General features: G+C 67.7%; 46 protein-coding genes and 1 pseudogene. 28 read left to right on the top strand and 19 right to left on the bottom strand.

Going from position 1 to position 42,472, the window contains the following annotated elements:
• Positions 1–538 precede the first annotated feature (538 nt).
• A complete protein-coding gene (locus DEJ31_RS17010; RefSeq protein WP_146243186.1) occupies positions 539–4,072 on the top strand; it encodes a hypothetical protein in 3,534 nt (1,177 codons plus the stop codon).
• Positions 4,073–4,077: 5 nt separating this feature from the next.
• Complete coding sequence (locus tag DEJ31_RS17005) at positions 4,078–4,584, top strand: hypothetical protein (RefSeq protein WP_146243185.1); 507 nt, start codon at positions 4,078–4,080, stop codon at positions 4,582–4,584.
• Between the two features lie 177 nt (positions 4,585–4,761).
• Here DEJ31_RS17005 and DEJ31_RS15780 read toward each other — a convergent pair whose 3' ends face one another.
• Positions 4,762–5,106 (bottom strand): Lsr2 family protein, encoded by a 345-nt coding sequence (locus DEJ31_RS15780; RefSeq protein WP_111045330.1) that lies wholly within the window; start codon positions 5,104–5,106, stop codon positions 4,762–4,764.
• A gap of 113 nt (positions 5,107–5,219) precedes the next feature.
• On the opposite strand from DEJ31_RS15780, the gene DEJ31_RS15775 reads away from it, so the two are divergent.
• Positions 5,220–5,561: a DUF1016 N-terminal domain-containing protein gene (locus tag DEJ31_RS15775; protein WP_258366342.1), complete on the top strand. Its 342-nt coding sequence runs from the start codon at positions 5,220–5,222 to the stop codon at positions 5,559–5,561.
• 54 nt (positions 5,562–5,615) lie between these two features.
• On the opposite strand, the gene DEJ31_RS15770 is transcribed toward DEJ31_RS15775, so the two are convergent.
• The gene (locus DEJ31_RS15770; protein WP_110903942.1) at positions 5,616–5,798 is read right to left on the bottom strand and encodes a hypothetical protein; all 183 of its coding nucleotides are present in this window, start codon (positions 5,796–5,798) and stop codon (positions 5,616–5,618) included.
• Positions 5,799–5,877: 79 nt separating this feature from the next.
• Entirely contained in the window at positions 5,878–6,189 is a 312-nt protein-coding gene (locus DEJ31_RS15765) for a helix-turn-helix transcriptional regulator (protein WP_110903941.1), read from the bottom strand.
• A 49-nt stretch (positions 6,190–6,238) separates the two neighbouring features.
• On the opposite strand from DEJ31_RS15765, the gene DEJ31_RS15760 reads away from it, so the two are divergent.
• The 5 genes from DEJ31_RS15760 (at position 6,239) to DEJ31_RS15740 (ending at position 10,513) form a co-directional block, all read left to right on the top strand.
• The gene (locus DEJ31_RS15760) at positions 6,239–7,438 is read left to right on the top strand and encodes an MFS transporter (RefSeq protein ID WP_111122339.1); all 1,200 of its coding nucleotides are present in this window, start codon (positions 6,239–6,241) and stop codon (positions 7,436–7,438) included.
• A 363-nt stretch (positions 7,439–7,801) separates the two neighbouring features.
• Entirely contained in the window at positions 7,802–8,032 is a 231-nt protein-coding gene (locus DEJ31_RS15755) for a hypothetical protein (protein ID WP_146240713.1), read from the top strand.
• A gap of 167 nt (positions 8,033–8,199) precedes the next feature.
• A protein-coding gene (locus DEJ31_RS15750; protein ID WP_111122337.1) for an IS3 family transposase occupies positions 8,200–9,362 on the top strand; the annotation gives its coding sequence in 2 pieces (ribosomal slippage) (positions 8,200–8,479 and positions 8,479–9,362; 1,164 coding nt in all).
• 143 nt (positions 9,363–9,505) lie between these two features.
• Positions 9,506–9,697, top strand: a complete 192-nt coding sequence (locus tag DEJ31_RS15745; RefSeq protein ID WP_110903937.1) for a hypothetical protein — start codon at positions 9,506–9,508, stop codon at positions 9,695–9,697.
• Positions 9,698–9,811: 114 nt separating this feature from the next.
• The gene (locus DEJ31_RS15740) at positions 9,812–10,513 is read left to right on the top strand and encodes an alpha/beta fold hydrolase (protein WP_111122336.1); all 702 of its coding nucleotides are present in this window, start codon (positions 9,812–9,814) and stop codon (positions 10,511–10,513) included.
• Between the two features lie 215 nt (positions 10,514–10,728).
• Here the strand turns inward: DEJ31_RS15740 and DEJ31_RS15735 are convergent, their stop codons facing one another.
• Entirely contained in the window at positions 10,729–11,208 is a 480-nt protein-coding gene (locus DEJ31_RS15735) for a hypothetical protein (RefSeq protein ID WP_146243184.1), read from the bottom strand.
• A gap of 700 nt (positions 11,209–11,908) precedes the next feature.
• Positions 11,909–12,076 (bottom strand): hypothetical protein, encoded by a 168-nt coding sequence (locus DEJ31_RS17325; protein ID WP_181421586.1) that lies wholly within the window; start codon positions 12,074–12,076, stop codon positions 11,909–11,911.
• 96 nt (positions 12,077–12,172) lie between these two features.
• Here DEJ31_RS17325 and DEJ31_RS15725 point away from each other — a divergent pair, with 96 nt between their 5' ends.
• Both DEJ31_RS15725 and DEJ31_RS15720 read left to right on the top strand, forming a co-directional pair.
• Positions 12,173–12,814 (top strand): GNAT family N-acetyltransferase, encoded by a 642-nt coding sequence (locus tag DEJ31_RS15725; protein WP_111122333.1) that lies wholly within the window; start codon positions 12,173–12,175, stop codon positions 12,812–12,814.
• A 325-nt stretch (positions 12,815–13,139) separates the two neighbouring features.
• A complete protein-coding gene (locus tag DEJ31_RS15720) occupies positions 13,140–13,712 on the top strand; it encodes a hypothetical protein (protein ID WP_146236740.1) in 573 nt (190 codons plus the stop codon).
• A gap of 135 nt (positions 13,713–13,847) precedes the next feature.
• Here the strand turns inward: DEJ31_RS15720 and DEJ31_RS15715 are convergent, their stop codons facing one another.
• Positions 13,848–14,174, bottom strand: coding sequence for a hypothetical protein (locus DEJ31_RS15715; RefSeq protein ID WP_111122332.1), 327 nt, complete (start codon positions 14,172–14,174; stop codon positions 13,848–13,850).
• Between the two features lie 942 nt (positions 14,175–15,116).
• On the opposite strand from DEJ31_RS15715, the gene DEJ31_RS15710 reads away from it, so the two are divergent.
• On the top strand, positions 15,117–16,235 hold the full coding sequence (locus tag DEJ31_RS15710; protein ID WP_111122331.1) for an alkene reductase: 1,119 nt from the start codon (positions 15,117–15,119) through the stop codon (positions 16,233–16,235).
• A 32-nt stretch (positions 16,236–16,267) separates the two neighbouring features.
• On the top strand, positions 16,268–16,393 hold the full coding sequence (locus DEJ31_RS17670) for a hypothetical protein (protein WP_258366341.1): 126 nt from the start codon (positions 16,268–16,270) through the stop codon (positions 16,391–16,393).
• Between the two features lie 93 nt (positions 16,394–16,486).
• On the opposite strand, the gene DEJ31_RS15705 is transcribed toward DEJ31_RS17670, so the two are convergent.
• Positions 16,487–17,356: an alpha/beta fold hydrolase gene (locus DEJ31_RS15705; RefSeq protein WP_181433550.1), complete on the bottom strand. Its 870-nt coding sequence runs from the start codon at positions 17,354–17,356 to the stop codon at positions 16,487–16,489.
• 195 nt (positions 17,357–17,551) lie between these two features.
• Between DEJ31_RS15705 and DEJ31_RS15700 the strand changes: the two genes are divergently transcribed.
• From DEJ31_RS15700 to DEJ31_RS15690, 3 genes are all read left to right on the top strand, one after another.
• Positions 17,552–18,493, top strand: a complete 942-nt coding sequence (locus DEJ31_RS15700) for a 1,4-dihydroxy-2-naphthoate polyprenyltransferase (RefSeq protein WP_111122329.1) — start codon at positions 17,552–17,554, stop codon at positions 18,491–18,493.
• Positions 18,494–18,927: 434 nt separating this feature from the next.
• The gene (locus DEJ31_RS15695) at positions 18,928–19,878 is read left to right on the top strand and encodes an alpha/beta fold hydrolase (protein WP_111122328.1); all 951 of its coding nucleotides are present in this window, start codon (positions 18,928–18,930) and stop codon (positions 19,876–19,878) included.
• Between the two features lie 86 nt (positions 19,879–19,964).
• The gene (locus tag DEJ31_RS15690; RefSeq protein WP_111122327.1) at positions 19,965–20,747 is read left to right on the top strand and encodes a GNAT family N-acetyltransferase; all 783 of its coding nucleotides are present in this window, start codon (positions 19,965–19,967) and stop codon (positions 20,745–20,747) included.
• Positions 20,748–20,829: 82 nt separating this feature from the next.
• Here the strand turns inward: DEJ31_RS15690 and DEJ31_RS15685 are convergent, their stop codons facing one another.
• Together DEJ31_RS15685 and DEJ31_RS15680 are read right to left on the bottom strand one after the other, a co-directional pair.
• Positions 20,830–21,525, bottom strand: a complete 696-nt coding sequence (locus DEJ31_RS15685) for an alpha/beta hydrolase (protein WP_181421583.1) — start codon at positions 21,523–21,525, stop codon at positions 20,830–20,832.
• Positions 21,526–21,538: 13 nt separating this feature from the next.
• On the bottom strand, positions 21,539–22,165 hold the full coding sequence (locus DEJ31_RS15680; RefSeq protein WP_111122325.1) for a TetR/AcrR family transcriptional regulator: 627 nt from the start codon (positions 22,163–22,165) through the stop codon (positions 21,539–21,541).
• Between the two features lie 130 nt (positions 22,166–22,295).
• Here DEJ31_RS15680 and DEJ31_RS15675 point away from each other — a divergent pair, with 130 nt between their 5' ends.
• Positions 22,296–23,255 (top strand): SDR family NAD(P)-dependent oxidoreductase, encoded by a 960-nt coding sequence (locus DEJ31_RS15675; RefSeq protein ID WP_111044445.1) that lies wholly within the window; start codon positions 22,296–22,298, stop codon positions 23,253–23,255.
• An 88-nt stretch (positions 23,256–23,343) separates the two neighbouring features.
• Entirely contained in the window at positions 23,344–24,375 is a 1,032-nt protein-coding gene (locus DEJ31_RS15670; protein ID WP_111122324.1) for an NADP-dependent oxidoreductase, read from the top strand.
• A gap of 82 nt (positions 24,376–24,457) precedes the next feature.
• On the opposite strand, the gene DEJ31_RS15665 is transcribed toward DEJ31_RS15670, so the two are convergent.
• Entirely contained in the window at positions 24,458–24,847 is a 390-nt protein-coding gene (locus tag DEJ31_RS15665; protein WP_220033194.1) for a VOC family protein, read from the bottom strand.
• A gap of 231 nt (positions 24,848–25,078) precedes the next feature.
• Here DEJ31_RS15665 and DEJ31_RS15660 point away from each other — a divergent pair, with 231 nt between their 5' ends.
• Positions 25,079–27,823, top strand: coding sequence for a LuxR family transcriptional regulator (locus tag DEJ31_RS15660; protein ID WP_111122323.1), 2,745 nt, complete (start codon positions 25,079–25,081; stop codon positions 27,821–27,823).
• Between the two features lie 33 nt (positions 27,824–27,856).
• Here DEJ31_RS15660 and DEJ31_RS17665 read toward each other — a convergent pair whose 3' ends face one another.
• The gene (locus DEJ31_RS17665) at positions 27,857–27,979 is read right to left on the bottom strand and encodes a hypothetical protein (RefSeq protein WP_258366340.1); all 123 of its coding nucleotides are present in this window, start codon (positions 27,977–27,979) and stop codon (positions 27,857–27,859) included.
• A gap of 278 nt (positions 27,980–28,257) precedes the next feature.
• Here DEJ31_RS17665 and DEJ31_RS15655 point away from each other — a divergent pair, with 278 nt between their 5' ends.
• The 4 genes from DEJ31_RS15655 to DEJ31_RS15640 are packed head-to-tail and all read left to right on the top strand — an operon-like array spanning position 28,258 to position 31,598.
• On the top strand, positions 28,258–29,604 hold the full coding sequence (locus DEJ31_RS15655) for a nucleotide disphospho-sugar-binding domain-containing protein (protein WP_258366339.1): 1,347 nt from the start codon (positions 28,258–28,260) through the stop codon (positions 29,602–29,604).
• A 59-nt stretch (positions 29,605–29,663) separates the two neighbouring features.
• Positions 29,664–30,365 (top strand): TetR/AcrR family transcriptional regulator, encoded by a 702-nt coding sequence (locus DEJ31_RS17465; protein ID WP_220034526.1) that lies wholly within the window; start codon positions 29,664–29,666, stop codon positions 30,363–30,365.
• A 10-nt stretch (positions 30,366–30,375) separates the two neighbouring features.
• Entirely contained in the window at positions 30,376–31,002 is a 627-nt protein-coding gene (locus tag DEJ31_RS17460) for a TetR/AcrR family transcriptional regulator (RefSeq protein ID WP_220033196.1), read from the top strand.
• 2 nt (positions 31,003–31,004) lie between these two features.
• Positions 31,005–31,598 carry a TetR/AcrR family transcriptional regulator gene (locus DEJ31_RS15640; RefSeq protein ID WP_181421582.1) on the top strand — a complete coding sequence of 198 codons (594 nt, stop codon included), beginning with the start codon at positions 31,005–31,007 and terminating at the stop codon, positions 31,596–31,598.
• An 86-nt stretch (positions 31,599–31,684) separates the two neighbouring features.
• Here DEJ31_RS15640 and DEJ31_RS15635 read toward each other — a convergent pair whose 3' ends face one another.
• From DEJ31_RS15635 to DEJ31_RS15615, 5 genes are all read right to left on the bottom strand, one after another.
• The gene (locus DEJ31_RS15635; RefSeq protein ID WP_110903912.1) at positions 31,685–32,179 is read right to left on the bottom strand and encodes a nuclear transport factor 2 family protein; all 495 of its coding nucleotides are present in this window, start codon (positions 32,177–32,179) and stop codon (positions 31,685–31,687) included.
• 24 nt (positions 32,180–32,203) lie between these two features.
• A complete protein-coding gene (locus tag DEJ31_RS15630; protein ID WP_181433549.1) occupies positions 32,204–33,532 on the bottom strand; it encodes an FAD-binding oxidoreductase in 1,329 nt (442 codons plus the stop codon).
• Positions 33,533–33,554: 22 nt separating this feature from the next.
• A complete protein-coding gene (locus DEJ31_RS15625; RefSeq protein ID WP_111122318.1) occupies positions 33,555–34,361 on the bottom strand; it encodes a TetR/AcrR family transcriptional regulator in 807 nt (268 codons plus the stop codon).
• 327 nt (positions 34,362–34,688) lie between these two features.
• Positions 34,689–35,558 carry a hypothetical protein gene (locus DEJ31_RS15620; RefSeq protein WP_146236739.1) on the bottom strand — a complete coding sequence of 290 codons (870 nt, stop codon included), beginning with the start codon at positions 35,556–35,558 and terminating at the stop codon, positions 34,689–34,691.
• The gene (locus DEJ31_RS15615; RefSeq protein ID WP_220034881.1) at positions 35,551–36,108 is read right to left on the bottom strand and encodes an RNA polymerase sigma factor; all 558 of its coding nucleotides are present in this window, start codon (positions 36,106–36,108) and stop codon (positions 35,551–35,553) included. Before DEJ31_RS15615 ends, DEJ31_RS15620 begins: the two co-directional genes overlap by 8 nt.
• 192 nt (positions 36,109–36,300) lie before the next feature.
• Between DEJ31_RS15615 and DEJ31_RS15610 the strand changes: the two genes are divergently transcribed.
• On the top strand, positions 36,301–37,473 hold the full coding sequence (locus tag DEJ31_RS15610) for a glycosyltransferase (RefSeq protein ID WP_220034525.1): 1,173 nt from the start codon (positions 36,301–36,303) through the stop codon (positions 37,471–37,473).
• 75 nt (positions 37,474–37,548) lie between these two features.
• Here the strand turns inward: DEJ31_RS15610 and DEJ31_RS15605 are convergent, their stop codons facing one another.
• The gene (locus DEJ31_RS15605) at positions 37,549–38,793 is read right to left on the bottom strand and encodes an MFS transporter (protein WP_110903906.1); all 1,245 of its coding nucleotides are present in this window, start codon (positions 38,791–38,793) and stop codon (positions 37,549–37,551) included.
• Between the two features lie 497 nt (positions 38,794–39,290).
• On the opposite strand from DEJ31_RS15605, the gene DEJ31_RS15600 reads away from it, so the two are divergent.
• The 3 genes from DEJ31_RS15600 (at position 39,291) to DEJ31_RS15590 (ending at position 40,771) form a co-directional block, all read left to right on the top strand.
• Positions 39,291–39,884, top strand: a complete 594-nt coding sequence (locus DEJ31_RS15600) for a hypothetical protein (RefSeq protein WP_146243182.1) — start codon at positions 39,291–39,293, stop codon at positions 39,882–39,884.
• Complete coding sequence (locus DEJ31_RS15595) at positions 39,884–40,204, top strand: PadR family transcriptional regulator (protein ID WP_110903904.1); 321 nt, start codon at positions 39,884–39,886, stop codon at positions 40,202–40,204. Before DEJ31_RS15600 ends, DEJ31_RS15595 begins: the two co-directional genes overlap by 1 nt.
• Positions 40,205–40,432: 228 nt before the next feature.
• On the top strand, positions 40,433–40,771 hold the full coding sequence (locus tag DEJ31_RS15590) for a DUF6616 family protein (RefSeq protein WP_110903903.1): 339 nt from the start codon (positions 40,433–40,435) through the stop codon (positions 40,769–40,771).
• 266 nt (positions 40,772–41,037) lie between these two features.
• Here the strand turns inward: DEJ31_RS15590 and DEJ31_RS15585 are convergent, their stop codons facing one another.
• Positions 41,038–41,262: a hypothetical protein gene (locus DEJ31_RS15585; protein ID WP_110903902.1), complete on the bottom strand. Its 225-nt coding sequence runs from the start codon at positions 41,260–41,262 to the stop codon at positions 41,038–41,040.
• Between the two features lie 128 nt (positions 41,263–41,390).
• Between DEJ31_RS15585 and DEJ31_RS17740 the strand changes: the two are divergent.
• Both DEJ31_RS17740 and DEJ31_RS17655 read left to right on the top strand, forming a co-directional pair.
• Positions 41,391–41,771 (top strand): annotated as a pseudogene (locus DEJ31_RS17740) (carboxymuconolactone decarboxylase family protein); the annotation flags it as partial.
• 123 nt (positions 41,772–41,894) lie between these two features.
• Entirely contained in the window at positions 41,895–42,296 is a 402-nt protein-coding gene (locus DEJ31_RS17655) for a cupin domain-containing protein (RefSeq protein ID WP_111044455.1), read from the top strand.
• Positions 42,297–42,398: 102 nt separating this feature from the next.
• Here DEJ31_RS17655 and DEJ31_RS17800 read toward each other — a convergent pair.
• Positions 42,399–42,472 (bottom strand): IS3 family transposase (locus tag DEJ31_RS17800; RefSeq protein ID WP_375537617.1); only part of this gene is annotated, 74 nt, incomplete at its 5' end.

Raw genomic sequence — 42,472 nt, 5'->3', positions numbered from 1 at the left:
GGGGGGGAACGCGAACAGTCGGCGGGGGAAACGCAGGTTGACGTTGCCGCCAGACAGCAGAAGCCGCATGGCAAGGAGTAAAAACGCAAAGAGCCCGCCACAGAAAACCCCCGGTTCACGCGGGGGTTGTCTTCGTTCGTGGGAGTGGCTCTGGTGCAGTTCTGGTGCACGCCGTCCATCCACCGCTTCAGACCGCCCCTCTCGTGACCGCCATCTCCTCGGCAGGGCTGCTTGTCGGGGTTCCTCCCGGGCTGATGCTCAGATCCACTCGCTTGTTTCACGAGCGTGCGTGACGAAGCGGAGGTGCTCGCTTGCGTCTCTCCCGCTTCCTCGCGAGTCGAGCGCCACCGCCGGCTGGCGTTGCACAACATCTAGACCAGTGCCCAGATGTGCGGCAAGGTGCCGAGAGGGACCCTAGAACAGCATGTGCACGGCTGGCCGCGACCGTCGCTCTGGGCTATACCCCAACACGGCAGCGCGGCGAATGCGTTAGCCGTTGTTCCCGTCAAAGTGGTTGCGGAGTACCTACCATCAACCCATGGCACGCAAGAAAACTGACGGCGCCGCAGCAGAGGCACGCCGCCGTACGGCGTCGGCGAAACGCCGAGGTGCAGCGCCGCAGCCCGGGACGCACGACGTCACGGATGGACTAAGAACACCAGACCCTCACGTTTCGCTTTGGAATGCGTCGCGGTCCGGAGCGCGGGCCGGACGCGGTTTTCGCTACCAGGATGTGATGACAGCTCTCGTAATTGTCAACCTTTGGCAGGAGCGTGACAACCGAGGCCGTGTCATCCCCGAGGGTTACGACGACGCCACAGTCGATAGTGAGCTAGGCCAACGACACATTCAGATGAAATCTCGAAGGCCCTCTGCTGGTCAATTTTCGGTCAGTCAACTCCGTAAAGACTTACGTTCGATTGCGGAAGCGTGGCAGAAACGACGCACTGCCGACCTCGAGCCATCCACAATACTTATTCTCGAGCGGTCAGTCGAAACCATCGATTTGCCCACCTGGAGGTTAGATACCCGGTCGCACAACGAACGGCTAGCAACTCATATACGACAAAGTTGGCAGCATGATCCCGACGACGCAGACGCCTTTGCGGCGAGCGTCCAAGTCCTAACATGTGACACCCCGAGGGAAGATGCCATCGAGATTATTTCAGCTACCCGAGATCTGCCGGCGGCTGTTTCTGAGATAGTTTTTTCGGCCCTTTGTACCGAGATCGGAAGATTAGCGGATCTGAACGCCGACCAAGAGTTGCATCGCCAGGCGTCGCTGACAATACATGACGTTGATAACATCGTCGATCACATCCTTTCTGTAGTGGATGCAGAGCTCCTTGAAGAGGCGACGACGCTAGGAGTATTGACTTCGGTCACCTGGTCAGAGCTCAATCTGACCGAAGCCACGACGGGACGCTTATATCCAACACCTCATCTTCTCGTCCGACGCGATTCCTTAATTAACCAGATAGTCGATACCGCCATTCAGAGTAACTTCGCGCTGGTGGCGGGGCCGAGTGGCTCTGGTAAATCACAAGCTATATGGGCGGCTGCGCGAGAAATACGCGCTGAATACCGCTGGCAAGAACTACATTCTTTGGTGCCCACCGGTCGAAGTGGCAGGGATTCCATTGCGTTGGTCGTTGCGCGAATCGAAAGTCTTCAGCCTAGCAAGTACGCACCCGTAGGGATCCTCGTTGACGACGCCGGTCGACACGACCCGGCACTTTTAGAACGAATGCTTCGACGCGTGACTACTCTTCCGGGCGTAGTAGTAATCCTCTCTGTTCGAGAAGAGGATCGACCTCTCGTGCCGCTCCTTTCTGCTGTAGCGCCGATCGTACCAAGTCTTGATGACGACTTGGCGCAAACATTGTGGAGAAAGTATCAGGAGCGCGGACTAACTCAATGGGCCGGCTGGCGAGAGCCGGCAGAAGCGTCGAACGGACTTCTTCTCGAATACGTCACCCTGCTTACGGAAGGGAGGGGACTGGATGCAGTAGTATCCTCACAAATTCAGGCGAGGGAGAACGATCCCGGTCGCCACCTGGAACTCGACATCCTGCGGATTGTTTCCACTGCGAATCAGTATGGGGTGCCTTTGCGTGCGTCTTCGGTTCAACGTCTGCTAGCGGCGGGACCGAGCGAGTTCAGTGCCGCAGCCAGACGCTTGATAAACGAGCATCTCATCGTTCAAGACGAGGGTGAGTTATTCCGCCCCCTGCACGAATTGCGTTCCGCTGCAATTGCTAGAGCGACAAATTTATTCGGGCAGAGTGAGACAGAGCAACTGATCGTTCAAGTTGTTGATGTTGCGGACATAGCGCGATTCCTTCGTCGCTGCCTAGAGCAGCGTGCGACAATCGAATCGATAGTGCGCACCTCGGTGCGCCGAGTACATACTGACCGAAACATTCACACTCTTGTCGCTGTGGTTAGCGGATTCAGGATCAACGCCTTCCGCTTACGTGCGCAGGAGTGGAAGCAGACGCTTGATGAAGCTGGGGTAGAGTCAGGCCTTGCCGTGAGTGCCTTTTCAATGTCGCGCACACAACCGACGAACGATATCGATCACCTTTGGAAGCCAGAGGTGGTAACGGCTATTGCTCGTCTTCGGGCCATGCCGACAGAGCCCGACCTTCGAGCAGTCTGGACGGAACTCGACGGCGTACTCGTGTCAGAACTGCTGGCGGAAGCTGCATCCGAAGAGTCGCCGGACTCTCTGCTTACCGCCCTGACTGCGTTACGGGGCATTGAGCCGGCCGTCGCGGAGGCCGCGGCCCTCGCCGCGGGTTCACGCCTAGCGGTGTGGGACATTGAAGAAGCCGCCAACCTCGTGGAAGCGCTGCGACTCGTGGACCCAGCGCTGGCCGCATCGGCAGTGGAAGCGTCCGGCGGGGAGCAGTCGGCCCTCAGTAGGCTCGTGATCGAGCGTCCATGGTTGGTGAGTCTCGAGCGAGAAGAAAAAGCCGTTGTAGGCCGTTGGGTTTTCTTCGACGAGGCTGTCCAGCCGGACCAGAATAAATCCGTGGTCGATATTTGTCGCCTAGCCCTTGCGCTTGCCCCCTCCGCGGAGATTGCCCGAATCCAGGCTGTGGATACACGCGGTAGGCGGGCTATGGTCGGTCAGTACCCCGTCGCCGATAAAGCGATACCGCGAGTGAACCTACCGCATCGCCTCGAGGTTGCGGAAAATCGCGCTCAGGCGCGGGCGTTGTCACGGCTGTACGGGAAGGGAACTTTCACAGAAAAAGTCGCGGCGGAGGCAGAAGGGTTCCGGTTGATTCAACTGCTCCTGGAGCCGATCGCGTCAGCATTCCTTCACGACAATGCCTTGTCTGCGGAGTCGACGCTTGTTCTGCTGGCTCTAAAAGAAATACTTGAGGCAACGGCGGCACCCGCGCAGGAGGGCTTCGCTGAGGAGCTACCTGGGGCGTTAGGTGAGTATCCAAGCGACGGCGACGCGGTGCTTGCCATTCGTTCTTTCTTACAAACCGTCGTTCCTGATTTAGTGTCGATGCCGATACGTGAGCGTACTCCACAACGAGCGGCTTCTAACTTAAAGGACATCGTTGCGAGATTGCGATCCGTGGTAGCGGTCGATAGGTATCGGTTCCTTGCGTCGCCCCTCGTTCTTCCGGAGCTCATCATTGAATTAACTGCGTTGCAAGTTTTGGCGTCAGCCGGTTCTCGCAATGACCAGGGCCTATGGGCGAAGATGCGTGCTTCCCTCGGAGGAGCACATTCAGGTCACGCTGTTCGTTTGGCGGCAGATCGGGCCTCACGTCTGGCGGGCGAATTGCTCGCCTCTGAAGCGCGTTCATTGCAGTTTGCCCTGAACCGTGACGGGCTCGAGGCGCGCGTTCTTGTAGTTCCTAGCGACACCGAATCCCTTGCTTGGCCACCCGGCGAGCTAATCGCCGTGGTAGAGGATGGAACAGTCGATAGCTATTTCGAAAATGTGAACCGTTATGCAGATATTGCCCGAAGCTCGCGCGAATACTTCTTGCGCAGAGTTTGGATTGCGAAAAAGAAGCGCACGGCGTGCTACGCCCTAGCGTGATGCAAGTGGCCTATGAAGGCATACTGCCATTATTGGACCGGGGCGATTTAGATCGGTTCGAGGAATTTGCTCCTGAGCCTATCTCCGCAGATTACCGCAGGGTGATACGAAATGCATACGACGTCGCTAGTATAATCACTGTGATAGCTGTCCGAGGAAGCCATCTGGCCCCCGCCGATGAGATTAAGCATCTTGACCGCTTCGTCATAGATTTCCGTGCATCTCTCAGTCTCCTGCGGAGTTCTTTGAAGTCGCAGGAGGTCACCCGCTATTCGGAAGCGCTTGGTAATCTGCTTAGCGGGATAGAAGCTTTGGTCGAGACGGATTTGGCAAGTTTGCAAGGTGTGGTCGAAAGTGGTGATAAAGGGTGGCGTTCGGGGAGATTTAAGAGCCTTGACGCGCTCGACCCGTCGGAAGCCGCCACTGCAGGAAGCGACGCCGAGTACATCTACTCCTGGTCAGTGATCACGTCGCAGGTTGAGGACGACCCGGTGGCTGCGCGTATTCTGTAGGCGAAGAACTTGCGAGAGTAGCACTTGTGAAACAATGTCTGTCCTCCTAAACAGGCCGTCGGTTTCAATCAGTTGAAACGAGCGTCACTGACATAAGAGGCCGCTATCGGCGCGAAGCACAACCGCCGGCCACCTCTCGAGGGGTGGTCGGCCGTTGCTCGATGTGGGGGAGTGTCGTCAGTGTGCGGCGTCGTACGCGTCGCGGACGGCCTGGCTGATCCGTCCACGGGAGGAGACCTCGTGGCCGTTAGCTGCAGCCCACTCGCGGATCTTGCCGAGCTCCTCGGAGTTCCCACGCTTGTGGGCGCTGCCGGAGGAGGCGCGGCCGCTGCGGTTGCCGGTCTTGCGGGCAGCGGCGATGTAGTCGGAGAACGCTTCGCGGAACTGGTCTGCGTTGTCGTCCGTGAGGTCGATTTCGTAGTTGGTGCCGTCGAAGCCGAAGGTGACCGTGCGGCCCTTGCCGTCTTCGATGGTGTCGCCAGTCAAGTCGTCGACGAGCTGCGTGGTGACTTTCTGCGCCATAGGAGGCCGCTTTTCACTAGGGGATGTCTTTCTACTGTGACATACGTCGCTCCGAAAAGTCGTACCTCGCGACTCGATACTCTGCTTCCTGCCGGTGAGGCAGAATGGTCTCGATGACGAAAAGCACACCCGTTCCCTCCGGTTACGCCGCCGCTTTGGCCGAGCTGAAGCAGCAAGTGAGAAATGCCCGCTTCACTGCGCAGCGACGCGTCAACACTGACCTGGTGCGTCTGTACTGGGGGATTGGCTCCACGATCTTGCAGCGGCAGGAGCAGGAGGGGTGGGGAACCAACGTCATCGGTCGGCTCGCTGAAGATCTCCGTGCGGCGTTCCCGGAGATGAAGGGCTTCTCGCGCGCCAACCTCGTATCTTATGTCAGCTTGCACGCAGGCAACCTTGACCAGTGTCGTGAGATCGAAATAAGTCGCGGAGCTTCTCGGGTACGTAGCGTTTGACGCCCCGTCACCGGGCTTTTTTGCGGCTATCGGGACGTTCCCACCGGGGCGCTTCTACGGTGCGAGCATCTGAGCCACGACCGCGTACAGCTCCTTCGGGTCACGAGCGAGCATCTGCTTGATCAACGCAGCCTGCTCGTCCATCACGACCTCGTAGTCGTCGCGCTCGACCCCGTCCAGGGTCGCGCGCGCCACGTCCGCGGGGTCGGTCTTGGCGATCGAGACTCCCGCCGTCATGTCCGTGTCGGCTACTCCGAGGTGCCATCGACAGCCCCGACGCTGTCGCTCTCGGCGCGTGGCCGAGCGAACACCACCCTCAGTGGCACGCGCCCGAGGTCACAGCCAGCAGCAGGCCGGGAAACCGCAGGTTGAGCTCTTCGACGCGAAGGCGGATGTCGTGCGTACGACCGTGGACCTCGTACACCACCATGCCCGCCTCGCGGAGGGTCTTGAAGTGGTACGAACAGGTCGCCTTCGACGCGGCGAACGCAGCCCAGACGTCGTTCTTCGGCAAGGGCGCGCCGTTGGCGAGCATCCGCACAATCTCGAGCCGGGTGGGATCGCCGAGCGCCTTCAAGACCGTCTCGAGCGGGATGTCCGCCAAGTCGGCGCTCGGGTAGTCGGGCATGCGCCTCCAATCGTTCGATGAATATCTAACGGTCCACTAGCGTGTCCGTATGACATCCTTCGAACGATCGTATCCGGCCCGTGGCATGGGCGCTGCTGCACTGGCGCGCCTGTGGGTCCTCGCTGCTGCACTGTTCGTGGTCGGGACGAACGCGTTCGTGATCGCCGGCGTCCTACCGGACCTCGCCGAGGGACTGCGCACCTCCACCGCGTCGGTCGCCACGGCGATCACCTGGTACGCCGCCGTCGTCGCGCTGGCGTCACCCCTCGTCGCCACGTTCCTGGCGGTGGTCCCGCGCCGGGGCCTCCTCACGACTGGGATGGCGTTGGTCGCGATCGGCACCGCGGTCACGGCGGTGGCAGGGAACGTCGACGTGTTCATCGTCGGACGAGTCGTCGCCGCGCTCGGCGGCGCGGCCCTCGTGCCACCCGCAACCGCGGCTGCCCCGACGCTCGTCGAGCCGCACCACCGCGGACGCGCGATCGCCATCGTCACTGCAGGATTCGCTGGCGCGATCGCGTTCGGGTCGCCGCTCGGCGCGGCGGTCGCTGCTGGAATCGGCTGGCGGGCCGCGCTCGTCGGCATCGCGGTGCTCGCCGGGCTCCTCGCGGTCACGCTCGGGCTGACGATGACAGGCATTCCCGGTGCTGCCGCGCGGTCGCTGCGGGAGCGCTTCAGTATCCTCGCGGATCGACGGATTCTCCTCGCGCTGGTCGCGATGGTGTCCTACATGGTGTCGTTCAACGTGCTCTACGTCTTCACCTCGGAGGTCCTCGCTCCGGTCGTCGGCGGGCGTCCCGGCGTGCTCGCCGTCGTGCTGCTCTCCTTCGGGCTCGCGACCCTGGTGGGGACATGGCTCGGTGGAATTGCGGTGGATCGGCGCAGCGGCGTGTGGGCCACCGTTCTCGGCCTCATCGCGATGGCAGCTGTCTACGCGGCGCTGTCCGTGTCCACCCAATCTCTGCCGGGCGCGATCCTGCTCTACGCCGTATGGGGCCTCGTCGCCATCGCGCCGCAGATCGGGATCCAGGCCGTCCTCGTCACGGCAAACCCGGCAGAGGTCGGCGTCTCACTGTCGTGGTACTCGACCGCGACATACGTCGGCATCGCAGTCGCACCTGTCCTCGGTGCGGGTGCACTCCACCTCGGCGCGTGGGCCGTGCTCCTTGCAGCGGGCGTGGCCGCACTCGTCGCGCTCGCACTCGTCGCCGTCTCGACGCAAACCGGCGAACGCCAGTCGGCGGCATGAGGCTTCGCATGTGCGTCCGACACCGATACAGAGCTGCGGACACGCGCGAGTAGCCCCCCCCGATCGCGACCAACTCACCACGGAGAAATCTTCCCGACGTCCGCACCATCGACGACGGGGGTCGCCGTGGTGATCGAGTCCCTGAGCAGGTTCCATGAGGTATCGGCTTAATCAGTTGAGTGCTGCTGCTTCGTATGAGCCGGAGATGCGCCGATAATTTACGTTATGTCAGATTTCGCAACGGCCAGCCCCTGCCACTCTCCTGCCTTGACCAGGGCCGTGAGATCGACGCGAGCCGCGGAGCTGCTCGGGTACGTAGCGTTTTTCAGCAGTACGGCTGTCCCATCGGCCATGCTCAGATGCATGCAGCGGTTGTGGGCTTGGTTTTCGGCTTTCCTGGGCCTGGTCATCATGGTCATCGACTACGTCGACGGCGCGATCCTCGGGACCTGGTTTGACGAGCATGCTGTTTTCGATGCCCCGGACGTCATTGGCGAGTTCTTCATCGCCGGCCTCGGTCTGGTCCTTCTGGTCGGGGGTGTACTCACCGCCGTGCTAGCTCGGCATCCCGCAGACCACTCGAGCGCCCGGTAGCGGATCCCCTATCGGAACCCTGCATCCCTCTCCCCCGCTCGCGTTCTGCAGTAACCGGTGGTGGCAAGGCTTGAAGCCGATACTCATTTTTCTGTCAGGGGACTGCTGCAGGTTTGGTTGACTCCTGACGGGTAGGGGCGTTGGCTCCTGCTGGAAGGATGTGCGCCATGGTGAAGGCGTATCCGGAAGAGTTCCGCCGTGATGTGATTGCGGTCGCCCGGAAGGGTGAGACGTCGGTGCGGCAGGTCGCGAGGGACTTCGGTGTGTCCGAGTCCTGCCTGGCCCGCTGGCTGCGGCTCGCGGACCGTGACGACGGCGTCAATGTTGCAGCGGCGCCGTCGGCGAAAGCCGTTGAGCAGGCGGAGCTGCGGGACGCGCAGAAACGGATTCGGCTGCTCGAGCAGGAGAACGAGATCCTCCGTCGGGCGACCGCCTATCTGTCGCAGGCGCATCTCCCAAAATGATGTACCCGCTGGTCCTCGAACTCGCCGCCGACCGGATCCCGGTCGCGGTGGCCTGCCGGGTGTTGGGTTTCTCGAAGCAGGCGTTCTATCGGTGGCGTGCCAGTCCGGTAACCGATCGCGACTGGGCGGACGCGCACCTCACCAACGCCGCGATCGACGCGCACCGGGACGACCCGACGTTCGGGTACCGGTTCATCGCCGACGACCCGCATGCAGCCGGCCATCGGGTGTCCGAGCGTCGGGTGTGGCGGTTGTGCTCGCAGCAGCAGCTGTGGTCGTTGCATGCGAAGAAGCGCGGCCTGAATCGCGAGGCCTGGCCGCCGGTGCATGACGACCGGGTTCGACGTGCGTTCACGGCGCCGGACCTCGACAAGCTGTGGTTGACGGACATCACCGAGCATCCGACGGGTGAGGGGAAGCTCTATCTGTGTGCGGTGAAGGACGCCTGTTCCCGTCGGATCGTGGGCTACTCAATCAGCGATCGCATGCGGTCCTCGCTCGCTGTCGCGGCCCTACAGATGGCGGTGGACCGCCGGAACCCGGCCGGAACGGTCGTGCACTCGGACCGCGGCAGCCAGTTCCGGTCGAAGAAGTTCGTTCGCGCGCTCGGCGACGCCGGTCTGCTCGGATCGATGGGCCGAGTCGGCGCGTGCGCCGACAACGCTGCAATGGAATCGTTCTTCGCCCTCCTGCAGAAGAACGTCCTGAACCGGAAACGGTGGGCGACCAGGCAAGAGCTCCGGCTCGCGATCATCACCTGGATCGAGGCGACGTATCACCGGAAACGACGCCAGCGCGGTCTGGGGAAGTTGACCCCTATCGAGTACGAGACGATCATCAACCCACAGGTCGCACTCGCGGCCTAAACGAACGAGTCAACTCAACCTGCAGCAGTCCCCTCCTGCCTAAAGCGCAGGTGCGGCTCGTTACAGCCCCCAGTTCCAACTGATTGACTCTTCTCGCGAGACTCGCACCCGTCGGACCGAAACCAGAGCAAGGACCTGTGCCAGTGCTTAACGCCAAAAAGCCAAAGACCGCCATCATCTTTGGAGCGGTCTTCGTCCTGTTCGGAATAGCCGAGATGATCTTCAGCCCGACCAACGGCGCAGGAAAAGTCATCTTCGCGGTCGTCCTCGTAGTCCCTGGACTGTTGTTCATCGCAGCCGGCATGAGGGCGCTCACGCGGGATCATCGTTCCTAGCGCTCCGTCAGGCGGTGCACCCTCACTCGACGTAGGTCGTCTGTCCGATGGAGGATCCTTGATCGGGCGTTCTCCGCTGCAACGAGCGGAGCCACGGTTGCTAGCGTTTCAGTCATGGCAGACGCCCTTCTCGTGAACCGCGAGAGAGCGGTCGTCTTCCTGCACGGATCGAATCGGACCTTTGACCGCGCCTGGCCCGTCGCGGCTCACATCGAGCACGCTGGGTTTGCGGTGATGCCTGGTTACGGGGACGGCGCAGCTGTCGCCTTCGAGCAAGATGGCTGGGAGTCGACGCTCATCGGCACTTGCTCGCCGGGCGCTGTCGTCGTCGCACACTCGTACGGTGGGCCGATCGCAATGCGCGCCGCAGCTCGCCGGCCCGACCTGATCGCAGGGCTGGTGCTTTTCGAGCCTGCTGCGTACGCGCTGGCTCGAGGCAACGCGGCAGTCGAGGCCCATATCGACCGCGTACAGCCAGTGCTCGAAGCCGCGGCCGAGATGGGCAGTGCGCAGTTCGCTGTCGCGTTCGCAGCAGCCCTGACTGGCACTGCTGTGCCACCGCCGGTGAGCCCGGACGAACTCCTGGCTGCCGATCGGCAGCGTAGGCTCCCTGGGCCGTGGACCCTGGATACGCCGTCGGACGTCGACGTGCCGATGCTCGTGATCACCGGAGGATGGAACGAGGAGTACGAAGCAATTGCTTCGCAGCTGCACCGTGCCCGACGGATGACCCTGACCGGCTACGGACATCGGCCACAGGATCATCCAGGTGCCGCTGACGCCTTGTTGGAGTTCACCAGGCAACTGCGAAGGTAGGCGCCGCACGCAGAATGGAAGCGAGGCGGTCGGCGCCGTCCCGGTGAACGATGGTCTAGCGGACGCACACGGGGCGAGAGTTAGGGGACGGGCGAGTCGTCTTGCGCCGGTCCTCCGACAACAACGATTTGCCTCAGCGACTCGTCTTGAACCAGTGGTTTCGGTGTGTCAACGTCGAAGCACGCCGTCGCCGTCGCTCTGCTCGCGGCCGCGCATCACCATCCGCGCAGAAACGGAAACCCCACCGCCACGGCCAGTCCGATTGCGTACACGATGATCGTGGACCGGCTGTCGTGGCTGTCTGAGTAGTTCGACCACCGGATTCCCAACACGACCTGAACCAACGGGCCCAGCGCTGCGATGACGCCCCCCGGCAACACGGTCAGGAGCAAGGTCTTGCGCCATGGTCGCTCCTTTGCGGCACTGATCATGATCGCGCAAGTTGTCGCGCCTATCGCGACCCCACCCCAGAACCATGACGCACCGGACATTCGCCAACCGTCGTGGGTCCACCATGCTTCGATGAGGGCGGTCGTGCGTTCCCACGCGTCCGTCCGCACGAATCTTCCCGGGAGCACCGGCAGGGGCCACCCGATGATCGCAAGAACACCAGTGACTGCAGCCATCAGGCCGAGCAGCCATCGAACCAACCTGCGATGGTCGATCGGTTCAACGTCGAAAGACTCGATGCTCACCGTCGCGCAGGCCAGGAAGTCATGAGGCTCATGGTGGGAGCGTATCGGCCGCTCCATCGCCGAGGTCGAATCGGCAACCCCGGTAGCCGATCCGCTACCGGGCTGCTCATCCCTTCGCGAGCAGCGCGACTTCGAACAGCAGCGCACCCCAACCAAGTGGGGCAAGGACGACCAGGAACGGTGCCCTGGTCCCGCCAGCGGTCAGCGCCATCGCAAGCCACAAGAACGCGATGGCCCCGGTCCCCGCGGACAGCGCTCCCATAGTGAGTGCCGCGCCCCGACGCGACACATCTGACGACAAGGGCACTACCAACAGGCTGCACACCGCTGCTCCGACGATGCCGGGCACGATCAGAAAGCGGAACGTACAGAGGCCCACTGGTCAGGTCCCGCTCCATACCAGTTCACCGGAACACGGGAAGGAACCGTCTTCCAGCTCAGACGAACGGTGACGACTGCGGCCGGAGGCACCCACGCCAACACCGCCGCCATCACGAGCGCAGCTCGCACGCGCAACCGCTGCTCCGCCTGCGCTGAACGTGTTGCCCCCGCTGTCACGATCGCAGGCTAACCCCGGCGCAACATCGACCGGTAGGGGATCGGCCAACGGACGTCGACGTCAGTCCCTGGCCTGGTATCGAACGGCGCCATCGGTGGACCGGTACGGGATCGAGAAGCTTGAGCAGATCACGCCGTTCTCTTAGTCGTCCTTGACCGTGTCCATGAAGGCGTATGCCTCGTCGTCTGTGGCGAAGACGCCCAGGACTGTGTTGTGCGGTGAATCGTCGTGCTGGACGATCCAGACCTCCCCGCCGGCGAAGGGCTTCGGGCGTCGGAAGAAGAGTGGACCCGGACTCCGTCTACTCACGATGGAGAGTGTAGGTGCCCGCTGTCCGGTAGCCGATCGGCCAACGGGACATCGGGAGGGCCGTAATGTCCGGCGCCACTCTCTTATCGTTGGGCGATGGATCTCGACCAAGTTTGGCCCTTGTTCGGGCTGCGACTCCTCACTCCTCGACTAGAGCTACGACCCCTGCGCGACGAAGATCTCCCGGGGCTCGTCGACGCGGCCCTCTCCGGCGTGCACGATCCCGCTCGGATGCCGTTCGGTGTCCCATGGACGGACGCAGAACCGACGACGTTGGCTCGCTCTATGGCGCAGTACCACTGGAAGCTCCGGTCCGGGATGGCCCGTGACTCGTGGGGCGTGAGCTTCACCGTGCTCCACCAGGGCACGCCCGTCGGGGTCCAGGAGCTGCACGCTCGCCGCTTCGCCGCCCGCAAGACCGTCGAGAGCGGGTCGTGGCTTGCGCTCACACATCAGGGCCTTGGACTCGGTACCGAAATGCGGGCGGCGCTGCTGCTGTTCTCGTTCGATCACCTAGGAGCTGAGTGGGCGGAGTCGAGCGCGGTCGCTTGGAATGAGCCGTCCCTTCGAGTGTCCACGAAGCTCGGGTACGAAGTCAACGGCGTCACTCGCGCCCAAACCCGCGCCGATGAGGTCATTGACGAGATCCGGGTCCGCCTGAAGCGCGAGGACTTCGCTCGGCCGAGCTGGAGCCTGATGACCGAAGGAGTAGAACCAGCGATCGAGTTCTTGATGTAGTGGTGGGCCGGGTGATCAGCTCTGGCCGCCCGGCAGCCGATCCACTACTAGGCACCGTCCAGGGCGCCCTCCCCGTACGGTAGACGATCCCCTTCTGGAACGACCAAGAGCGACCGAGGCGGCGTTCGGTAGCCCACCGGCTATCGAGACCGCCTCGACCGCCGACTTCGAGGCATGCCCCAGTCACGACGAAGCCGATGAACCATCCGTTCAAGACGGCGGAGCTTGACATCTCAAGCTTCCACGGCCACGGAGCGAGGGCCGGCACTTGGCGAGATTCCGCAAGCCCGCTGGCCGCTGCTAGTTTCTGCGATGAGGGGGAGACATGAAACGAAGGACCCGAACAGCACGGACGTTCGCCATTGCATCCGCCGTCGCGGCGACCGTCGGTATGACGATGGCCACCGCAGGCTGCACCGATGGAGGAACGACACCAAAGGCGTTTCCCTCCGCAACCCAGACGTCGGTTGCTGCTTCCGGCAACCCCATCGAACTGGCATCCCGGCACTTTGCCGTCCTCTCGCGTCCCGCCACGGCGACCGACGCGTTCCCAGCTGACGATGCGTTCGAGCCGAAGCAGATCGTGCCGGACAGTCAGCGCTTCGTCGTAGAGCGGGAAGGAACCAGGTACTGGATCGCCGCGACAACGAGCGGCGGCGTGTGCTTGATCGCCCGGAACGGCGACCCGAACAGCACCGGGAACTGGGCAGTCTTCGCCGGCCCCACGGTCGAGCCAGCGACCGTCGTCACGAGCATGATCGATGAGGCAGGCCACCAAACGGCACTCGTGTCGGATGGGTATGCGGCGTCTGATCCCTCGGAGTTACACGAACTCGCAACGAATTTGTGGACCGGGAACCTCGACCCGAACATGCGCGAGGACGTCAGCGAAGGCTGACCGCCCGGCCGGGCACCTCGATCTGAGGCGACAGCGGCACGGGCACGGCAACTGCTCCAATCGACTCGCACTTCGACCTCCTGAACCAACGGGCCCGGTAGCCGATGGGCTACCGGGCAGGCAGACAGGTGCTGACTAGGTCCGGTCCTTGGGTTCGCGAAGCTCACCCCAGGCAAACGAGGACTCTGCGAGGAAGTCCTGCAGATCGCTTTGGACAGAGAGCACCATCTCTTGGGTGCCGCCAGCCAGCTGCAGCGTTCCTGAGCTCCCGTCCTCGCCGAACACCGCCCAGCGAAGGCGGGCCGAACCGCTCTCCACGATATCGGAGTCGAAGAGCTCTTGTCGGTCGCTGATCCGCTCGACTCGAACGGTGAGCGCCTTACGTTCACGAGGAGAGAGCATGGAGTCGAACATGGGGTCGAGGAGCCGCGTCAGATCCGTCACGGACAGCAAGGTGCTCATGCGATCACCGTAATCGCTGAGTGGTCTCGTTACTCAGACCGCCCCGTCTCGGTCGAGGATCCCCTATCTGAACCCTGCCTCCCCCTCCCTCCGCTCGCGTTTCGCAGTAACCGACGGTGACAGGGTCTGGAGCCGATACTCATATGTCCGATTTGGTTTTGCTAGCCGCTCTTCCGTCATCCGCCCGGTAACCGAGCAGTAACGGAGAGCCGGTTGCGAGGCCTGCGAAGGTGGGAGCAACTGCGTCCATCTTCCCCGTCAGGACGCAGATCTCGCTGCTTCGCCCGTGTCCTGAGGTCGTGCTCATGGGTTCAAATCCCACCGGTACCGCCACAGAAACCCCCGTTCGCACGGGGGTTTTCTTCTTGGGTGGCGCTGGTGCATAGGTGGTGTGTTCCTCCGAGAGGACCGCTTCACCTCGCCGCATCGCCGAGCGTGATGGCGCGGCCGAGGTCAAGGCTCGTCGCGTCGATCGGGTGTCTGTGCTGCCGCGGGTGCCGCGCAGACCGAGGGCGAGTCCGTGCGCCGACTGCACTGGATGAGCATCAACGCAGAGCCTCAGTTCGAGGCCGTCGGCCTGCCGTCCCCCTCCGGCGGACCCACCTCCGCCCGCCGTTGTCAGCGGTTCCGACCCTCGTCCTCCACTCCGCTGCAGACCGGGACGCACCATACGGAGCATCTGCCAGCGCGCCGCAGCGCATCCCGTGGACGTCACCATGGCGTCGATCCCGCCGGTCCCGCACGGGCTGGAACGCAGCGCCGACCCGGCAGCGTTCGACGCGCACGTCGTGCACTTCCTCGGCAGGGTGACGGCGCATCACCAGACGACGTCGCCCTCGGTGGTTCCGCTGATGCCAAGGCGAACGGTGGCAGCAAGCATCGCGACACGGCAGGAAGCCATCAGGCACGAGCCCAGACACCAGCAACGAGATCGGACCAGCCATGACCCTGAATCAGGACACGCCTGATCGCCCAGCGGACGCCCTCACCGGCGCCATCGACCCCTTCACTCCCTACCCGTTCGCCGGGCGGACACTGCGCAACCGCATCGTGATGTCGCCGATGACGCGCAGCCGTTCGCCCGAACCGGCACGGACCGCGACACCGTCGATGGCGCTCTACTACGCTCAGCGTGCCTCTGCTGGCCTCATCGTCACCGAGGGCACGTCGCCCTCCGAGGAGGGTCACGGCTACACGAACACCCCTGGAATCCACTCCGGCGAGCAGGTCGAATCGTGGAAGCAGGTGACCGCTGCAGTCCACGACGAGGGCGGGGTCGTCTTCGCGCAGCTGATGCACGCCGGCCGGATCGGGCATCCGGACATCCGCCCGGACGGCTTACCCCCGATCGGGCCCTCCGCGGTGACGCCGGTGGGCCAGACCTTCACGCATGACGGCATGCAGGACTACGTCGAGCCGCGCGCGTACTCCGAAGCGGGGATCGAGCGGACGATCGCGGATTTCGCCAACGCAGCGCGGAACGCCGTGGAGGCGGGATTCGACGGCGTCGAGCTGCACGGCGCCAGCGGGTACCTCATCCACCAGTTCCTGTCGCCGCACACCAACCGGCGCTCCGACCGGTGGGGAGGTTCCGTCGAGAACCGCATCCGCTTCGCCGTGGAGGTGGCAACAGCGGTCAGCACCGAGATCGGCGCCGAACGTGTCGGCTTCCGGATCTCGCCCGGGATCGCATTGAACGACATCAACGAGGGAACTGACCTGGCGGCCACGTACCTCCCACTCGTGTCCCGGCTCGCAGAGCTCGACCTGGCTCACCTGCACGAGATGGAGTCGGCTGGCCGCATGCTCACCAACGAGATCCGAGCCGCCTGGCCCAACACCTTCATCCTCAACCCGGACACACACCCCCGACCCACCGGTCCGGACGAACTGATCCTGATCGAGGACGGCACCACGGACCTGATGTCGTTCGGGGCGAACTTCATCGCGAATCCGGACCTCCCGGAGCGGCTGCAGAACGGAACGCCGCTCGCCGATCCCGATGGTGCGACGATGTACGGCGGGGGCGACGTGGGTTACATCGACTACCCGCGAGCGTGATCCAGGGCGACGGCGGTGGGTACACGGACAGCATGAGGATCACGCGCCGGTCGCTCTTCCTCTCCCTGGCCGTCGCGGGTCTGGCCTGGATCGTCGGCGTGGTCGTCTTCGGCGCTGCCGACCTGGCCAGCCAGGTGATCGCGGGCGACGACGGGTAGGCCGTGGCCGAGCGCTCCGGCTGGATCGCTTGACACGGCCGGGCGACGGCCCTCCTGATTGGGTGACGGCTCAGGAGGGCCTCTCCGCGTCCGTCAGAGGTACTGCGAAATCGCGTCAGCCACCGCCCGGGGGTTCTCCCGCTGGAGGAAGTGGCCAGTCTCGTCGACCTCGATCAGACGCCGTCCGCCGGCGAAGTACGGCGCGTTCGCGCGCGCGAGTGTCGGCGTCTCGCAGCCGTCGTCCATGCCGTGCAGGAAGGTCGTCGGCGTGGGGATCCGCGGCCAGCCGTCCAGGAACTCCTGGGTCTCGGCGTACACCGCCGCCCCCGGTGCCTCGCCCGTGCCGTGGCGGTAGTAGTGGATGACGTGGTCGGCGAAGTCGTCGGTGCCGACCGCGCGCAGGACCTGGGCGAGCTCTTCGTCGGACAGGGTGATCGCCGGCGACCAGTGCTCCCAGGCCCACCGGACCAGGGCCTCCGGGTCCTGTCGGAACGCGTCGGCACCCGCCTGCGTGCAGAGCCAGTAGCGGTACCACGCGACGGACACCTCGTCGAGCGACTCCTGGCCGTGGAGCAGGGACGACGGACCGTAGGCGGTGGCGACGGTCACCAGGCCGCTGACCGCCTCCGGCGCGAGTGCGGCGACGGCGTGGGCGGCTCGTGCGCCCCAGTCGTGGCCCACCAGGACGACAGGTCCGAGCGCGAGTTCGCGCAGGAGGTCGAGGACGTCAGTCGCCAGCGCGGCGACCTGTGCCGACCGGGCCTCGGGCGCGACGACCCGGCTGCGGCCGACCCCGCGGAGGAACGGGCGGATGATCCGGAGTCCGTTCGGCAGCAGGGAGACGACGCCGTCCCAGGTCCCCGGGTGGTCCGGGAACCCGTGGACCATCACCACGGGTGTGCCGGTCCGGGGGCCCTCGTCGAGGTACTCGACGTCGGTGAAGCGGGTGTGGGCGATCGGCAAGGTCGGTCCTCCGGTTCTTCTGTGCTTCGGTCTGCGGGTGGTGCCGTCCATGGTGCCGAGGGGCCAGGCGACCCGTCGGTCCGACACCCGTTCCCCGTCCAGGACCGGTGGTCCCACCGACGCGGGCGCACGCCGGAGCGGACAGCCTCTGACGATGAACGTCATCGTGCTCCTCTCCGTCTCCGGTCGCCCGCTGTGCTGACGGACCCCGCGAAGGCCGGCGTCCCCCGCCCCGGCGTCCGCGACTGGATCGCCGGCGCCCGTCCGCGCACACTGCCCCTCAGCATCGTCGCGGTGGTCCTCGGCACCGGCGTCGCCGCAGCCGGGGACGTCACCGGGAGCGGGTACTTCGGCCGTGACCACCACCTGCTCATCGCGGTCCTCTGCCTCGTCGTCGCCCTCGGCCTGCAGATCGGCGTGAACTTCACGAACGACTACTCGGACGGCGTGCGCGGGACCGACACGTTCCGTGTCGGCCCGCCACGACTCACCGGGGCCGGGCGTGCGACGCCGGACGCGGTGCTCGACGTCGGGCTGGCCTTCTTCGCGATCGCGGCCGTCGCGGGCCTGGTCATCGTCCTCATCACCCAGCTGTCGTGGATGCTCCTCGTCGGTGCGGTGACGATCGCGGCCGCCTGGTACTACACGGGCGGTCGGCGCCCCTACGGGTACCGAGCACTCGGTGAGGTGTCCGTCTTCGTGTTCTTCGGTCTCGTCGCCGTGCTCGGCACGCAGTTCGTCCAGACCCGGCACGCCACGCTCGAGGGCTTGGTGGGCGCCGTGTCCCTCGGATTGTTCGCGTCCGGCGTGCTCATGGTGAACAACATCCGGGACATCGGGCCCGACCAGCAGGCCGGCAAACGGACGCTCGCCGTCGTCATCGGCGGCCGTGCCGCGAGGACCGCCTACGCGGTGTTCATGCTGCTGCCGTACCTCCTGTTGCTCGTCATCGTCCCGGAGCACCCGCTCGTGCTCATCGCGGCCGTGTCCCTCGTGCTGGCCGTGCCGGCGGTGCTCGCCGGGATTCGCGCGCGGAACGCCCCCGGGCTGATCACGTCGCTCCAGCTGTCCTCGTTCACGTCGCTGGTCCACGGGATCGTCCTCGCCGTGGTGCTCGTCGTCAGCACCGCCCGTTGACGCCCGTCGCCCCAGAACGGGGCGACGGAGCTGCAGCCCGCGTTTCCACTGAGGTGTACCCAGTCCTGCGACGGTTGGGGTCCGATCGTGCTCACCAGACACCGTCGGCGTGCTCGGTCGCACTCGCGCGCACGACGGACCCGTCGGCGGTGACGGCCTCGAGTGCGGGCACCAGGCCGTGCACGGCGGTGCGCGGGACCACGTCCCGCCACCGCGCGCTCCGACGAGGGCCCGCCGTCCTGCCGGGTCGACGATGACGTCGTCCATCCGGCGGCGAGCACGACGGCGTCGCGGCGACGCCGGGTCGCCACGGCTCCCGCGCTCGGATCGACAGCGTGCAACGACCGGTGTCCGTGACGACGTCGGGCATAGCTTCGTCCGCTTCGGTGATTCCACGGGCGCTCGCACGTCGTCTTCCGTCCTACCGTCACCGCATGACCGCTCCTGCAGAACCGCTCACGTTCCCGACGGCCGTGCCGTCGCACCCTGATGCCCTGGGAGCACGGCTCACGCCGGGCAGCCACACGGCCGACGTCAACGGCAACCGTCTCCACTACGTGGTCCGCGGGTCCGGACCCGTCATGCTCTTCCCGTCGCCCGGCTGGGGCCCCTCGATCAGTTACCTGCTCCCGCAGCCGGCCCTGGAGCAGCACTGCACAGTGGTGTACTTCGACACCCGGCACAGCGGTGACTCGACGGGGCCGGAGCAGCCCGACCAGTACACCCTGTCCCACTTCGTCGCCGACATCGACGGTCTCCGCCAGCACCTCGGCGCCCCTCGTGTCTTCCTGGCCGGTCACTCCGCCGGCGGCCAGCAGGTGCTCGCGTACGGCATCGAGCACAGTGAGCACCTGCTCGGGATCATCGCCATCGACGCGATCGCGGCGCCGGACGAGCTGCGCACCCGTGAGCTCCTGGCAGCCATGGAACGACGCCGGACCCACCCCTTCTACGAGACCCGCCCCGGATTCGTCGATGCCGCGATCGCGATGATGACCGGTGCCGACACGACGCCGCGCAGCATCACCGAGACCCTGGACGCCATCGGTCCCTTCTACTTCCACGACCCGGAACTCGCCGCGACCGTGATGCCCACGCTCCAGATCGACGAGACCGCGAACGGGTACGCCAACGCGTCCGGGTTCCAGGGTGACGACGTGCTCGCCGACCTCCACCGGATCGACGTGCCGACGCTGGTGGTCGTCGGTGACGACGACTTCATCTGCGATCCCGTCTCGCAGGCTGCCCGCATCTTCGAGCGCATCGCGGGGTCGACCCTCGCCGTCATCGAGGACAGCGGCCATGTGCCGTGGGCAGAGCAGCCGGAACGCTTCGCCGCGGCCTGCGACGAGTGGCTCGCCACGGTGACGGCCGAGCACGCCTGACCGAGACACGTCCGGGATGCCCTCCCGATCCACTCATCCGCGCGGTACCGGTCTGGTCCGGACTGCGCCCCAGGAAAGGAACCCAGATGACCACCCACCCAACCTCCCGCATCCCGAGCCGTGCCGACTCCTTCGACGTGGAACGCATCAGGACCATCCGTCTCATCGCCGAGCACGCAGAGAACGGCTGGTTCGTCGGTGACGATGAACTCGCCGTCGCCTGGACCGGCGCCGGGACGATCACCGCGAACGGACTCGTCACCGCGCGACCGGACGAGCCCGTCGCCGAGTTCGACCGGCTCCTCAGCCGACTCGGCGACGACCAGCGGGTCCGCGTCGCACAGGTCGGTGCCACCCCCACGGCCGAGCAGGCCCGGTGGGCCGCCGACCGCGGGTACGAGGGGTCCGCGGTGCTGCCGACCATGTCGACGGGACTGCTGGACGAGATCGCGGCGCCTCCGGTCACGCGGGCTGTGCGCCCTGCCGAGCGGTCGCACATCGCGGGCATCCAGCAGTGCATGGCGACCGCTTTCGGGCTGACCGACGTCGCCGGCACAGCACCGTTCGCGAACGACGCCGTGCTCGCCCGTCCGGAGGTGTCGGCGTTCGTGGTCACCGACGACGACGGCCAGGTGGTGTCGACGGGGATGTCCGTCCAGACGTCCCCGACGATCGTCGGCCTGTACGCGATCGGCACGCTGCCGGACCACCAGCGCAACGGCCATGGTGCTGCGATCACCTGGGCCCTGATGCACGCGGCCCGCGAGCAGGGTGCCGAGGTGGCGTACCTCCAGGCGAGCGACGAGGGTGCGCGCGTGTACGAGCGTCTCGGGTTCGAGACCGTCACCACGCGGACCTACTGCTTCTGAGGCACGACGGGAACGGGGAGTCGGCCCGGCGGGAGAGCCGGACCGGCCCCCGACGAGACCGGGGAGCCGGGCCGGCCGTCGCTCAGACCGCGGCAGCCGAGACGGTCGAGAGGACCAGGTCGGCGAGTGCACCCGGCTCGGACAGGAACGGCGAGTGGCTGCTGGCGAGGTGCCGCACCGTGGCACCGGCGTGCGCTGCCATCGCGGCCTGCATCGAGGGCGGGATCGCCTGGTCCTGATCGCAGACCACGTACGTCGTCGGCACGGACCTCCAGCCGGCCCCGCGGACCCGCTCGACGAAGGCGCGTTGCGTCTGCTCGACCATCCGGGCGACGGCGACGGCAGCGCGTTCGTCGGTCAGGTCACCGTAGAACGTGGTCCGCGGATCCGGGACGGTCGGGACGAGGCCGCTGACGTCCTCGGGGTCCGGGACGCCGTGGAGGGTGTACATCGACCCGTCGACGTCCGGTACGTACGCCGCGACGTAGATCAACTGTGTGACACCGGTCGCAGTCGCGGTCGCCTCAGTGGCCGGGATCCCGCCGTAGGAGTGCGCCACGACGACGACGGGACCGGCGATGGCGGCGATGGCGGCCGTGACGGCGTCCGCGTCGTCGTGCATCGACCCGGTCGGTGCCGTTCCGGCGCTGGGGAGGTCGGTGACGACGGTGCGCACTCCGCGGAGGAAGAGCTCACCGCGCAGCGGCAGCCAGGCGTCCGGGTGGTGCCAGGCGCCCTGCACCAGGAGCACCGTGGGGTGGTCGGTTCGTGTGGTCATGCGATTTCCTTCGTCATGTGGCAGACGGCCGGCGGAACGAGCCGAACCACTGCTGTGCGGACAGCTCCTCAGCGACGGCCGAGTCGTGTGCGGGTGCGCCGGAGAGCACCTGCTGGGTGATGGCCTGCATGCCGCCGTGGACGAACATCCTGCTGGCGACCTCGACGTCCACGCTCCGGGGTGTGCGGCCGGCATGCTGCTCTCGGTGCAGCAGCAGCTCTGCATGCCGGACGAAGACCTCGAGTTGGTCGTCCCAGAACCGTCGGGTGTCCGCGTCGTAGGCCGCGACCTCCACCACGGCCCGGAGGAGCGGGGCTCTGTCCCGGTAGTGGGCCAGGATCTGGCGCATGATCGCGCTCAGGTCCTGCAGCGCGGACACGGCGGAAGGGTCCCAGTCTGCGAGGAGTCCGAAGGACGAGTCGCCGAGGTCCGCCGCGCAGCGGCGCAGAAGCTGCGTCTTGTCGGGGAAGTGGGCGTAGAAGCTCGACCTGGCGACGCCAGCAGCCTCGACGATCGCACCGACGCTCAGCTCGGTGAACAGCGCCCCGCCCGCCAGGAGGTCCTGCGTGGCGGAGAGAAGGCGCGACTCGACCGAGGAGGGCGAGGGGGCCTTGGAAGCGGAACGCGTCACGGAGGGCATGGCAGCAGCGTAGCGCACATCGGACAGCTTGTCCGGACAGGCTGTCCGATGCTCGTGCTACGGTTCACTCGATCGGACAACCTGTCCGGACACACTGTCCGAACAATGCCGAAGACCCGAGGAGCTCCCGATGGACACAGATCACCACGACAACACCGGCGACCACCACGACACGTCACCGGAGCGCCGGACGACCGCCGCGGACGTCCTGGCCGGCGTCGACCTGACCGGGCGGAGGTACCTGGTCACCGGGGGTGGGTCCGGTCTCGGCCTCGCCTCCGTGGAGGCACTCGTCGGCGCCGGAGCTGCCGTCACCATCGCGACGCGGGACCCGTCGAACGTCGACGCCCTCGCCCGGTCGGGAGACGTCGACGTCCGGCAACTGGACCTGGCCGACCTCGATTCCGTCCGGTCGTTCGTCCGTGCGTGGGACCGCCCGCTCGACGGCCTGATCGCGAACGCGGGGGTGATGGCACTCCCAGACCGCCGGTTGTCGGCGAGCGGCTGGGAGATGCAGCTCGCCACGAACCACCTCGGGCACTTCGCGCTCGCACTCGGACTGCACGAGCACCTCGTCGCCGCGGGGGACGCGCGCATCGTCGTGGTGAGCTCCGGGGCGCAGCTCCTCGCGCCGCTCGACCTCGACGACCCGCACTTCGCCCGTCGCCCGTACGACCCCTGGGTCGCGTACGCCCAGTCGAAGACCGCCGACGTGCTCATGGCGGTCGGGATGGCCAGGCGGTGGGCCGGCGACGGCATCACCGCCAACGCGGTCGCGCCGGGATGGATCCGGACCCGTCTGCAGCGGCACGTGGACCCGGTCAGCCTGCGGTCGATGGGTGTCTACGAGGAGGACGGGAAGGTGCACACGCCGGCGTTCTTCAAGACGACGGCACAGGGCGCAGCGGACCAGGTGTCGCTCGTGGCCGCGCCGGCCACGGCGCACGTGACCGGTCGGTACTTCGAGGACGGACGACCCGCCGCGGTCGTCGAGGGCGGCACGGGTCTGCAGAGCGGCGTCGCGTCCTGGTCCATCGACCCGGACACCGCAGACGGCCTCTGGGAACTCGGGCTCGCAGCGATCGAGTGAGCGAGGACCCGATCCCGCGCGACGGACGAACCGGCACGACGACACCGTCACGACGACACCGTCGGCCGACACCAGGAGGACCCACACCATGCTCGACCCCTCGACGGAGCGCCAGCCCGTCACCAACTCCCGCATCGCCATGCGCGCCCGCCCGACGGGGCCCCTGCAGCTGCAGCACTTCGAGCGGCACGACGAGCCGCTCCGGGACGTGCTGCCGGACGAGGTCCTCGTCGAGAACGAGATGCTGTCCGTCGCTGCAGCGGCACGCGCGTCGATGGAGATGGACACCTACCGACCGCAGCTCGTCGTCGGCGAGACCATCCCGAGCACGGTGATCGGCCGGGTCCTCCGGGGACCGGAGGACGGGCCGGCCGTGGGGTCGCTCGTCGCCGGGTTCGCGGGGTGGGAGCGGTACTCGATCATGCGAGCGGACCAGCTCCGGGTGCTGGAGACGCCGGCTCCGATCGAGCAGTACCTCAGCGTCCTCGGGCAGAACGGCCTGACCGCCTACTTCGGGCTCACCACGGTCGGGAGGGTCGCCGCCGGCGAGACGGTCGTGGTGTCCGGCGCTGCCGGGGGTGTCGGGCACCTGGCGGGACAGATCGCTCGCGCGCTGGGTGCGCGTGTGGTCGGGATCACCAGTTCCGACGACAAGAACACCGCCCTCATCGGACGCCTGGGGTTCGACGCGGCGGTGAACCGTCGGTCGAGCACGTTCCTCGACGACCTGACCCGAGCCGTGCCGTCGGGCATCGACGTCTACTTCGACAACGTGGCGGGCCCGGTGACCGCAGGGGTCCTGCCCCGGATGAACCGGCACGGGCGCATCGTCTGCTCCGGAGCGACGTCCGCGTACCAGGGCGGTGCTCGCGGTGTCACCGGGTTCGAGGACCTGGCGCTCACGGCGATCACGAGGAGCCTCCGCCTCGAGGGGTTCCTCGTCGGCGACTTCCGCGCGGAGTGGACCGAGGCGACCTCTGTCCTCAGGGCGTGGCGGCGTAGCGGCAGGATCACGTCGATCGAGACGATCACGACCGGCCTCGACAGTGCTCCGGCAGCGCTCCTGGAACTGCTCGACGGGCAGAACCTGGGGCAGTTCGGCGTCGCGCTCCGGGCATGACGAGCGCCCGACCGTCCCCGGGTGTTCCGTGCTCCCACGATGACCGGGGCAGTGGTGCTGGGCCTCTGTCGACAGCCGTCGATCAGGGGAGCGTGGACCGCTCGCTGAGCGTGAACTCGTTGCCCTCCGGGTCGAGGAACTCCCACGTGGTGGTCCCGCTCGGCCCGCCTGCGGTGCGGATGAACGGCACATGCATCTCGAACAACCGACCGAGGTGCGCGTCGGTGTCGTCCGAGACGAACCGGAACGAGATGCGGTTGCGCCAGATCTTCGGCTCCTCGGTCCGCGTGAACACGAGCGACGGGATCCGGTTGCTCGTCACGAGCGAAGCGCTGTCCGTCGTCGAGCCCGGGTTGACCGGGACGCCGAGGACCGCGGACCAGAACCACGCGAGCGCGAGCGGGTCGGCGGCGTCGATCTGGATGGTGTTCAACGACAGCGGGGCGGTCGAGATCGATCCGGCGACGTCCATGAGTGCTTCCTCCCGGTGGCCAGGACGTCCCTCGCGACGGTCGAGGGCTGCGGGCCACCGGCTGATCCTCACCGGTCCGCCGGTCGTTCCGCATCAGTGGGACCACGGTGGGGGGCGCACGGTTGTTCACCGGACCGTCATCTCCCCGATCTTTGACACAAATTCGAGTGCCACTCGGTTGATGTAACGTCATCCATCGAATTGCATGGTCTACAACAAAGGAACAACGTGATGCAGCAGCACGGACAGGACGACCCGATGGGCCTTGCCCCGGAACGCCGAGGGCTGCTGGCGCGGGCGGTCACCGCAGCGACCACTTCCGGGGGACGGCTCATGCTGGTCGGCGAGCCCGGGATCGGAAAGTCCCACTTGATCGACACCGTGGTCCGACGGATCAACACCCGCCGGACGGTGCTCTTCGTGCGCCCGACCGAGGGCGACCGGCAACCGTTCGCCGGCCTCCGAGACCTCCTCGCACCGGTTCCGGACGCGGTCTTCCGGCAGCTGCCGACGGGACAGCGGGAGTCCCTCCTCGCGGTGCTCGGCCGCGGAACGGGCTCGGGGATCAACTCGGTCATGGTCCAGGCCGGGGTCACGCAGGTATTCACGACCCTCGCCAGGGACGGCGCGACGCTCGTCATCGACGAGTGGCAGTGGCTCGACCCGGAGACCCGCCGGACGGTGGAGCGGGCGTTCCTGCGGCAGGCCGTGGGGTCCACGCTCGCCGTGGTCGCCGCACGGCGTGCCGACGGAGGGCCGGAGGACCTCGCCGTCCGCCCGCTCTTCGCGCCGACCGACGTCGCGGCGGTCGTCCCCCTCGGGGCGACGTCCGTCCGCCGGGTCGTCGCTGATGCCGGACTCGGAGGACTCACGCCGTCCACGCTCGCGGAGGTCGCCGAGGCGAGCGGCGGCAACCCGCTCTGGGCCATCGAGCTCGCCGCCGCCCGGGCGGAGGGAGACCTCCGTCGGTGGGCGACCGGGTCCGTCGTCGAGGCGGTCGCGCACCGCGTCGCCGCACTCCCCGAGTCGGTCCGCGCGGTGCTCCAGCTCGTCGCGGTGCTCGGATCGGCGGAGGTCGACGACCTCGCCCTCATCTGCCCGAGCGCAGCTACCGCCCTGGCGGACGGCGCCGGTCGGCGGGTGTTCCGGTACGAGGCCGGTCGGGCCGCCGCCGCGCACCCGTTGCTCGCGGCCGCCGCGCTCCAGGCGCTCTCCGCCGAGGAGGAACGGGCCCTCCACGCGACCGTCGCGGAGCTCCCGCTGCCCGCGACACGACGCCTCGAGCACCGGGACGCCGGGACACCGCCCGGCGCCGATGAGCAGCTCGCAGCGGAACTCGCGGACGCGGCCGGTCGTGCGCGCCGAGCGGGTGCGACCGAGACCGCGCTCCGGCTCGCCTGGCGGGCACTCGCACGGACCGAGCACGCGTCGGCCGGTCGTGCGCTCCGCGTCGCGGACTCGGCGGAGCTGGCGTTCGCGGTGGGTGACCCCGCACTCGCACTCGAGGTCATGGCGGAGCTCGACGTCGAGACGCTCGACGTGCCCACCTACGACCGCGTGATCGCGGTCCTCGTCCAAGCAGTCGAGCGGACCGGTGGGCATGGTGCCGTGGACCGTCGCCTGAACGCTCTGCAACGGGTCGCACACGTCGGCAGCGTCCGGTGGAACATCCTCGAGACCTGGCGCTTGGCGTCGATGCCGGGCCACGACGACGCCTCTGGTGCGCGGCTCATCGGCATGAAGGACCTCCTCTCGCGCGACGACGCTCCGCGTGCGCGCCGCGCCGCGCTGTCCTGGGCGGCCTACTTCCGCCTCGACCGAGGTGACGGCGTCGACGACGCGTTCCTCGCGGAGCTCCGCGCCAGCGAGCGTTCTTCCGGCATCCCCGCGCTCGAGGACACCGCGGACGCGCTGGAAGCGCTGTGGCCGTACCAGGCTGACGACCTCGTCCGGTCGCGCGCGAACCTGGGCTCATTCGTCCGGGCCGCGAAGACCGCCGGCGAGGTGTACGCGATCGTCCAGGGCCTGTCACACTCGTCGATCGTCGAGACGCTCGCCGGGCAGCTGTCGGTGGCCGACGACCTGCTGGAGCAGGGCGAGCACGAAGCCCGATCACTGACGCTGCTCCCGCCCAGCCTGTACCGAGCCAGAGGGCTCATGGCGCTCGCACAGAACGACCGTGAGGCGCTCGACGAGCTCCTCCTCACCCCTCTCAGCCCGGCGGCAGAGGGCCGCGGGGCGCTGCTCCGGATCGGCATCTCGGGGCTCGACAACGCCTGGTCGGAGCGCTGGGGCGAAGCACTCGAGGACCTCGAGGCGGCGTACTCGGCCGCTCGGCGACACGGCATCGACGAACCGGGCAAGCGGCTCTGGATCGACGTCGAACTCGTCCGCGCCCTCGTGCACGCCGGTGACGTCCACCGCGCCACCGCGGTCATCACCGACCTGGCCGAACTGGGCCGTCGGCCCGGTCGGACACACGCCCGCGGGCAGGCGCTCCGCTTGCAGGCTCTCGTCGCGGCGCACCTCGGCGACGAGGAGCGCGCCCTCCGGCTCTCGAGCCAAGGGCTCGCCGATCTCCGCCGCGGTGGGTTCCGCCCGGAGGTCCTCCGCGCCGAGCTCGAACAGATCGCGATCCTGTTGCGCGCCGACCAGGCCGCGCGCGGCCTGCACGTCCTGGAGACCGCCACGGAACTGGCAGGCCGGATCGGTGACCCGCGCTTGCTCGCGCGGACGGAGGCGGCACGGGCCCGCCTGGAGGAGGCTGACGGCAGGGCCCGCCTGACCCCCGCGGAACAGCGCGTGGCGTGGGCGGCGGCTGCCGGGCAGTCGAACCGGGAGGTCGCCGCGTCGTTGTTCCTCAGCGTGCGGACGGTCGAGACCCATCTCGCCGCGGTCTACCGGAAGCTCGGGGTGCGGTCGCGCACGCAGCTGGCGCTGAACCTCCACGAGGTCGCGTCGGTACAGTCGGCGTGAGCCACCGCGTGCACCGACTCCTGCCTGCCGCTGTCAGTGGCAGGAGGAACCGGTGTCAGCGATGTCGTTGACGGCGTGCAGCATCCCGCACAGGAGGTGCTCGTACACGGCGACGACCGGCGTGGAGGCCTCGTTCGCGATCTGCAGCGGCTGCACGCCGAACGCGATCGACGAGCCGATCAGGACGACGAGCGCAGGCGCAACGATCCAGGCGCCGCACGCAGGCCTTCTCGGAGCCGGAGCGGCTCCACCTGCCGTTGGTTCGATGTCTGGTTCCACGGTGTCAACAGGACCATCCGCGCATGTGTCACCGCATCAGTACTCGTACGCATGGTGATTGCGAGGATCTACTGAGGCGGTGGCGCCGGATACCCGCGAACATCGCGACCATGCCTTCGTTCCTCTTGTGCGCACCGCCCATGCACGGTCACGTCATGCCCGTGATCGAACTCGGACGGGGGCTCCTGAGCCGAGGAGCCGACGTCACCGTGCTGACCGGGCGCCGGTACGAGGACGCCGTGCTCCGCTCTGGTCTCACCTTCGAGCCCCTCCCAGCCGAGGCCGACTACGACGACAGCGACCTGGAGGAGTGGCTCCCCGGTCGGCAAGCGATCAAGGGCCTCGCCGCGATGCGCCACGAGGTGATCGGCATGTTCGCTCGGGTGCTCCCCGGCCAATGGCGTGCCGTCCGGGCGCTGCTCGCTTCGCACCGGTTCGACGGGATCATCGGCGATGCCACCTTCACGGGGCTCGCTCCGTACTCGTCGCGTCCGGCTGCCGAGCGGTTGCCGGTCATCGGGGTGTCCCCCATCCCGGTCGTGATGACCAGTGTCGACACCGGACCGTTCGGCCTGGTGCTCGCGCCCGCGAAGACCGCCGTCGGCCGTCTCCGGAACCGAGCACTGACCAGCTTCCTGCTCCGCGGCCCGCTGAGACCGATCGGGATCGCTGTGGACGAGGCGTTGGCCGAGGTCGGCGAGCCGCCCACCACGGTCTCGTTCTACGACTACCCCTACGTCTCCTACGACCGGCTGTTCCAGCTCAGCATCGCGGAGCTCGAGTACCCGCGCCGGGACCTGCCGGACACGGTCCGCTTCGTCGGTCCGATGCGCCATCGGCACCGCGTGAGCACCGGGGTGCCGGGCTGGTGGGCGGACCTCGACTCCGGCCGCCCGGTCGTGCACGTGTCGCAGGGCACCATGGACAACCGTGACCTCGGGCGGGTCATCGTCCCGACGCTCCGTGCTCTCGCAGACGAGGACGTCCTCGTCGTCGCCGCGACCGGTGGCCGCCCGGTCGACGACGTCGTCCGTGCCATGGGGGGCCGTCTCCCAGCCAACGCCCGGGTCGAGGAGTACGTACCGTACGACGAACTCCTGCCGAGGTGCGCCGTGTTCGTGACGAACGGGGGATTCGGCGGCGTCCAACGGGCCATCGCGGCCGGTCTCCCGCTGGTGGTGGCTGGTGCCACCGAGGACAAGCCGGAGATCGCGGCACGCGTCCAATGGGCCGGGTGCGGGATCGACCTCCGCACCGGGACACCCACACCGGAACAGGTCCGCGGAGCTGTTCGACGGGTGCTGGCCGACGACCGCACACGTCGTGGCAGCGAGTTCCTGCGCGACCGGATGAACGCCCTCCCGGACCCGGTCGACGTCATCTGGGACACCCTGGCAGAACTCACCACCGCCGGGTCCTCCCGCGGGACCGGTCAGCAGGAACCGACAGCCATGCGCCGCCCGATCGGGCCGGGTGAGGGCTGGGACTCGGGCCTCGCCTGACCCACCATCGCCTCGACGTCGACCCCGGGCCCCGGAGCCGGTGCAGTAAACTCCGACCGGTGGAGACACGTCCGTACCGCTCCCGCCGTCGCGCGTCATCGGCTGCCGAGACGCGTCGCATCATCCTCGACGCAGCGCTCGCCGCGTACCGCGAACACGGCTACGCCCGCGCCACGATCGCGGGCATCGCGGCCCGCGCCGACGTGGCGGTGAACACCGTCTACACGAGCGTCGGTGGCAAGCCGCAACTGCTCGTCGCGCTCGTCCGGTCAGCCGCTGCCGAGGCGTTCGCGCGCGTCGACGAGGACGTGCCGACCGCCGTCGGATCAACGGCGGAGGAGGTGCTCGGCCGGATCAGCCGGGTGGTCGGTTCGCTGTACAGCGAGCACACCTGGCTCCTCGACCAGCTCTGGGGACATGCGCCGGCGGATCCCGCGATCGCCGGTGCCCTCCAGGAGGTCGAGGCGATCCACTCCGGCCACATGGCGCAGGTCGCGCGGCAGCTCGAGGTGCTCGGTCGGTTGCGTCCCGGGCTGGGGGTCGACGAGGCCACCGACGTCCTCTGGTTCTCCTTCGGCTTCCGCCAGTGGAAGACCCTCTGCGAGCGAGGGTGGGACGCCGACCGTGCCCGCTCGTGGCTCGACGAGCAGATCGCCGCGACTGTCCTCGCACCCGTGCCCGCGTCAGAGGGCTCGCCGGCGAGCGACTCCTCAGCACACCGCCGCTCCCACCGAACCTCCTCTGCCGGACCGGTGCAGTAGGGTTCGGCGGGTGGAGACACGTCCGTACCGGTCCCAGCGTCGGGCATCGTCCGCAGCCGAGACGCGTCGCATCGTCCTCGACGCGGCGCTCGCCGCCTACCAGGAACACGGCTACGTCCGCGCGACGATCGCAGGCATCGCTGCGCGTGCCGACGTCGCGGTCAACACGGTCTACACGAGCGTCGGCGGCAAGCCGCAACTGCTCATCGCCCTCGTCGAGTCGGCCGCCGCCGATGCCTTCCGCAGTGCGGCCGAGGGGGACGGCACCGAGGCGGCGACGGCGGAGGAGGTCGTCGCGGGGCTCGAGCGTCTGGTCGAGTCGCTCTTCATCGAGCACGCCTGGCTGCTGGGCGAGGTGTACAGCAACGTCGCGGCCGATCCGGTGATCCTGGAGTCGATCCGTCGGCTCGAGCAGCTGTACGAGGCGCGCGTGCGCGAGGCGGGCCGACGACTCGAAGCCCTGGGGTGCCTGCGTGCCGATGTCAGCGCCGAGGACGCCGCCGACGTCCTCTGGTTCTACCTCGGGTTCGGCCGCTGGAAGGTCCTGCGCGACCGCGGCTGGTCGGCGGACCGCGTGCGGTCCTGGCTCGGAGCGCAGCTGACCACCGCCCTCATCGCACCGAAGGCGACCTTGTAACTGTGGGGGTCCGTGAGCGCAACGCGGAGCACACGCGGTCGTGGATCGCGGACGCCGCGCTCGAGCTGTTCGAGGCGCATGGGTACGAGGCGACGACGCTCGACGAGTTGGCTCGGCGGGCGGGCGTGAGCGTATCGACACTGCACCGGTACTTCCCGACCAAGGACAGCCTCCTGGTCGACCATCCGATGATGGAGATCGGGACGCTCGCTCGGACGTTCCGGTCGAGGCCAACATCCGAATCCGTGGCAGAGTCGCTCGGCGCATCCGTTCGGGCGTTGCTGATCGGCGCTGACGAATCGCGCGACGTCGTGAGCCGGATCCGCGCGATCATCGATCAGGTCCCGGTCGCACGTGCCAGGATGTGGGACTCGGCCCACCGGGAGTCCGCGCTCCTCGCGGAGGCGGTACGTGAGCGACTCGCACCCGATCATCCCGACGAGGAGAGCCACCTCGCCGCGGAGTTCGCGTTCACCATCGTCGTCGCGGCATTGCAGCCCAGTGGTGGAGGCGAGGGCGGCGCAGTCGCCGCGGGCGATCGCATCCTGGCGTTGCTCGCCGACCCGGTCGTGCTCGGTCGGGTCATCCCGCGGTGAGGACGCGGCCCCCCACCCGATCGAGGTGAGGGGCCGGCGTTCGAAGGACCTCTCAGCGAACGTCTCAGTGCGCGGCTGCAGCAGCCTCAGCTCACCGCGGCGAGCAGGACCATGGGATCGCCCTCCATCCAGAGGCAGTCCATGACGAAGCGCGCGACGCGGGGGCCGTCCGGAGTGTTGCGGACGGTGAACGTCCACGTGTTGCCCATGAGCGCGCGCCGGGTCGCGGAAGCTTCCGGTCCGGCGCCCGGGAGGAAGTGCTGCGCGAGTGCGTAGGCCTCGATGCGGTAGCCGTCGCCCTGGGCACGGTAGGTGACGTTCGAGACCATGTGCATGGTGTCGAGCGGGCCGACGGCGCCGATCATGTTCGCGATGACGGTGTCCCGACCGGTGAGGACGGGGAACTCGAGGCCGATCTTCGTGGTCGCGGGGGTGAGGTCGACGACGACGTCCTCGGTCAGCAGACCCTGGAGCACCTCGGCAGCGGCCGTGTCGAGTGCGCGGGCCCAGGCGAGCGGGATCGGAGCGAGGGTGCGTTCGGTCTCGGCAGAGACCGCGGTCGTGATCGATTCGATGGTCATGGTGGTGTTCCTTGCTGTCAGGGGTCAGGGCCGCGGACGCGGTCGTTCGGTGCGGAAGACGTCGCGCGAGTCGACGGCCGTCTTGACGCGTCGGAGACGCGCCCAGTCGTCCGTCGAGAACGCGGCTTCGGGTCGGCCGTCCTCCGGAGCGAAGTTGAGGTAGCGCGTGCCGGTGCTCCACCCGGCCATCGCTTCGACGACGTGGTGGGTTTCGGCGATCCCCGTCGCGTCGTCGGGCATGCCGATCGACACCGCCCAGAGCACGTACGCAGCATCAGCGGTGGAGATCGTGCGCCCCGTCTGCGGTGTTCGGGCGAGGGCGCCACCGATGTGGCGGAGCTCGACGATGTGCAGGCCGGTACCCGATTCCGGTCCGACCTGCTCGAGGAGCGCCTGTTGCACGTCCGAGGTCAATCCGGTGAGCATCGACGTGTCCTCCGAGAACGGAGCGGGGTCGACCGGGTCGTTGTGGACGCGCTCGAACCCCTCGGACGGCGTCTCCTGCACGGTGTCCAGCAGGAGCGGTGCCGCGTTGCGGAGCGGCGCCAGCAGCAGGTCGATGTCCTCCGCCGACTTGATGAGTGCGACACGCACGTGCAGGACGAAACGTCCGGCGAGCATCTCCGGGATGCCAGGAACGGGCGGGAGACGCAGGAACGCGACGGACAGCGTCAACTCGTCGGGCGCGTCAGCGGTCACCCGCGCGAACGCGGCGAGCACCGCTTCAGCATGGGCGCCGTCGAAGAAGAGGCCGCCACCGACGAACCGACTGACGGGGAACAGTTCGATCTCCATCCCCGTGACGATCCCGATCGAGCTCCGGCCGCCGCGGATGGCCCAGAACAGCTCGCTGTTCTCGGAGGTGTCCGCGTGGAGGAGCGTGCCGTCGGCCGTGACCACGTCGAGCGCGATGACGTGATGTGCACCCCACCCGTACTTCCGGCCGAGGATCGGGCTGAGGCCGCCACCGAGCGTGAAGCCGACGACGCCGACGTGACCGGAGGACCCGTGGATCGGCGTCAGATGGTGCTGCGCAGTCTTCGGGACGACGTCGTTCCACCGGGCGCCGGCGCCGACGATCGCCCGTCGACCGGGTCCGTCGACCTCGACGTCGTTCATCCGACTCGTGTTGACGAGCAGGCCGTGCTCGAGCGGTGCTACTCCGTGGTGGCCGGTCGCGACGACGGCGATCGGGAGACCGTGGTCGTTCGCGAACGTGACAGCGAGCACGACGTCAGCCGCGCTCTCGGTGAGGACGACGAGATCGGGTCGTCGGTGGCTCGCCAGGTTGTACCCGGTGCACGCGGCGAGGTACTCCTCGTCGTCCGGGGTGAGGGCCGTTCCGTCGAGCATCGCGGTGAGCCGCAGGATGTCTTCAGATGAGAAGGGCGTCTCCGGGAGAACCGGGGGTGGTGATGTCGGGGTCATTGCGTGCCTCCTGGAAAGCGGGTCCCGCCGCGGTGACGACGGACGCCGACGGGCGGACTGGCCCGCGGTGTCGGCAGTCTCTGCCGTGCGGCGCAGGCCGCGCGTCGGTGGTTCCGCTGAGGACGGCGTGGTGTTCCCCGAGCGGAGCAGCGTGGAACGTGTCGATGAGTTCGAGCCCGATGTCCCTGGCCGCCCGGTGCGGCTGCGTCCTCGCGACATCCAGAGCGGTGGTCACGATCATCATCGCGCTGCCGGCTGCGATCGCCGCCGAGTACGGGAGCGGCGCGTTCCCGGTTTCCCGGCTGATCGCGCGGTCGCGGACGGCACGTGCGAGCATCTCGTTCTCACGCGAGAAGAAGTCGTGCACGCGTGCCTGCGCGGACGGCACCTGGTCGATGAGGGTACGGATCCGCCGGAGGAACAGCCGGTCGGAATCGGCCCGCCTGAGGAAGGCGAGCACGGCGTCCTCGAGAGCGGTGTCGAGGGAAGTGCCTGGCGCACTCGCACCGAACAGTGCTGACAGGCCACCGATGTAGAGCCGCGGGTGTCCGACGAGGATCCTGTCCTTCGCGGAGTAGTACCGGTGGACTGTCGACACGCTGACCCCGGAGTGGCGTGCGATGTCCTCGAGCGTGGTCCTGTCGTAGCCGTGTCGCTCGAACAGCTCCAGGCCGGACTCCGCGATGTCCATGCGGAGTCGGAGCGCGTTCCGGGCGCGGATTCCACGGACGGAGACGACCGGATCGTGCAACATGCTCGTGCTCCTCGTTCAGTCTGCTCGTGTCCTCATCCGTGAGGTGCATCGCGCAACGGTCACCGAGCGGCGGTCTCCGTGCCTCCGTGGGAACACCGGTCATCAGCAGATCGACCGTGTCCGACCCGCGGATCCCGGTGATCGTGCGGATGTTCGTGGTCGGGTTGCCTCCTCCCGTCGAAGTCGTGCTGGTGGACGTCGTCGGGATCGTCCCCGCCCCGGGTCGTGCGCTGTGAGAGCCGCGCGGCCCGGGTCGGGATCGCCGGCCGCGTAGCCGGCCGGCGGTCCCTCTTCCGTCGTCGAGACCCTTGCGGGCGGAGTGGCGCGTCAGCGGACCCGGTCCCACGTGAGGTCCTGGGCGGTCCCGGTGTGTTGCGTCCCGTCCTTCGTCGTCCAGGTCAACGTGATCGCGCCGAGGTCCGGCAGGGTCCGGAGGCCAGGCGAAGGCCACCACATGGACCACAGGCCGTCGTCCACGGACGTGGTCACCGCCGGGTGGCCCGGCATCTCGATGGTGAGCGAGGTGACGTCGGATCCTGCCTGTCCGTACCCGCTCATCGTCGCGTTGTCATCGTCCCCCTGACCACCGAACGTCTGCAGGTTCAGCGATTGCGGACGGAGCGTCTTGAGGGGCGAGGCAGCGTCGTCGATGCGTTCCGACGTCGCGATGCCGTTCGGGCCAGCAAGGCACCACACGCGCGGTGCACCGGCACCGCCAGAGGAGATCAGACTCGTCACTTCGCCCCGCTGTTCGACGTTCGTCACGGTGACGACGGCAGCTTCACGGGGTGTCAACTCATGCTCGGCGTACCCGCGCAAGCACTGGACGGCGAGGTCATGGACATCCGTGGTCGCCGGGGGTGTCGACGCGATCGGGGTCCATGAACTGACCTGTGCAGTGGTCAACGTCGCCGAGTTCGCAGAACCGCCGATGACGTGCACCAGGTGCGCGAGCGGCCCGGTCCCGATGAGACTCACACCGCCGACTGCGGCAGCCACGGTCAGCGCCCCGGCGAGCATCCACGGACGGGCACGATGCGTCCGACGCTTCGAGGGCGCCGGACGAGTGGTGGCCCAGTCCGGCGGTGTGGCACTGATCGCGCGAAGCAACGCATCGGCGCGGTCGGCCTCCTGAGGAGTCAGCGGGCGGGCGGGTTCTGCGTCGTGGCGCTGGAGGAGTTCGTGGACGTCAAACATGGGAGCTTCCGTTCGTCGTGCTGGGGATGCCGGGAGGAGCCACCAGGCTGTGGTCATCCGATGCGTCCGCATCGAAGGCGGAGAGGAACGTGCCAAGCCGCCGTCGGGCCCGTGAGGAGCGCATGGAGCAAGCGGCACGGGAGATGCCGAGGACCGCCGCCGATTCGGCGGCAGTCATCCCCTCCCACGCTTGGAGCGCGAGCACCTCACGGTCGAGGGCGTCGAGCTGGTGCCACGCATCGGCCAGGCGCCGACGTTCGCCGACGAGGGCTGCAGGGTCGCGGGAGGCGTCGGAGGCGGAGTCGCCGGCGATGCGGACGTGCAGCGCGCTTCGCCGCCCCTGGGCCCGGACGGCGTTGAGCATGGTGTTCCTGGCAGTCCGGTACAACCACGGCAGGGGAGCGACCGCCATCTCCTCCTGCTTGTGCCAGGCGGTGGTGAAGGTCTCGGCGACGATGTCGTCGACATCAGCCGTCGGCGCCCTGCGCGCGACGAAGCGGAGGACGGACGGGTAGTGCTCTCGGTAGATCGAGGTGAAGTCGTGGGCCACTGGTGGTCCTTTCGGTCGTTCACCTGTTTGTGTCCGGCGGACACCCGGATGCAACACCCGGAGCTGATCGGATTCCGGTTCCGCAGCAGAGATCAGCACTCCGTGGTCGCACTGATGCGTGCACCTCTCAGGACCGTCAGCCTCTGACGGTCCGTCCAAGTCCCTGCACCTCGACTCCCATCGGAGCTCACCATGCGCATCGCCTTCGCCGCGAACCCGCTTCCCGGTCACATCATCCCGATGATCCCGCTCATGCGCGCTGCCCTCGCCGCGGGTCATCACGTCGCCGTCATCACGGCCGCCGCAGCCAGCTCGTTCATCGCCGCGGAAGCGAGCCCGGACATCGATGTGCTCTCTGCGGGACTCCCGACGCTCGAGGCGATGCAGGTCATGCGTCGACAGACCGGGGTGAGCCCTGCGACCGAACCACGGCCGGACGTGATCGCGGAGTACTTCGCAGTCCGCCGGGTGGGCAACGACGCGGACGATGCGGTCCGCGTTGCGCGTGCGTGGCAGCCGGACGTGGTGGTCAGTGAGAGCTCCGACCACGTCGGCCCGTACGTCGCGGAGGCGTTGAGTGTGCCGTTCTTCCGGCACACGTACGGACCTGAACGGTCGGAGGCGGTGCGCATCGCGATGGCTGCGGCAGTGGATCGGGCATCACGTGACCGTGGTGTGGTGCTCCCTGCGGTGACCGCCTGGATCGACGCCTACCCGTCTTTCCTGGAGGACGCGGCGACGCAACGGCCTGGGCAGCGGATCTCGATGCGTCCGGAACCCCACCGTCGTCACCCGTCAGCCGCTGACGAGGTCGTCGACCTGCCGGAGGCCGCCGACGGGCGGCGGCGGGTCCTGGTGACCATGGGCACCGTGTTCACCGACCAGCACCTCCTCGACCGGGTGATCGCTTCCATCCGGGCGACCGACCTCGCCGCCGACCTGGTCGTCACTGCGGTGAACGGCGTCGGTGCGGTGATCGAACCGGGGTCGGCGGTGACCGTCCTCAACGTCCCGTTCCGAGCACTCACAGAGCTGCTCGACGCTGTCGACGCCGTCGTCACCGTCGGCGGTGCCGGGACGGTACTGGGGGCCTTGACGCTCGGTGTCCCGATGGTCGTGGTGCCGCAGGGCGCGGACCACGAGGTGAACGCCGCGCGCGCAGTCGCGGCCGGATCGGCGCTCGTCGAGCGCGACCCTGTGGCCATCGGCCCGGTGCTGCGCCGACTTCTCCAGGACGACCGGATGGCGCTGTCGGCCCGGTGGACCGCCGCACGCATCGGGGACCTGCCCCCCGTGACCGATGCGCTTGCACGCCTCGAGGCACTGTCGACGGACCTCGCTGGGGGAGCGGTACGAGCCGGCTGATGGATGGGTGGCTCCAGCAGCGAGAGGGGGAACGACCAGCAGGCCGCGCCCCCTCTCGCTGTTGCCCGCAGTCCGTCAGGCAGCGCGGCGCCCCGTCGCCACGACGAGCGGCACGGCGGTCAAGAGTGCGGCAGCGATGATCACCACCGCGAAGCCCGTGAGCGCGGTGGTGAGGCTGACCATCAGGGTCGCGACGCCGATGCCGACCACTGGAACGGTGAGGCCGATGTACCCGACGAGGAAGATCCCGGCGAGGACCTCGCCGCGGTGCTCGGGCGCGGCGAGTCCGCCGGCGGTAGCGAGTGCGGCCGTGAACAGCAGGCCGGCGCCAGCGCCGCTGACGATCCCGCCGACGAAGAACGACGCGAGGCCGCCGGACGTGACGACGACCACCGTGACCAGGGCGATCCCTACGGCCAGCAGTCCTGCACCGATGCCGATCTTCCGGCGGGGCGGGATCGCGCGCAACAGGATCTGCGCGACCGCTCCCGCTGTGAACGTGACGAACACGACCGATCCCGAAGCCGCGGGGGAGGTGATGTGCAGCTGTCCGGCGACGACGACCGGGACGAGGGAAGTGAAGAGTCCGAGGACCGCGAACGCGGCGAACGTGATCCCGCCCGCGAGGAGGAAGACTCCGCGCGCATCCGCCGGGACCCGGATCCGCTGCGGCCGGTACGGAGCGCGCACCTCCTGCGACGACGCAGTCTCGGGCACCAGAGTGATCCCCACGAGTGCGAGCACCATCAACACCAGGAACACCGCGAACGGAGTGACCGTCGGAGCCGGCGCCCACTGCGCCAGCACACCGGAGACCAAGGCACCGGCACCGAACCCGCCCAGATTCGCGGCACCCGAGACGATCTGTCCCCTGGCCGGGGTGGAGCCCGGACGGTGTCGTCGGTGGAGCTCCATGATGTGTGCGGTGATCGTCGCGGTGAGCATGCCGACCCCGAGGCCGGAGAGGACCCGCGCCACTATCAGCCCGGAGAGTGCTGGCCACACCAGGAACACCACTGCTGACACCAGCTCGACCACGACTCCAGCCCCCACCAGCGGACGCCGACCGACGGTGTCGCCGAGGTGCCCGACGAGGAAGAGACTGATGACGACACCGACGGCGTACGCGGCGAACGCGATCGTGATCGCGAAGGTCGAGAAGCCGTCACGCTGCTGGAGCAGCCCCCAGAGCGGTGTCGGGGCGGTGCTGTAGGCCATCACGACGAAGAACGTCGCCGCCGCGATCCAGAAGCCGGCGCCGTGACCGAACCCGCGTCCTCGGGGTGCGGCGGGCTGGGAAGCCCCATTCCTGATGTCCATCGTGTTCCTTCTCCACTGGTGGGCTGCTCTGAGCAGACGCGTTCAAGTGGACCGCGTCCGATCGATCGGGTGCAGCCGATCCCGGTCGCCCGCATCCTCCATCTGCGGACCAGGGGGCGCGCCCGTGAAGCCACTGAGATCAACGCCCTCGGTCCTCGGGCTCACCGTGCCGGTCGAGGACACGATCCGGTCACGACGCAGCGTCATGACCGGCTTATGCGATATAGATAGAGACAACGTCGGGCGCGAGCACCGCGCCCCGTGAGAGAGGACCGCCCTTGCACCACGAACCACGACGAACCGCCCGGACAGCCCACTGGTGGGTGGACCGTGCGGCCGACTTGTCGCCCGCCGAGGTCCGCGAGGACCGCCGCGAGCAGTGGCACGCCGATGTCTTCGGTGCGACCGAGGTCGGCGTCCCGCCTCGTGGCCTCGTGCTGGGGATGGTCCTGACCGCTGCCTTCCACCGCTCCGCACGCCCCCATCCAGGAGGATCCATGACCGCGCTCCACACGCCGCACGGCCGCGCTGCGCAACTGCTCATCACCGCTGCGGTGTTGTCCGTCGTCACCTCGTCCGTGCTGCAGCGGACCGTGTTCTTCGTCTGGACCAGCACGCAGCAGCAGCGCGTCGGCGGGGTCCTGCAGCTCGCACTCGGGGTCATCGTCCCGGTCAGCCTGGTGCTCGTCGCCCTGTCGCGGGTGGCGGTGGGGCGTCGTCGCTGGGCCGCCGCCGTGCTCGCCGTCGCCGGTTCCGGCTCGCTGCTGGTCGGCGCGGCATTGGGCGGCAGCGTGTGGGTCGTCTGCGCGGGTGTCGGGTTCGCCGGGCTGCTCGCGGCATGGTTCGTGGCGAACCGGGCCAGAACGCGCATCTGGTGGCTCGTTGCGGCCCCCGCCGTGGTGCTGATCGCGCTCGACGTGGCAGTGCGCGGAGCGCAAGCCGCGCTCGATGTGCCGACGCTGGCCCGGTCGGCCGTCTGGGAGACGGAGCGGATGCTCGCCTTCACCGTCCCGTTGGTGGTGACCGTCGTCGTCGCCCTGGCGCTGCCGTTCCTCGAGGGTCGCTCCGACGCACGGCGGGTGACCGCGTGATGGAGCCACTCACCCGCGTCACCGCGTCGACGATCGACGTGCTCTCCGCACTCCTCGACCACGACGGTCCGGTCTGGGGGCTGCTCGTGATCAAGTCGACCGAGCGGCCGGCCGGTACCGTCTACCCGATCCTGGAACGCCTGGAGAGTCGTGGATGGATCACGTCCACCTGGGAGGACGACACCGAACGGTCCGGACCGCGCCGGCGGCTCTACGAATTCACGCCTGATGGGCGCGCTGCCGCAAGCGAGGCTCGGGCCGTGTTCCGTCGACGGCAGGTGCCTGAGCGCCGCCCGAGCGGGCAGCCCGTGATCTCGTGACCATGGCGGAGGTCATCGTCGAGGTCGCCGCGTACCTCTCGCCCGCCTCCACCGCGCGCTCCCGCTCGCCGAGCACGTGCCGGTCGCGGCCCTGCCCGCCCATCGGGGAAGGAGCTCGTCGTGGGGCAGGTACGTGGGACCACCGATGACGGTTTCATGATCCGTCGTCAAGATCACAACCGTTCAGTCCGTACCGTCGCGGCTCGAACTCAATGATCGGAGAACGGCATGTACACAGTCATCGAGCAGTGGACGCCGAAGCAGGCGTTCCTTGATGCATCGATCGAGGAGCGCGGGGCGCTCTTCACGACCGTCGGCGCGACGTTGACGGAACTCGAAGAGATCGGAGTGCGCTGTCTTGGCGCGAGTGCCACACGGGCAGCGCCGTCAGCGACAGCGCACAACTGGTTCGCCGTCTGGGAGATGTCGGATGAGGCCTCGGTCAGCGCGTTCTTCGACGTCGTGAACGCCTCGGGCTGGTACGACTACTTCGACCAGGTGAACACCGTCGGCGAGTGCGTCCCCATTGCCGACGTTCTCGCGCAGCACATGGTCTTGCGCCCGTAGTCCGGCCGCGGTCGCAACGCTGCTGCACGACGCTCACCCAGTCGTCCCGCGCACCTGCAGCATCGTCGAAGGCCCTCAGGTCCAGCCTGAGGGCCTTCGTTCTCTCCCGATCCGAGCGTCGAACGTTCGGGTGAACGCGACGACCAGCTCGATGTCGTGCTCTCCCGCAGGGGTCGGTCATGCTGCGTGGACGTGCTCGATGGGCTCCGCCTCGAGCCAGATCCTGTTGAACCCGACGGGCGGTGGAACCACGCCCAGAGTCGTCATCACCGGCGCCCTGCTGGACCGCCACCCGCGGAGTTGTCGGTGGCCTCGGCCGTTGCCGAACGGCTGCCGGTCGAGGTGTCCCCGGGGGCGGAGCCGGACCTGCCCGCTTGGGAGGCTGAGGTGCATCCAGCGAGCAGTACCGCGACGGCGAGCACGACCGGGATGCCCGCGACGCGTCGCAGGGAGCGCGGACGGAGCAGGGTCTGGTTGCGGTTGCTGGTCATGGTGGACGACCGTACGAGCTTCGTGGTCGCGGAGGGGTGCTCTGGTGGAGCATCTCTCCGCGCAGCGCCTCGGCCTACCGTCGGACACGGTCGCGCAGGTGGCGGCCGGCGAGGAAGGGAACAGCACCATGCCCATCCGTGACGCGGCACGGCAGGAGGTGGTGACGGTCCTCTCCGGCAGCCCGTCCGACCTCGCCACGACGGGCCCCGAGTTCATCGAGCTCTCCCAGGACTTCGCCTTCGACGAGGTACTCCGCCACACCTCGCTGTCCCGCGCGGACCGGTTGACGATGCAGCTCGCCGTCGGACGGGCGACGCAGAGCGAGATCGCTCCCGCCGATGCCGTCCACGTCCAGGAGTTCCTGTCCGGCAACTGCTTCGGTGACTACTACACCCGCACCGGACTGGACGTGCAGCGCCGCGAGCTCCTGACGTTCGCGGTCCTCGTCGGCCTCGGCGGTGCCGATGCCCAGGTCGCCGGACACGTCGCGATGAACCGCAACGTCGGCAACACCCGGCAGGACCTGCTCGACGTGCTCACCGTCCTCGTGCCGTACGTCGGCTACCCGCACCCGCAACGGCCTCGCCGCCGTCAACGACGGCGCTCCCGCCGACAACGGAAAGGAACAGGCATGAACATCGAACCCCACACCCCGACCCAGAAGAACCCGCCGGAGCAGTTCGCGGGCGACGTCTGGGTGGACATGATCGTCGCCCCGCACGAGGCGGGCCAGCACGCCACCGCGGCGCTCGTCCGGTTCGCGCCCGGCGCCCGCACCGCGTGGCACTCCCACGAGAAGGGTCAGTACCTGCACGTCACCGCCGGCATCGCTCGGTTCGGGACGCGCGACGGCGAGATCATCGAGGTCCACGCCGGGCAGACCCTGTACACGGCCCCGGGCGAGGAGCACTTCCACTCGGCCCCCGAGGACGGCTTCATGGAGCACATCGCGTTCCTCGAACTCGGTGAGGACCCGAGCGTCGCGACGACGTGGAAGGAACACGTCACCGACGACGAGCTCGCCGGTCGCTGATCGCGACGCGGGAAGGTCGCCGAACGGACGGACCGACGGACGGACAGACGGGAGGCGCGGTGCCAGTGAACTGGTCCCTGTTTGTTGGACTGTGAATTCAGGTTATGCCGCGAGGGCATGGGCTCGGTATTGGACCGGGCTCATGCCCTCGAGGCGTTCCTGGATGCGGGTGGTGT

This window comes from Curtobacterium sp. MCPF17_031, from assembly GCF_003234035.1.
Taxonomy (GTDB): domain Bacteria; phylum Actinomycetota; class Actinomycetes; order Actinomycetales; family Microbacteriaceae; genus Curtobacterium.
The sequence above is the reverse complement of the archived record's forward strand: the minus strand, read 5'-3'. Positions and strand labels throughout refer to the sequence as shown.

Bases quoted from the DNA above. Each gene is read 5' to 3' on its own strand.
- DEJ31_RS17010 (WP_146243186.1), top strand. From the start codon at position 539: ATGGCACGCAAGAAAACTGACGGCGCCGCAGCAGAGGCACGCCGCCGT.
- DEJ31_RS15780 (WP_111045330.1), bottom strand. From the start codon at position 5,106: ATGGCGCAGAAAGTCACCACGCAGCTCGTCGACGACTTGACTGGCGAC.
- DEJ31_RS15775 (WP_258366342.1), top strand. From the start codon at position 5,220: ATGACGAAAAGCACACCCGTTCCCTCCGGTTACGCCGCCGCTTTGGCC.
- DEJ31_RS15770 (WP_110903942.1), bottom strand. From the start codon at position 5,798: ATGACGGCGGGAGTCTCGATCGCCAAGACCGACCCCGCGGACGTGGCG.
- DEJ31_RS15765 (WP_110903941.1), bottom strand. From the start codon at position 6,189: ATGCCCGACTACCCGAGCGCCGACTTGGCGGACATCCCGCTCGAGACG.
- DEJ31_RS15760 (WP_111122339.1), top strand. From the start codon at position 6,239: ATGACATCCTTCGAACGATCGTATCCGGCCCGTGGCATGGGCGCTGCT.
- DEJ31_RS15755 (WP_146240713.1), top strand. From the start codon at position 7,802: ATGCAGCGGTTGTGGGCTTGGTTTTCGGCTTTCCTGGGCCTGGTCATC.
- DEJ31_RS15740 (WP_111122336.1), top strand. From the start codon at position 9,812: ATGGCAGACGCCCTTCTCGTGAACCGCGAGAGAGCGGTCGTCTTCCTG.
- DEJ31_RS15725 (WP_111122333.1), top strand. From the start codon at position 12,173: ATGGATCTCGACCAAGTTTGGCCCTTGTTCGGGCTGCGACTCCTCACT.
- DEJ31_RS15720 (WP_146236740.1), top strand. From the start codon at position 13,140: ATGAAACGAAGGACCCGAACAGCACGGACGTTCGCCATTGCATCCGCC.
- DEJ31_RS15715 (WP_111122332.1), bottom strand. From the start codon at position 14,174: ATGAGCACCTTGCTGTCCGTGACGGATCTGACGCGGCTCCTCGACCCC.
- DEJ31_RS15710 (WP_111122331.1), top strand. From the start codon at position 15,117: ATGACCCTGAATCAGGACACGCCTGATCGCCCAGCGGACGCCCTCACC.
- DEJ31_RS17670 (WP_258366341.1), top strand. From the start codon at position 16,268: ATGAGGATCACGCGCCGGTCGCTCTTCCTCTCCCTGGCCGTCGCGGGT.
- DEJ31_RS15695 (WP_111122328.1), top strand. From the start codon at position 18,928: ATGACCGCTCCTGCAGAACCGCTCACGTTCCCGACGGCCGTGCCGTCG.
- DEJ31_RS15690 (WP_111122327.1), top strand. From the start codon at position 19,965: ATGACCACCCACCCAACCTCCCGCATCCCGAGCCGTGCCGACTCCTTC.
- DEJ31_RS15685 (WP_181421583.1), bottom strand. From the start codon at position 21,525: ATGACCACACGAACCGACCACCCCACGGTGCTCCTGGTGCAGGGCGCC.
- DEJ31_RS15680 (WP_111122325.1), bottom strand. From the start codon at position 22,165: ATGCCCTCCGTGACGCGTTCCGCTTCCAAGGCCCCCTCGCCCTCCTCG.
- DEJ31_RS15675 (WP_111044445.1), top strand. From the start codon at position 22,296: ATGGACACAGATCACCACGACAACACCGGCGACCACCACGACACGTCA.
- DEJ31_RS15670 (WP_111122324.1), top strand. From the start codon at position 23,344: ATGCTCGACCCCTCGACGGAGCGCCAGCCCGTCACCAACTCCCGCATC.
- DEJ31_RS15665 (WP_220033194.1), bottom strand. From the start codon at position 24,847: ATGGACGTCGCCGGATCGATCTCGACCGCCCCGCTGTCGTTGAACACC.
- DEJ31_RS15660 (WP_111122323.1), top strand. From the start codon at position 25,079: ATGCAGCAGCACGGACAGGACGACCCGATGGGCCTTGCCCCGGAACGC.
- DEJ31_RS15655 (WP_258366339.1), top strand. From the start codon at position 28,258: ATGCCCGTGATCGAACTCGGACGGGGGCTCCTGAGCCGAGGAGCCGAC.
- DEJ31_RS15635 (WP_110903912.1), bottom strand. From the start codon at position 32,179: ATGACCATCGAATCGATCACGACCGCGGTCTCTGCCGAGACCGAACGC.
- DEJ31_RS15630 (WP_181433549.1), bottom strand. From the start codon at position 33,532: ATGCTCGACGGAACGGCCCTCACCCCGGACGACGAGGAGTACCTCGCC.
- DEJ31_RS15625 (WP_111122318.1), bottom strand. From the start codon at position 34,361: ATGTTGCACGATCCGGTCGTCTCCGTCCGTGGAATCCGCGCCCGGAAC.
- DEJ31_RS15620 (WP_146236739.1), bottom strand. From the start codon at position 35,558: ATGTTTGACGTCCACGAACTCCTCCAGCGCCACGACGCAGAACCCGCC.
- DEJ31_RS15610 (WP_220034525.1), top strand. From the start codon at position 36,301: ATGCGCATCGCCTTCGCCGCGAACCCGCTTCCCGGTCACATCATCCCG.
- DEJ31_RS15605 (WP_110903906.1), bottom strand. From the start codon at position 38,793: ATGGACATCAGGAATGGGGCTTCCCAGCCCGCCGCACCCCGAGGACGC.
- DEJ31_RS15600 (WP_146243182.1), top strand. From the start codon at position 39,291: ATGACCGCGCTCCACACGCCGCACGGCCGCGCTGCGCAACTGCTCATC.
- DEJ31_RS15595 (WP_110903904.1), top strand. From the start codon at position 39,884: ATGGAGCCACTCACCCGCGTCACCGCGTCGACGATCGACGTGCTCTCC.
- DEJ31_RS15590 (WP_110903903.1), top strand. From the start codon at position 40,433: ATGTACACAGTCATCGAGCAGTGGACGCCGAAGCAGGCGTTCCTTGAT.
- DEJ31_RS15585 (WP_110903902.1), bottom strand. From the start codon at position 41,262: ATGACCAGCAACCGCAACCAGACCCTGCTCCGTCCGCGCTCCCTGCGA.
- DEJ31_RS17655 (WP_111044455.1), top strand. From the start codon at position 41,895: ATGAACATCGAACCCCACACCCCGACCCAGAAGAACCCGCCGGAGCAG.